Source organism: Alteromonas sp. S005 (assembly GCF_036864475.1).
Lineage (GTDB): Bacteria > Pseudomonadota > Gammaproteobacteria > Enterobacterales > Alteromonadaceae > Alteromonas.
The window spans coordinates 57,672-115,342 of record NZ_JAZETN010000010.1 but is presented as its reverse complement, the minus strand read 5'-3'; the positions used below and the strand labels follow the sequence as shown (position 1 = coordinate 115,342).

The following is a 57,671-nucleotide window of genomic DNA, read 5'->3' as shown; positions in this document are numbered from 1 at the left end:
AAGTGGAACAAATTGGTATTGAGCGTGCGTGGCAAGCCATTAATGAAGCTGACCATGTGTTATTTGTTGTGGATTCTACCGCAACCGCCGTTATCGACCCTTATGAAATTTGGCCAGAATTTATGGCCAGATTGCCACAAGGCATCCCCGTTACCGTGGTACGCAATAAAGCCGATCTAAGTACCCTTGATATCGGACAGAGTTCGGTTGCAACAGAACAAGGAGATATCTCGGTTATCAACCTATCTGCCAAAGAAGGTAGTGGCGTCGACACGCTAAAAGCACATCTGGCAAAAACCATGGGCTTTGATACGACCACTGAAGGCCAATTTATTGCGCGTAGAAGACATATAGATGCACTTGATCAAGCCTACAGTTATGTGAGCACTGGTGAACAGCAGCTACATGACGCCATGGCCGGTGAGTTATTAGCTGAAGAATTGCGCTTGGCGCACCAGGCACTATGTGAGATAACCGGTGAATTCACATCAGACGATCTGCTTGGAAAGATTTTTTCATCGTTTTGTATCGGTAAATAGCGTAACCAATAAAGTGTTAAGTGAGATGGTAGATAACCTACGGGATAAGCCGCACTTATATTAAGACGACAATCGTAAATAGAGAAGCAACCCAATAATGAGCAAGCATTTTGAAATCATCGTTGGCACCATGTTAGGCGCAGCAGAATATGTGGCAGATGCCATTGCAGAAAAACTTGATGCAAGCGGGCACACTCACACTATTCATGCTGAACCAAATTTGGATGAGATTAAAACAGAATCAACGTGGATCGTGTGTACGTCAACACATGGTGCAGGCGAATTACCTGACAATATCCAACCGTTTGCAAAACAGCTAGAAAATGCTGATCTAAGCTCAGTTAACGCCTACGTTATTGGGCTAGGTGACACCAGCTACGACACCTTTTGTTTCGGCGCAAAAGAAATGGAAAAGCATATTAAAAACGCAGGTGGCACGTTAATTACCGACGCGCTATACATCGATGTGCTAGAACACCCTATTCCTGAAGATGCTGCAGTAGAATGGTTTGAAGAAAAGCTGACAAATGCTTAACAACACCATTAATGTGGACATTGCGCTATGAACAGCAACCTCACCCAAGCTGAACTCGCTGCATTACAGTCCCCTCTTTCTAACGACTGTAGGGTGCTTTATTTACTGGGCCTTCGCCCTGATGCGAATTCAGCGACCACATCGTCTGCGCCTATTGATTACAAGCAGCTATTAAATCTACTAAACGGCGACGACAAAGAAGCACCATATCAGCGTGGCCGCCAGATAAATAGCTTGGTGAGACAGCTTGAACAAGTAGGTTTAGTTGCCCTGCCCCTTGATCTTGATCTCGAACACACGATTAATGGAAAAACGCTTCTTCTTCCGCTTTTAAGCGAGCCGCAGTCAGACTTTGAACAACTCCATTCACGTCATAGTGCTATGAGCCCAAATTGGACGCCTAATAAAGCGCTGTTTGAAGAAATGGCCTCGCTACTTGGTATTATCGATAAAACATTTGATGACAACGAGGTGGGTGAATTCATTGCCTATTGGTTAGGAAGACCAAGTTCAGTGTTTAGCGAATTCCAATGGACACAAAAGTTTGCCAACAATATCAAGCGAAAGCGCTTGGCTTCAGGCTATGCTCCAACAAAAGTAGTAGGGACGCAGCAAGTGAAAGTTGCAGCCGGCATAGAAGCAGATGATAATGCAAGAAAGCTGGTGGAAAAGTATGCCGCAACAAAGAAGAGTTAATTCATTATGGATCGTATAACTGACAAAATTGCTAATCTTGCTAAAGCGCTTAAAAAAGATGTCGATCCCAATGGTGAGTACATCGACTATAAAACGCTGCGCAAGCAGTATGAAGCGAAAGCTAACGAGGAAGTGTCACAACTACAGCAGCGCAGTAAGAAAGCGCGTGTAGAAGCTATCCATGGCCGTTCTGACTTAAATCCTAAGTGGACGTTTGCCAACTTAGTCGAAGACAGTGACGATGTCATAGAAGCTGTTTCTATTGCACAGTCTTTTATTGCTGCTCACGATGATCCAGCGTGGCGCCAAAGTGGCTCTCATATGATGATTTTCTACGGCGATTACGGTCGCGGTAAATCTCATATTGCTGGTGCTATTGCCCATCAACTTATTGAGCAATACGAAATCTCTGTGCTGTACCGTCAGCTTTCGACTCTGCTCGAAATGCGCAACTTTTCTTTTGATTTCTCTGCTACCGATAATGCTAGTCAGCGTTTCAGAGAAATAAACCAAGAGCTTTTAGATGTAGATTTGCTTATTTTAGATGAGGTCTGTGTCAACGAGTCTGCACTTAAGAAAAATGCACAGAGCTGGTTTGGGAACTTACTCAGACAGCGCTTAGTGAATAAGAAAAACTGTATCTTAATCACTAATCACAACTTAGCCGAACTAGAAAATGCCCTTGGTCGTTATTGTTTCGAATCGATTAAAGAGTACGACACCTACAAAGTTCGATTCCAAGGCCCAAGCCGCCGTGAAGGCCTAACTATCGAACAAGAAGATATGCAAGGTTCTGTTGCACAGCCCCGCTATCAACCTAACCAGGTGCGCTAATAGCACCTGGTTTTCGCCCTTTCAATTATTGCCCATACGTCGTTTTATCCTTCATAACGCTTATTCTCTTAACAGTTTGCGCTAAGTGAAAGTGGATCATTAGTCTGTTGATCACCTGTTTTACTTAAACGATACTCTTTCAATCAGCAGATACACACAACGATCTCCTCCAGTTAAACAAATAAGCATTCTTGCAAGCCCACTTCTTCGTCGTAAAAGAGACGGAATTTTGGTCGGCTTTCATATTTTTCTCCTGAAAAATGAGCTTTTTTGGAAAAATAATTTTGTCATTCTTAAAAGCGCGAACTTTTTTGAAAGTGTTGATAAATGCGATCGGGCGATCTAATCACAGCTTTTGGAAAAGATCTCCTCCACAATGTGATCACGCTATAAGGCACGCAACTACACGATCTTTCGATCAGAATACATAAATAGCAAACATTTTATCCCCAGCTGGATCACATCTTGATCACCCCTGTGGATAGGATCCTACAAACCACTGTGTATAAGCTTTGATCCAAAAAAGAATAACTTTTCAAACAAATCGGGGTGTGGATAAAAAGGCTATTTATACACAAGTTCGAAGTAGGGTTATGGATCGGGGTTTCCCAATGTTGTTGATCGCGTAACTTAATGATCTTTATGTCCTTTGATCGGTTACCCACAGATCTTGGTGATCCTAATAAAAGTAAAAATAAACAGATCTAAAAGAGATCTTAAGATCTTATAATTCGATCACACCTTTTTAAAAACAAGTATTGAGGAAAATTTAATCATTTTCTTTATGCAATAAGTCAGATAAAATACGCGCCCTTTTTTCGACAGTCTTTACTTTAGAAAAATTAGTTTTTTTAATCGGCTTATCGTAAGTTAATAGTGAGGTTTAACCATGTTTTATGCTGAAGCATTTGATGTCATCGTTGTAGGTGGTGGACATGCAGGTACAGAGGCAGCGCTTGCAGCTGCTCGCATGGGAGCAGATACCCTTTTGCTTACTCACAACATCGAAACGATCGGCCAGATGTCCTGTAATCCTGCAATTGGTGGGATCGGTAAAGGTCATCTTGTAAAAGAGATCGATGCGTTAGGCGGTGCAATGGCACTGGCTATCGACAAAGGTGGTATTCAGTTTAGAACATTGAATTCTTCTAAAGGCCCAGCTGTTCGTGCAACGCGTGCGCAAGCGGACCGTACGCTTTACAAAAACGCTATTCGCGACATTGTTGAAAATCAAGAAAACCTAACCTTGTTCCAACAGAGCGTTGACGATCTGATTGTTGAAAACGATCAGGTATGCGGCGTTGTTACGCAAATGGGCTTGAAGTTTAAAGCCAAGTCGGTGGTACTGACCGTGGGGACCTTCCTTGGTGGCACCATACACATTGGCCTTGAAAACTATCGTGGCGGTCGTGCGGGCGATCCACCGTCTATCGCGCTTGCAGATAGACTACGTGCCCTTCCGTTTCGTGTTGACCGTTTAAAAACGGGAACACCAGCAAGACTTGATGCACGTTCATTAGATTTTTCTGTAATGCAGCCTCAACCTGGTGACAATCCAACACCGGTATTTTCGTTCATGGGTGATAGAAGCATGCACCCGACGCAGATTCCGTGTTATATCACCCACACTAACGAAAAAACCCACGATATCATTCGCGGCGGATTAGATCGCTCTCCCATGTTTACAGGGGTTATCGAAGGTATCGGACCGCGCTATTGCCCGAGTATCGAAGATAAGATCACCCGATTTGCAGACAAGACATCGCATCAAATTTTTGTTGAGCCAGAAGGTTTAAACAGCATTGAAGTTTATCCAAATGGTATTTCAACCAGTTTGCCATTTGATGTACAGATGAATCTTGTTCGTTCGATCAAAGGTTTTGAAAATGCGCACATCGTTCGCCCGGGTTATGCGATTGAATATGATTTCTTTGATCCACGGGATTTAAAACAAACCCTTGAAACCAAATTTATCAAAGGTTTGTTCTTCGCTGGCCAGATCAATGGTACCACTGGTTATGAAGAAGCCGGTGCGCAAGGGTTAGTAGCAGGCGCAAACGCAGCGCTACAAGTTCAAGAAAAAGATCCGATGATTTTACGCCGCGATCAGGCATACATGGGCGTACTTATCGACGACTTAGCCACCATGGGTACGAAAGAGCCGTACCGCATGTTCACTAGCCGTGCAGAATACAGATTACTGCTTCGTGAAGACAATGCCGATAGCCGCTTAACCGCGATGGGCCGAGAGATTGGTCTTGTTGATGATGCGCGCTGGGCGAAATTTAATGACAAGATGGAAGCGGTAGAAAGTGAGCTACAGCGTTTACGCGGTCAGTGGATCCATCCTGATCACACGGCAACGCCTGAACTTAATACCATGCTGAAAAATCCGGTGAGTCGTGAACATTCTCTAGAAGAGCTGATCCGTCGACCTGAAATGACTTACGGTCAGTTAATGGAAATTGAAAGTGTTGGCCCTGGTCTTGAAGATCCGATTGCTGCAGAGCAAGTGGAAATTCAAATTAAGTATGCGGGTTATATCGCCCGTCAAATGGATGAAATCGCCAAAACGCAGCGACACGAAAACACATTGTTGCCGGTTGATATGGACTTCAGCAAGATTTCTGGCTTGTCAAACGAGGTTGTAGCAAAGCTAACCGAAGCTAGACCGGAAACTATCGGTAAAGCATCGCGTATTTCGGGTATTACTCCTGCGGCCATTTCTTTGCTGCTGGTTTACCTTAAAAAGCACGGCATGTTGCGCAAGCAAGAGAAAATTAGTGCGTAAAACACGCGCTTGACTCATCAGGCTACTCGCAGCGCTTAGTTTTTCCTATTTATTCGCGTATTATGCTAGTCATATTAGCCTAAACTATGCGAAAACTAGAAAAACTAGAAAAACTAGAAAAACTAGAAAAACTAGGCGCTTTTCATACAGTTCAATTGTTCTCTTTTACTAGCATTTTGCGGGCTCTACTCAACGTACATTTGTTTTGTACGTGAAGAGGTCGCGTTGATTAACAATGGAAAAAGTGTGACAAATGCATAGAACAGATTGCGGTTCGCCGAAAATGTCTATGTTAAAAACTGATTTAAGCTAAAGATTTCAACGTGAACAGACAGATTTTTCAATGACGATACAGCAAGAATTGCACACCATTTTGGTTTCTGGACTTGGCGCGCTTTCACTTGATTTGAGTGACAAGCAACAGCAGCAGTTAGTTGACTATGTGCTTTTGATGGATAAATGGAATAAGGCGTACAACCTTACTTCCGTTCGGGATCCAAAGCAAATGATGGTAAAACATATTCTGGATTCGTTAGCGATTGTCCCTTTTCTTGATGGTGACAATATCATTGATGTTGGAACAGGTCCTGGTCTTCCAGGTATGCCGTTGGCTATCGCTTTCCCAGAAAAATCTTTTACGCTGCTAGATTCATTGGGTAAACGGGTAAGATTTATGACCCAATGTGTGCATACGCTTAGATTAACTAACGTAACTCCTGTACAAAGCCGCGTAGAAGAGCACAATGGTGATAGACCTTACGATATTGTGCTAAGCCGAGCTTTCGCTTCACTAAAAGATATGTTGCACTGGTGTCAGCATCTGGTAGATTCTGAAGGACAATTTTTGGCGCTCAAAGGTCAGTTTCCAAAAGATGAGATAGAAGAAGTGAGTGATCACTTTCATGTGAGTAAGACGGAAAACCTCACAGTGCCAAATTTAGTAGGCGAACGACATCTGGTTTGGCTTAAAAAGAAATAGCCGAAAAATAGAAATAGACGAAAACAGGATCTAACGTGGCTAAGGTAATCGCGATCGCGAATCAAAAAGGTGGTGTAGGAAAAACAACTACCGCAGTTAACGTGGCAGCGTCAATGGCAGCAACCAAACGCAAGGTGTTGCTGATTGATCTCGATCCACAGGGTAATGCAACCATGGGTAGCGGCGTAGACAAATACGACGTTGAATCTACGGCATTTGAATTGTTGATTGAAGAGAAACCCATTAACGACGTTATCGTTAAAGCAACAGGCGGCAAGTATGACCTGATCGCAGCGAACGGTGATGTTACCGCGGCAGAAATTAAGCTGATGGAAATGTTTGCTCGTGAAGTACGGCTTCGCAATGCGCTGAAGCCTGTTATGGATTACTATGATTTTGTCTTCATCGACTGCCCGCCTTCACTCAACCAGTTAACTGTGAACGCCTTAGCGGCTGCCGACTCGGTAATGGTGCCTATGCAGTGTGAATATTACGCACTTGAAGGCCTTACGGCCCTAATGGATACCATTCAAAAATTGGCATCTGTGGTGAATCCTGAATTGAAGATTGAAGGCGTATTGCGTACTATGTACGACCCGCGCAATCGCCTTGCTAACGATGTTTCAGAACAGTTGAAGCGTCATTTTGGTGAACAGGTTTATCGCACGGTTATTCCGCGTAATGTTCGCTTAGCTGAGGCGCCAAGCTTCGGTACGCCAGCGATGTACTATGATAAGTCATCGACAGGTGCTAAAGCTTATCTAGCGCTAGCAGGTGAAATACTGCGCCGTAGGGACAAAATATCGCCTAAACAGGCAAAAGCTAGTTAAACACAATAAGCTGAATACCATCAGCACATGCCATAGAGGACACTATGTCAGCACGTAAAAGAGGCCTTGGCCGCGGTTTAGATGCGCTACTCGCAACCAGCCAATCATCTGCTCAGAAAGAACAAGATGTCGCCGAGGTAAATTCAACCAATGGTGAGTTAAGCAAACTGCCTATTGAATACTTAGTGCCAGGCAAATATCAGCCTCGTAAAGACATGTCGCCTGAGGCATTAGAAGAATTGGCATCGTCCATTCGAGCACAAGGTATTATTCAGCCTATCGTAGTCAGAAAGGTCGATGAACACCGCTATGAAATTATCGCCGGAGAACGCCGCTGGCGCGCTTCACAGCTAGCACAACTAGACGAAGTACCGTGTTTAGTCAAGAACGTACCTGATGAAGCTGCCGTTGCCATTGCTCTTATCGAAAATATTCAGCGCGAAGACCTTAACGCAATGGAAGAAGCGCAGGCGTTAGACCGTTTAATGAGCGAATTTGCGCTAACTCATCAAGAAGTGGCTGAAGCGGTGGGTAAATCTCGTACAACCGTAACTAACCTACTACGTCTGAACAATCTAAACGACGATGTAAAATTGCTAGTAGAACACGGTGATATTGAGATGGGACACGCCCGCGCCCTTTTAGCTTTAGAAGGCGAAACTCAGTCAGAAACGGCGCAAGTGGTATCGGGTAAAGGCCTTACCGTACGCGACACCGAAAAGCTCGTTAAAAAGCTATTAGAGCCCGCAAAGCCAAAGCCTGAGAAAAAAGTTGATCCTGACGTTCAAAATCTTATGACTCGACTTTCAGAAAATTTAGGCACGCCAGTGGTTATTGACCACAACGCTAAAGGCAAAGGTAAGCTCACGATTAGCTTTAGCGATCTTGAACAATTAGATGGAATTATCTCTAAAATTCAATAAGTTAAATTAATATAAATTGAGATGATTTCCTTGCCTATCCGCAATCGAATCGCTGTCCGGTGCAAATAGCGGACACTCTCCTTTCCGGTTATAGCAATAGAAAATTTTCAGAATAACTTTCAAAAAGCGTTGTACTGTTGAAAATTGTCGGTAAAACAGTATACTTCTGACGCTTTTTGTAAGACGTGAACAAGCTGCGAGTAAAAGTGACGAACAAGTTAGCAAAGCGCGGGTTAGACCTCGCAAAAAAAGGGCTACTTTTTCAGGCTGTCACGGCCCTATTCGTTACGATCATCGCAGGCGCCGCAGGTGGAAGTCATTCCGCTATGTCGGCGGCGGCAGGCGCATTGACTAGCATTCTGCCCAATATTGCATTTGCAGCGTTTGCGTTTCGTTACGCAGGGGCGAGTAAAAACCAACTTGTTGCGCGAAGTTTTAGCCAAGGCTCAAAATTGAAGCTGGCACTGACAATTATTTTATTTGTAATTGCTTTTAAAGGTCTAAACGCCACGCCATTAGAAATCTTTCTGGCGTTTGTAATTACAACCGCTAGCCACGGGCTAGCTATGTTTCATTACGGTACGAAACAATAAAGACAACGCTAGGCGTTGCGATAACGAAAACCATGTGTTCGACCGATGAGATATAAGAACCAGTCACCAAATTTTTACACTTTACAACTTGGGTTAAACAATGGCATCTGAATATACTACCTCAGAATACATCAAGCACCACTTGACCAATGCCACCATGTGCTCAACTGACAACGGAATTGCGTTTAATAAAGCGTGTTCTGATGCTGGTTTTTGGGCATGGCATGTCGATACGTTGGCATGGTCTATTGGACTTGGTTTACTTTTCCTTTTCATCTTTAGAAGCGTAGCGAAAAAAGCGACAACTGGCGTACCTGGAAAAATGCAGGCGTTTGTCGAGCTAATCGTTGAGTTTGTCGATGATAACGTGAAAAGCACTTTCCACGGTAAGAGCGCACTTATCGCGCCATTAGCACTGACCATCTTTGTATGGGTATTGCTAATGAACCTTATGGATCTTGTTCCAGTTGACTTGCTACCTACCATCGCGGGCCTAATTGGTTCTTCAGCGTTTGGTATGGACCCTCACGATGTATACATGAAGGCAGTACCAACCACTGACCTTAACCTTACGTTTGCACTAGCAGCGGGTGTATTCATCCTAATTCTTTACTACTCAATCAAGATGAAAGGTATTGGTGGCTTTACTAAAGAGCTGACTATGCAGCCTTTCGGTCACCCGCTTTTCATTCCGGTGAACTTCATTCTTGAGACGGTTACTTTGCTTGCGCGCCCGCTTTCACTAGCGCTGCGTTTGTTCGGTAACCTGTACGCAAGTGAGCTAATCTTCATTCTTATCGCAACGATTGGCTACTTCCAGCTTCCACTGCACTTCATGTGGGCTGTGTTCCATATTTTGGTTCTTCCGCTTCAAGCGTTTATCTTCATGATGTTAACCATCGTGTACTTAAGCCTAGCTGCTGAAGACCACTAAGAATTAACGGGTACCGGGAATACATTTGCCGGTACCGTTTTTAACCGAGTTTTATTTTAAACATTAACCTTAACTAAACTTTAAATCGGAGATTTAAACATGCTTGCAATCGCAGTTGCTATCCTAATTGGTATGGGTGCTCTTGGTACCGCTATCGGCTTCGGTCTTCTAGGTGGTAAATTCCTAGAGTCTGCTGCTCGTCAACCAGAACTTGCACCACAACTACAAGTTAAAATGTTCATCGTAGCGGGTCTTATCGATGCTATCGCGATGATCGGTGTTGGTATCGCACTATTCCTATTGTTCGCTCCACCTCAGTACCTACTTTAATTCATACTCTAGCGAACTTTTATGAGGAGAGGCGATAGTGAATATTAACGCCACTTTTATTGGTCAATTAATCGCCTTCGCTGTGTTCGTGGTGTTCTGCATGAAATATGTATGGCCTCCACTAATGGCAGCGATTGAAGAACGTCAGAAGAAAATTGCCGATGGGCTTGAAGCTTCTGAACGTGCAGAGAAAGACCTAGAGCTTGCTCAAGCGAAAGCTACAGAGCAGCTTAAAGATGCGAAAGCGCAAGCAGCTGAAATTATCGAGCAGGCTAAAAAGCGTGCCAACCAATTGGTTGACGATGAAACGCAAAAAGGTCATGCGGAACGCGAAAAAATTATCGCTTCTGGTTATGCCGAGATTGAAGCTGAACGCAATCGTGCCAAAGAAGATTTGCGCAAGCAGGTTTCTGCACTTGCAGTAGCTGGCGCACAGCAAATCTTACAACGTGAAATCGATGCTAACGCACAAAACGACATTGTTGAAAAACTTGTCGCTGAGCTTTAATTGGGAGATGAGCCATGTCTGAATTGACTACTGTTGCTCGTCCTTATGCTAAAGCTGCTTTCGATTTTGCTGTCGAGAAAAATGCCGTTGCAAAATGGCAAGAAATGCTCACCTTTGCAGGTGAAGTAGCAGTAAATGAAGATATGCACCAGTTGCTAACTGGTGCTATCGCCGCTGATACGCTAGCCGACATTTTTAATAATGTGTGTGGTGAGCAACTCGACGAACACGGTCAAAACCTAGTAAAGGTTCTGGCTGAGAATAAACGTTTAGCCGCGTTGCCTGAAATTTCTACTTTGTTTGACGCATTTAAAGCGGATTACGATAAAGAAGTAGAAGTGGACGTAACCTCAGCATCTACGCTGACTGATGCCCAAACAAATGAATTGGTAGCATCTTTGGAAAAACGTTTGGCACGTAAAGTGAAGCTTAATTGTAACGTGGACCCTGCCCTGATCGCTGGAATGGTAATAAATGCCGGTGATACAGTAATTGATGGTTCCGTAAAGTCGAAATTGAACCGTCTAGCAGACGCGTTGCAAGCATAACGGGGATAAGAGCATGCAACTTAATTCCACTGAAATTGCTGAACTGATCAAGAAAAGAATTGAACAGTTCAATGTAAGCAGTGAAGCACGTAATGAAGGTACTATCGTCGCAGTAACTGACGGTATTATCCGCATTCATGGCCTTGCAGATGTAATGCAGGGTGAAATGATTGAGCTTCCTGGAAGCCGTTACGCAATTGCACTAAACCTTGAGCGAGACTCTGTAGGTGCAGTTGTTATGGGTCCTTACGCGGACCTGAAAGAAGGCGATAAAGTACAATCTACTGGCCGTATTCTTGAAGTACCAGTAGGTAACGCACTTCTTGGTCGTGTTGTAAACACACTAGGTGAGCCTATTGATGGTAAAGGCGCAATCGACGCAGCTGGTTTCGAGCCAGTTGAAAAAATTGCTCCTGGCGTAATTGAACGTCAATCAGTAGACCAGCCTGTACAAACTGGTTATAAGTCAGTTGATGCCATGATCCCAGTAGGTCGTGGTCAGCGTGAGCTTATCATCGGTGACCGTCAGTGTGGTAAAACAGCAATGGCTGTTGACGCTATCATTAACCAAAAAGGTACAGGCATTAAGTGTGTGTACGTAGCGGTTGGTCAGAAAGCGTCTACTATCGCTAACGTAGTACGTAAACTAGAAGAGCACGGTGCCCTTGACCACACTATCGTGGTTGCAGCATCTGCTTCTGAGTCTGCAGCGCTTCAATACCTAGCGCCTTACTCTGGTTGTACTATGGGTGAATACTTCCGTGACCGCGGTGAAGATGCGCTAATCGTATATGATGATTTGTCTAAGCAAGCTGTTGCTTACCGTCAAATCTCACTACTACTTAAGCGTCCACCAGGCCGTGAAGCTTACCCAGGTGACGTATTCTACCTTCACTCACGTCTACTAGAACGTGCTGCACGTGTAAACGAGCAATACGTTGAGCGTTACACTAATGGTGAAGTGAAAGGTAAGACAGGTTCATTGACTGCGCTTCCTATTATCGAAACGCAAGCTGGTGACGTATCTGCATTCGTACCAACTAACGTAATCTCAATTACCGATGGTCAGATCTTCCTAGAAACTGACTTGTTTAACGCAGGTATCCGTCCAGCGGTTAACGCTGGTATCTCGGTATCTCGTGTTGGTGGCGCTGCACAGACTAAAATCATCAAGAAATTGGGTGGCGGTATCCGTCTAGCCCTAGCTCAGTATCGTGAACTTGCGGCGTTCTCGCAGTTTGCTTCTGACCTTGATGATGCAACTCGTGAGCAACTTGAGCACGGTGAGCGCGTAACTGAGCTAATGAAGCAGAAGCAGTACGCTCCACTATCAATTGCTAACATGGGTGTATCTCTGTTCGCGGTAGAAAAAGGTTTCCTTAAGGGTATCGAGCTTAACAAAATCCTAGATTTTGAAGCCGCTCTTCACTCTTACATGAACAGCGAACACGCTGACCTTATGAAGACTATCAACGAATCAGGTAACTACAACGACGAGATTGCCTCTAAGTTGAACGACGCTTTAACAAACTTTAAAGCGACACAAACTTGGTAATCAATGGTGCTGGTGTTTAACCACCAGCGCAATTCGTTGAGTAATCGGAGAGATAGTCATGGCCAGCGGTAAAGAAATAAAAGGTAAGATTGGGAGTATCAAAAATACTCAGAAGATTACCAGTGCGATGGAAATGGTTGCTGCGTCTAAAATGAAAAAGGCGCAGGAACGCATGGCTTCTGGCCGTCCATATGCACAAAATATGCTTAAAGTGATTGGTCACATTGCAAACGGTAACCTTGAATATCGCCATCCTTATTTGGAAGAGCGTGAAGTCAAGCGCGTCGGTTACATTGTGATTTCCACTGACCGAGGCTTATGTGGTGGCTTGAACACCAATGAATTTAAGCTCGTCACCCAAGACGTCAAAAAATGGCGTGAACAGGGTGTAGAAGTGGATTTCGCTGCATTAGGTTCAAAAGCGTGCAGTTTCTTCAACCGCTTTGGTGGCAAGTTGCTTGCTGCTGAATCTGGTTTAGGTGACAAGCCGTCTGTGAGCGATGTAGTGGGTGTTGTACGCGTTATGCTTAAAGCGTACGACGAAGGACAAATTGACCGAGTATTCTTGGTATTCAATGACTTCGTTAACACCATGACACAGAAACCTGTGATCAATCAGTTATTGCCTTTGCCAAAGTCAGAAGACGAAGAATATCAACATCGTTGGGACTACATTTACGAGCCAGATCCAAAAGAAATTTTGGAAGCACTAATGGTTCGTTACATTGAGTCTCAGGTGTATCAGGGTGTTGTAGAAAACGCGGCGTCAGAACAAGCTGCGCGAATGGTTGCCATGAAGGCAGCAACCGACAACGCCGGTAACCTTATTGATGAGTTACAACTGGTATATAACAAAGCGCGTCAGGCTGCAATCACACAAGAAATCAGTGAGATTGTTAGCGGTGCCGCAGCGGTGTAGGCAAAGGTTTAAAAGAGATAACGAGGACAAATTATGAGTCAAGGTAAGGTCGTCCAAATCATTGGCGCCGTTGTGGACATTGAGTTTCCACAAGATGCGGTACCAAGAGTTTATGACGCACTACAAGTTACCGAAGGTGACTTGTCAGGTCTAACCCTGGAAGTGCAACAGCAATTAGGTGGCGGTGTTGTTCGTGGCATCGCACTAGGTACTACTGACGGACTAAAACGTGGTCTTACAGTAGAAAATACCGGTAACCCAATCATGGTTCCAGTTGGTACGAAGACGCTAGGTCGTATCATGGACGTATTGGGTAACCCAATCGACGAAGCAGGCCCAATTGGTGAAGAAGAGCGTATGTCTATTCACCGTGAAGCGCCTAGCTACGAAGATCAGTCTAGCTCGGTAGAACTACTAGAAACTGGTATCAAAGTAATCGACTTGGTTTGTCCATTCGCTAAGGGTGGTAAAGTTGGTCTATTCGGTGGTGCGGGTGTAGGTAAAACCGTAAACATGATGGAACTTATCCGTAACATCGCAATCGAGCACAGCGGTTTCTCAGTATTCGCAGGTGTTGGTGAGCGTACTCGTGAGGGTAACGATTTCTATCACGAAATGAACGATTCAAACGTACTTGATAAAGTATCGCTTGTATACGGTCAGATGAACGAGCCACCGGGTAACCGTCTACGTGTTGCACTTACCGGTCTAACTATGGCTGAGAAGTTCCGTGACGAAGGTCGTGACGTTCTATTCTTCGTAGATAACATCTATCGTTATACCCTAGCAGGTACTGAAGTATCAGCACTTCTAGGTCGTATGCCGTCTGCGGTAGGTTACCAGCCTACTCTTGCAGAAGAGATGGGTGTACTTCAGGAACGTATTACGTCAACGAAGACTGGTTCAATCACTTCAATCCAAGCGGTATACGTACCTGCGGATGACTTGACTGACCCATCTCCAGCGACAACCTTTGCTCACTTGGATGCAACGGTAGTACTTTCTCGTGATATCGCGTCTCTTGGTATCTACCCTGCGGTAGATCCACTAGATTCAACGTCTCGTCAGCTAGACCCACTAGTTATCGGTCAAGAGCACTATGACGTAGCACGTGGCGTACAGACTGTTCTTCAGCGCTATAAAGAGCTGAAAGACATCATCGCGATCCTAGGTATGGACGAACTATCTGAAGAAGACAAGCAAGTAGTATCACGTGCTCGTAAGATTCAGCGTTTCCTATCTCAGCCGTTCTTCGTAGCAGAAGTATTTACCGGTGCACCTGGTAAATATGTATCGCTTAAAGACACAATCAGTGGTTTTAAAGGCATTCTAGACGGTGAATACGATCACCTTCCAGAGCAGGCCTTCTACATGGTTGGTTCTATCGAAGAAGCGCTAGAGAAAGCCAAGAAAGCATAATGACAGGGCTAGCACTAGCTAGCCTAACATCATGCTAACGTACCTAATCAGGAGGTTCACATGGCAATGACAGTACATTTGGACGTAGTAAGCGCGGAGAAAGCGATTTTCTCAGGACGCGTTGAATCGATTCAGGTGACAGGTAGCGAAGGTGAATTGGGTATTAACCCAGGTCACGCGCCACTTATATCTGCTATTAAACCTGGTATGGTGCGTTTGGTTAAACAGCACGGTGAAGAAGAAGTTATCTATGTTGCAGGTGGTGTACTAGAAGTACAGCCTAACAACATTACCGTACTGGCTGATACCGCGGTTCGAGCTGAAGATCTTGACGAGCAGGCAGCACAAGAAGCCAAACGACGTGCAGAAGAGCACATCGCCAATCCAGGCGCTGACTTTAACTATGCAGAAGCAGCTCACGAGCTTGCAGAAGCGATTGCACAACTTCGACTCATTCAGAAGTTACGCAAGTAAAAAGCACAGCTTTGATAAAACCCGCCTACTGGCGGGTTTTTTATTGCCGAACGAAAAGTAAACGTTCACATTCTCTTACGTTTATTTTTATTGCTATCCCGCCATACAAAGCTTATCGTTAATGCGTTTTAAAGATATTAAATTAAAACGTAGCATGCGGTTACTATAGCAATGCTGCCGCACTCAACGAATTGTATAAATGAAGCTCAACCCTTACTCTAACATGCACAAGGGAGCCTCTATTGGTTTCTTTCCTTTACTGGCCACACTGCTCCTTCTTTTAGTACATTACTTTACGGGAGCTTTAGAATGGCCTAACGCGGGAGAAGTGAGAGCTCAGCGAGACTTTAATTCTGCAATTGGTATGTCGCTGTTGACCGGCTATTTCTGGTTTGCTCTGCGTCTTATGCATCAAAATGTCGCAAGCACGTTGATTTCACTGCTTGTGAAAACGAACCAGCTCAGTCAGTTTTCATCGCACCGTAATGACCTTGCTGTTGAGTTTAAACACCACATTTTTAACGCCATTATCATTTCTATCATGATCACGATTGTGTATTGCATGTTTGAAGGTCTGATTACGGTAAAGCAAGAAATTCATGTTTTATTTTTAACCGCGACAGCCGTGCCCTTTTGGTTCTTGGCAATCTTATTCTTGTTCCAGATTTCGTCTAACATTAAGTATCTTACAAGCAAAGTATTACCACATGCTGGTTCTAACATTGATCATTTAAAATCGATACTCACAATCCTGAAGCTGGGTACGACTAACAGCATATTCGCAATGGGCGCGCTCACTATCTTTCCTATTTTCTGGTTGAAAAAAGACATCCCTTCTATTGACGTTCTAATGGTTACTTTTTTCACCGGCGTTGTCGGTTTTTATTTGTTTTGGCCCGTAATTAAGCTTAAAAATATGTTGGAAAAAGAGCGAGAAGAGGCCATTTTACACCTTGAAGATAGCATAGAGGATGGGATAAAACGTTACGCAAAACTACAAGAGTCTGAAACGGCAGTTTCGATAGAGCAGCTAGAAAGTGAAAAAGAGCGCGTGCTTAAAATGGGAGCTCACGTATTTGCGCCGCGAGATAAAGTGAGAGTTGCAGCGTGCCTTGCCTTAATACCATTCTCGTGGATGTTATTGTTCTTAATAGAATGGATAATTCGATTACCGAAATATCACTAGGTGTCATGTTCATCATATTTTCATTAAGGGTGGATTATCAATAAACACTACAAAAGGTATTACTTTAAAAGCCCCCCGAAATTTTAATATTTGTCGCTTGAGCTATGCATTGATAAGGTAAGAAAAGTTAAGTCAAAGAGATTACCACTGTGCGAATATACGGCGATAAACGTTCTGGGAACTGCTACAAACTCGAGTTGCTTCTTTCTTTGTTAGGCAAAACCTGTGAATGGGTTGATGTTGATATTATGAAGGGAGAGACCAGATCGCCGTCCTTTCTTGAAAAGACGCCTAACGGTAAGATTCCGATACTTGAGCTCGATGACGGAAGGGTGTTGTCAGAGTCGAACGCTATCATGCATTACCTTGCTTCTAATACGCCCTTCATTCCCTCTTCGCCCTACCACTTTGCGCAACTGTTGCAGTGGCAGTTCTTCGAACAGTACAGCCACGAACCCTATATTGCCGTTGCCCGCTACATCAATATTTATTTAGGGTTGCCTGATGATAGAAAAGCGGAATATGAGTCTAAGCAAGCGGGTGGATACCGAGCGCTTGAGGTAATGGAGCATCAACTTAACAAGACACCTTATTTAATAGGCGATACCATTAGCCTCGCTGATATATCACTGTTTGCTTATACCCATGTCGCTCATGAAGGCGGCTTCGACTTATCGGCATACCCTGCTATTCGCCATTGGATAAGTTTAATTAAAGAGCACAAAGGCTTTATACCAATGAACACTTAGAAAGGCCTGTGGCCCTTTAGGCGCTAGATTTGTCTTCTATGGGACTTTGGCCCTTGCCAATGTTTTTGTAAGGCACACTGCGCCTTATGAAGTGCAGATACGTCGGTTTTTTCTAAGCAACTTATCGCATAGGCAGTCGCTTCTAGTGTCGAGAGCGCGTGCTCTAGCTTTGTATGGCGGATTGCATAATTAGACGCAGGCGCTGCAGTAAAGTGAAAGGCGGGTAAAGTGGTAAGCCATGGATTCTGCTTAACCATACCAAAAGCTTGTTTCCAGCTGCCGTCAATTAACAACAAGGTAGAGAATTGGTGTAACCTTGTATGGGCGGTATTTTCTATCGGCATACTTTTATCGCTGGGGTAAATCAGCGCCGTATGCTCGAACGAGCACTCCTTTTCCAAGTGTTGCATGGCCTGTACATCGTTTGTAAGAACAATACGACTTGTTGGAATACACAAAGAGATTAGCCTTGCTGTATTTTTCGCGTGATACGCTTCTTTTTCATGCTGGAGAATGATGATGTTTAACAACGTATCTACAGTGTTAATATGGGCGCAAATACACGTCGTTTCGGGGTATCTACATTTTTGGCAATAAAGACGCATTACCTGATTTCTCTACTCTTATTTTACAATATTAACTGCGTTCATTTATCGCAATCGCTTATCTAACCATGCAACTTTACCTGATAGGATAATATACAACATGCCAGATGAAGCAGTACAATCCCGTATAGAAAAAACGCTTTCTTTTGTCCCCTTAGGGCATGTAGTCAGTTACGGTTTACTTGCTGATTTGTGCGGGTTGCCAGGCAGAGCAAGAATGATGGGAAAGTGTCTAAGGGAATTAAGTGTAGATTGCAATTGGCATAGAGTATTGCGCAGTGACGGAAAGATTGCCTTTCCTGCGGGTTCGGAAAAAGCAGAAGAGCAGCGACAGCGTTTAACTGCAGAAGGCGTTGTGGTAAAAAATTACCGAGTGAATATGAATGAATTTGGTTGGACGCCAGATTTACACACTATACTGGTAGAATTAGAGTATTAATTCTTCTGCGTGTTCAAGAGTTGGCCAACAGCAATATAATAGCGTTTGGAAAACAGTGTTGTGCTTTTGAAATGATAAAAAAAATTACGATAGATCAGCTAATACCGGGTATGTTTGTTCATCAAATATTAGAGCAAAAAGGTACTTTGTCGGTAAAAAGCCAAGGGCGCGTAATATCAAATGATTTAGTCAATACACTGAAAAAACAAGGCGTTAAAACTCTTGCCATAGATACCGAAAAAGCGTTCAAAATTGGCGATAGCGCATCTTCTTCTATTGTTAAAGACTATTTAGCAAGCCCAAGTGAGGCAGCGAAGCCCCATCTAGTCCCCCTTGAAAAAGAATTAACAAGGGCGTCTAAACTGCATGAACAAGGAAAAGCGATTCAAAAGCTTTTGCTTAAAAATGTTCAAAAGGAAACGCCTTTTGACGCAAGTATTCCCAAAGCATTTTCAAACAAGCTGGTGGAGTCGGTTGATAGAAATCCTGATGCGCTGCTTTGCTTAACTAAAATTCGCGAAAAAGACGATTATTTATTAGAGCACTCCCTCAACGTTGCTATCCTCCTAGCGAATTTTGGCAAATTCTTAGGCATGTCAGATGAAGAGGTTCAAGACCTTTCCTACGCCGGTTTTCTGCATGATCTAGGCAAGATAAAAATTCCAGATGAAATTCTTCATAAACCAGGTCGTTTAACAGATAGCGAAATGGATATTATGAAAGGACATGTGAAATACGGCGTAGACTACTTGAAAGAGACTGACATAGCGCCACCGCTTATCCAGGCTATTAGTGAGCACCATGAACGCTTAGACGGACTAGGCTACCCTGCCGGAACGAAAGGTAACGATATTAGCCAAGCTGGACGCATGTTGGCGATCGCCGATATGTACGATGCACTTACTGCTGATAGAGTTTACAAGGCAGGTATGTCGAGTCAAAAAGCCTTTTCTATCTTGATGAGTGATGCGCCCGACCGACTTGATAAATTGCTTGTTCAGCAATTTATTAAATGCCTAGGGGTATATCCTGTAGGCAGCTTAGTTTTACTCTCTAACGAAAGGTTAGCCATGGTGCTCGAACAGAAAGGTTCACCTCTCACACCAGTAGTGAAGGTTTTCTATTCGGTTCGTAACAGTCACTACTTAACTCCGAAAGATATTGACTTGTCTGTTGATAAAACCGTCAGTATCACGAAAGCTGTCATTGCTTCAGATTACAAAATAGATGTAAATGCATTCTTCGAGCGTTCTGTTTCGGTTGGTTAAAACGTTACTTATTGGCAACACAGTGTAGAGTTTACACTGTGTTGTAACGCCTTTCTTTCTCCATTCTGCAAAAATAGACCGCTTCGTTTAGCTTACGTTCAGCATGTGTCGTTTAGAATTTAATGAGAACAACAAATAATGATACGACAGTAGCGACGTTTATCACTGATCTAACAGTAATATTTTTTAAAGCTAAATATGAATAGTGGTATCAATACTGTACTGGCTATCTCGCAAATTATGAGTGGAACGTTAATTGCTATATTTTTGTATAAGTTGAGTAATTAACAAAAGTTTTTGTACAGAGCTTGTTGAGAGTGGCAAGGGACATCTGTCACTTTTCAATACAAGGCTTTTAATTGGAATAAGAGGAAGTTATGAAAAAGACTCTTGCTGTAAGTTTGATTGCTGCATCATTAACCGTGGCAGGTTGTGCAACTGACCCTAACAATACGCAAAAAGGTGCCGCTATCGGTGCAGTCGTAGGCGCACTGCTAGGTAAAGCTACTGGCGATAACGATAAAAGTCGCTACGCATGGGGCGCTGCGGTAGGTGCTATTGCTGGTGGTGCAATTGGTAATTACATGGATAAACAGGAAGAAGAACTTCGAAGCGAGCTTTCTGACACTGGTGTTCAAGTGGTACGTGAGGGTGATAACCTGCGATTGATTATGCCAGGTGATATTACTTTTGCTACCGATAGCTCTAGCATTAGCCCTAACTTCAACCCAGTCCTTCAAGATGTTGCGAAAGTCGTAAATAACTATGAAAAAACGGTATTGATGATAAAAGGTCACACTGACGATACGGGCTCAGAGCAGTACAACCAGTCTTTATCTGAGCGTCGTGCAGGTGCGGTTAAAAACTTACTGATTAACTATTCAGTAAACCCAACACGTATTACGACAGTAGGCATGGGTGAATATTCGCCAAAAGTGCCTAACAACAGTGCAGCAAATCGCTCTATGAACCGTCGTGTTGAGATGGAAATTCAGCCGCTTACCCAATCTAATACCTAATAATTAATAGGTAAGTAAAAGAACCGAAAGCCCCGTTTTAAAGCGGGGCTTTTTCGTTATTCGAGGTTTTAATTTGCTCGGCAACGCTGTCAGCTAGTGAATTAGGAATGGGTATAGCTAGATGGTATTGGGTTAACTTCCAGTCATCGCCAACTTTTATGAGCACGCCAGTCCCCCTCGTTTCGCCTAAATTATTATTATCCAGCAACTCATCGAACCAAGCTGTATTGCGTTCTGGCGAAAAATAGACGTGTCTATCTCTAGGGTGATATGTCCATCCTGTACCTTTATCAAAATGAGGTTTCGCATAGGCTTTAAACGTCTCTTTATCCCAAACTTCCGACGCATCAGTGCCAATGAAGATGGCGCTTTCGTGATACAAGCTAAAATACGATTCAAAGTTAGCTACAGAGGCATTATGATGAAGCGCATCAAGGGTGCGATTAACCAGAACTCTGTCTGTATTGGCACTAACGCTTGTCGCTATTCCTACGCTGACCCAAAGCAGCAGCCAACTTAATAATACACTTCTCATAGTACCTTCTTATCCTGTATTCAATGTAGTGTGGTTAAGACCACCATTTAACGATGTTCCACATGGAACAGCCTCAGTATTTTAGTCTTTCATTTCTTAGGGGCTTTATTGGCTAGTTTCACTGACTAAACATATAAAGACTCCCGTTTGTCATTTGGAAACTGCTTTGAACAAGAGCTTACCCTAGCCTTCATACCGTACCGTAGACTCTCGAACTATAAGTTCGGGCTCAAAGTTCAGCGTAATTTCGCTAGGTTGCCCATAGACTTTATTCAAGATGTATTTTGCTGACATTTCGGCCATGTTAGCAACTGGGTTACTTACCGTCGTAAGTCGAGGGTACACATGATGTGCGAAGACAACGTCATCGAAACCAGCAATTGAGAGGTCGTGAGGAAGGCTCATGCCCAAATCTCGGGCGCAGCTTATTGCGCCTGATGCAATCCAGTCGTTGGCACAAACTAATGCGGAAAATGGTAGGTCGCGAGCCATAAGCTCTAATAAACCAAGCTTTCCATCTTCTTCAGTGTAATTTCCTTCAAGGATGAGTTCGGAGTTTGCTGGAATTCCAGCTTCGGACAGCGCACGTTTGTGTCCTTTCAAACGAAGCTTTGCGTCGCGCTTTTCGATTGGACCTGATATATACGCTATGTTTTTATGGCCTAATTCGAGTAAGTGGCGGGTGGCAAGGTACCCCCCTTTTTCATTATCTAACGTAGTGCACGCTTCAGAGAGCCCCTCGACTTGCCTGTTAACTAAAGCAATAGGAAGTTTGGACTGATTAAGTTTCAATAAGTATTCATCTGACAGTGCTTCGGTGTGCATGATGAGCGCATCGCAATTACGGCCTATTAAAAATTCTACCGCATCTTTTTCAGTTTCTAAGCAGTCACGTCCTACCGTAATAATGACGTGCTTACCTGCAGCGCGTAACCTTAACTCTATTGCTCGCATCAGGTCGCCAAAAAAAGGAGCATTCAACTCAGATACAAGCACGCCGACACTATCAGTACGGCTATTAGCCAATGAGCGGGCGACGGAATTTGGACGGTAATTTAACTCTTTAACCGCTTTTTCCACCCGCTCTCGCAACTCCCTATTTACCGAGGCTTTTCCGTTTAAAACGCGGGATACCGTTGATAGAGAAACTCCTGCGCGCTCGGCAACTTGGTAAATGGTTGGCACGTGAAAAAACCTCGTTTATTAAAGCAATCGCTCACCGTTTTTGTATTATGCCGGCATCTATAAGGGTTCGCTATGAAAAGGACGGGAAAGTTTAATTTTGTGACACGTTATTTTTAGTTTTATTTATACCAGAAACGAGCTTTGTACATAAATGAATCTTAAAATGCATTCTGAGAAAGCGGTTTCTAGCATAGTTTAGAAATAGTACTGGTTTTAAGAAAGGGCTTTCTCGGTTGTGTGGGTGAGTGAACAGTAATATGTCCTCTTTGTAATAAAGGTTCTTCAGTTTGAGGTGTTTAGCTAGTTCAAAACCAGTGAAAGAGCGTCATAAACAAGGACACTAAAACTATATTTTTACTTCCAGAAGAAATAAAGCCCCATACTTTTAAACAAATTATGGGGCTTTCTAGACATTACCAAGTGAGTAATCTTTTGTTTAGAAATCTACTCAATATTTTGAATTTGCTCGCGCATCTGCTCAATCAATACCTTAAGTTCAACGGCTGATTGCGTGATGTCAGTACTGATAGATTTTGAACCCAAGGTATTCGACTCGCGGTTAAATTCCTGCATCATGAAATCTAAACGGCGACCCACGGCTCCACCCTTTTTAAGGATATTGCGGGTTTCCTTAACGTGGGCATTCAGACGATCTAACTCTTCCGCCACATCTACTTTTTGCGCCAGCATGATCATTTCTTGTTCAAAGCGGCCTGCATCAAGTTCAACCTTTGCCTCTTCAAAGCGGGTTTGCACTTTTTCTCGCTGCCACACCATGATTTCAGGCATACGTGCGGCCACTTTTTCAGCTTCCACTTCAATAGCGTCAAGGCGCTGCGTGATCATACCTTTAAGGGCTTCCCCTTCTGTAGCGCGAGCACTGATGAAGTCGTTTAATGCCTGATCGAATGCCGCCATTACGTCACCGTGGATGGTATCCATGTCAGTTTCTTCTGCAGCAATTACGCCAGGCCAGCGCAAAACGTCTAGTGGGTTTACACCCGTGGACTGGCCATGCGATTGCACCCAGTCGGCAGCGTGAAGCACTTGCTTAGCCAACTCTTCGTTTAAGCTTAGCTTAGTTACAGCAGCATCGTTCGCGGTAAAACGCAGCGCACATTCCACCTTACCTCGAGCTAGCTTTTTACGGAATCGTTCACGTAAAACCGGCTCCAATGAGCGAAACTGTTCCGGCAGGCGAAAGTAAGTTTCTAAAAAGCGTTGGTTGACCGAGCGTATTTCCCACACGGCTGAGCCCCACTCTTTTTTAGTTTCTACGCGCGCAAACGCTGTCATGCTGTAAATCATAAATATCCTTTAAATTTAACTGAAAGCCTGCAAAAACAACCCGAACGTCGTGTTGTATACGTGAATATCTACAGCAGGTTTTCTTGTATTTTGTATATTAGCGCACATTTACGCAATTCAATAAGCAAACATGTAAAGTTCGTTTTTAACGTCCGCGGGTATTGCGTTATACTTACGCGCAATTTCGTAGCGACATCGAATTTATAGGTTTTGACCGTGAACTGGGCTTTCTATTCACATATCGCCAATAAAACCTGTAAAACGCTACCCTTTTTAAGCACTTACGTTGTGGAGAACACTATGCGTCCAAGCGGCAGAACCGCCAGTCAAATTCGCCCTGTTACTATTACTCGCCAATACACTTGTCACGCAGAAGGCTCTGTTTTAGTAGAGTTTGGTAACACTAAAGTGTTGTGTAACGCGACTGTGGAAGAAGGTGTACCACGCTTTATGAAAGGCCAGGGTAAAGGTTGGGTTACCGCAGAGTACAGCATGCTTCCACGTGCAACCCATACGCGTAGCGGTCGTGAAGCGGCCCGCGGTAAGCAAGGTGGACGTACGCTAGAAATCCAGCGTCTAATCGCGCGCTCACTTCGCGCTGCGATTGATTTGAAGCTCCTAGGTGAAAACACAATTACACTAGATTGTGATGTCATTCAGGCTGACGGCGGTACGCGCACGGCATCTATTACCGGTGCATGTGTTGCTCTTGTTGATGCGCTTACCTATATGCGTGCCAAAGGCATCATCAAAACTAACCCGCTTAAGCACATGATCGCTGCACTTTCGGTGGGTATTTATGAAGGTACGCCAATCGCTGATCTTGAGTACACTGAAGACTCTGAAGCAGAAACAGACATGAACATTGTGATGACCGAAACCGGTAAACTGATTGAAGTTCAAGGTACAGCCGAGGGTGAACCCTTCTCGTTTGAAGAACTTGATGAATTATTGAAAATTGGTAAGCACGGCTTACGCGAATTATTCGATATTCAAAAAGCGGCGCTTGCGTAAGCGAGGCAATTAAGCGTATTTAACGCCTACGTATTAGTTAGTATTTAAGAGGTCATCATGAAAGCGTTTCAGCGTGATTTTATCGAGTTCGCCATTGAACGTGGCGTACTAAAGTTTGGCGAATTTACTTTAAAGTCAGGCCGCGTTAGCCCGTACTTTTTTAACGCAGGTTTGTTTAATCGCGGCGGCGATTTGGCTAAGCTGGGGCGTTTTTACGCTGATGCGCTAATGGATGCTGGCGTGGAATTCGACGTATTGTTTGGTCCCGCTTATAAAGGCATTCCTATTGCGACGACTACTGCAGTCGCTCTGGCCGATAGCCATAACCTAGATGTGCCTTACTGCTTCAACCGCAAAGAAGCGAAGACGCATGGCGAAGGTGGCAATTTGGTAGGAAGCCCACTAGAAGGCAAGGTGATGCTGGTGGATGATGTGATCACTGCGGGTACGGCTATTCGCGAATCGATGACAATAATTGAACAGCAGCAGGCCAGTTTGTCTGGGGTGTTGATTGCGTTAGACAGACAAGAGCGCGGTAATGGCGAACTGTCAGCTATTCAAGAAGTGGAGCGAGATTTTGGTACTCAGGTAATTTCTATCGTATCGCTTGCCGATGTGGTGGTTTATCTGACTGAAAAAGGCGGTTTTGGTAATGAAATCAATGCCATCAATGCCTACCGTGAAAGCTATGGCATCTGATTTTGATAGCGCCTTTAGCGCAGCAAGTCAGCATTTAGACGCACTTGGCTTACGTTGCCCAGAGCCGGTGATGATGGTGCGTTTGAATATTCGCAAGCTGGCGGATGGAGAAACCTTATCGGTCACCGCTGATGATCCCTCAACGGCAAGAGATATTCCTAGCTTTTGCCGTTTTATGGACCATACGTTGGTAGCGTCTCAAACAGAGACCTTGCCTTATCAATATGTTATTAAAAAAGGGCGCGCTTAAGCGCCCTTCTATCATTCAAATTTCGGCTCTTAGCGCCTCCGTTCCCTACTCTACCTTTCTGTATTTCGCTTCTAGCGCACAATAAAGGCCGAACATAACAAAGCCCGCGCCTACGGCGGCAATGAGATAAGGGCCGAAGGGCTGCTTCATTAAGGTTTCTAGTGCTTTTTGTAATCCACCTGCTTGCGATGGGTTACTCAATATTGCGGCAAGGATAAAAAAGCCACCTACTAAGGAATAAACGACCCCTCTTGCGGTATACCCCAGGCGACCAGTTACTTTCACACTCTTTCTAATGCGCTGATTTAAAGCGTTTAAAGAAAATTTCTCTAAAAAATCTGCAGTGTAAGCATGTTTGAACTGCACAACGGCAAATATAATGATACATAGACCGATTGCGGCCACAAGCAACAGCCCCCATTCGTATTGCATTAGAAATTCACTCACCTTCTTTCCACTCCCTTGAGATGAGGAGCTACTTTGTACTTCTAATAAGGTTTTAGCCCCTGCATAAGCAGCTATAAAATAAAATGCGCCCGATACAAAATAGAAAAGCTGATTGATGATGTAGACGAACGTGTTTTCGTCGTCCGATTTATCAGTAATAAAAATCTGCAGCCAACGCCAACAGGCATAACAAGCTAGTCCAAGGACAAGAATGCCCAAAAAAATTTGCCCGAGTGGTTGCTCTTTAAGTGTAAGAAAGACATTGGACTGTGAGGCTTTTTCACGGTTTAGCGCAGTAAATACAGACGTAATAATGAAGACACCAAGCATAACGTACATAACCGTTTTGGCGCTATATCCCGCTCTAGCGGTTATCTCTTTCCATTTAGATGAAGGTTCCACGGTGTCCTCTCATAGCTTAATTGCAAAATAAAAACGATTGAGTTACTTATCTTCTATCAAGTTATGTTCCGTTTTGCTCCCGTCTTTATTTTACGCTTACTGGCTAGCGTTTAAGACTAACGTTCTGAACTGTCTGCAGCGGCTTTTAACAGCAAGTTTTGAAGCATACGTTTGCTGTGAGCGCAATTGCAGTGAACGTCTGTCATATGCAGAACTTCACCTTTAAGCATTTTTTGAAGTGCAGAAGCTCTTACATTCAGAGAGACAAAGCCGTCTTCAGTTGGAATTTGTTTTGACATCATCTTTTGCTCCTTCAACTTTCGATTTAATGTAGGGCTGCAGACGCAACCTGCCTGCTAATTTGAGGTTCATAGGTTTGTTCAAGCGTGCACTGAATGGCAGATATAAGTCGGCATGCTGATGGGTTAGTAGCATGTAAAGGCAATATGGCAATTAGCTGCTGTTGGCACTCCTGCAAAATTGCGTGAGACTCTTGTTTTTTGTGCTCTTGAGCAAGTAAAGAAGATAAGTACATGCCCATAGTGCCGAACGCGAGTATATCTTCTTGCACAACGTCGACGCTTTGAGAGGTGATAGGCTGTAGTGCGTTAAGAATGGCCTTCGCGGCCTCAAAGGTTTGATACCCTAACTCTCTGGCATAATCTAACTTACCCTGTTGATGGGCTTTCTGCGTTTGTGCCTGCATTGCTAAGCGATGCTCTCGTGCGCTTGAAGGGTTTAGCTGTAACCACTTTCTGTAAACTGGGCATAAACGTTGGACATTCATATAAGCACCTCCTGTTTTCTATAACATTAGTGCAAATAGGAATCATTATCAAATGTAAAGTTCAAAAAATCTATTAGCGTAATTTGAAATGAAAACCTAAGGGAGAGCTCGCACGGTTTGGTTGATGCTATTTTGATAGTTTTAGCACCCTTAAATCGAAAGGCTCTTCAATTAAGAGAACATATTAGAAAGCCACCACAATAAAACTACCACCAGCGTAATAACGAAGACGGCTTTCATCTTGTAGCGTTTTATAAGTTGCTCGGCTTTGTCACCTGCGTAATACACCACTACCGCAAGGCCAAAGTAGCGAATAGCGCGGGCAATAACCGTGGCTAAAAGAAATAGCGGAAGTGAGTATTGGGTGGCGCCAGCAGCTAACATGGCCACTTGAAAAGGAATAGGCGCAATGCCTAGCGTCATCACAAACCAGAAGCCTTGATTTTGCATTTGTTGTTTAACGCTGTCGAACTGATCTTGACTAAAGAAGGTATCAATAACCCACTGGCCAACAAGGTCGAAAAGGTAATAGCCAAGCGCATAACCAAAAACAGCGCCAATCACACAGCCCACGGTGGCCATTAGTGCAATTTTCCAGAGCGACTCTCGTCTAGCTTGCATTAACGGCACCATAACGGCTTCAAGCGGTATAGGAACAATGGTCGATTCTAAAAATGACGCTAAGGTAATACCCTTTAACATATGTTTGGAATCGATAAGCTTTTTGGTTTTGTGCTTAACCTTTTTACCTAGTGCCATGTAACCTCTACCACTTTTATTATTTTACTGCTTGTAAACTACCCCGTCTTTCATCACAAAAGACACGCTTTCCATCAGCGATATATCGTCAAGCGGGTCGCCTTGAACAGCAACAATATCTGCTAACTTGCCTTGTTCTAACGTACCTAAAATGTCGCTTATGCCCAGTAAATCTGCGCTATTAACGGTAGCACTGAGTAGGACGTCAGCAGGCTTCATTCCCGCTTCGACCATTAAAGAAAATTCCTGTGCATTATCGCCATGGGCCGATACACCACTGTCCGTACCAAAAGCAATTTTTACGCCCGCTTTGTGCGCTTGTTCAAAGGTATTTTGAATTAAGGGGCCGATGGCTGCTGCTTTAGGGCGAACAAGCTCAGGGAAAAAACCATCAATCTTGGCTTTATCTGCTACAAACTTTCCAGCCAATATAGTCGGTACATAGTAGGTGCCGTTTTTCTTCATTAGCTTACGAATTTCATTGTCCATGTAGGTACCGTGCTCAATAGAGTCAACTCCTGCTTCTATTGCGCGTTTCATGCCTTCTTTACCATGGGCGTGCACAGCGACCGTCATACCATAATCTTTTGCTGTATCGACAATTGCCTTTAATTCGTCGGTCATAAACTGAGGATTTTGCCCGCTTTTAGCGACGCTTAGTACGCCGCCAGTTGCGGTAATTTTGATTAGGTCTGCACCATCTTGGTAACGGGCTCGTACTGCCTCGCGGGCTTCCACTTCGCCATTAACAACACCTTGTTTGGGGCCAACGTCTGGTCGAAGTAAGTGAGACATACCATTGCTTGGGTCAGCGTGCCCGCCTGTTGTCGCAATAGACTTACCTACCGTGTAAATACGTGGTCCTGTAGCATAGCCCTTAGCAATGGCATTTCTTAAAGCCACTGTCTCGTTATAGCCATCACCCAAGTTACGTACTGTGGTAAAACCTGCATCTAAGGTTATTTCTGCGTAATTTGCTGCACGTAGTGCATAGTCAGCTTCGTTAAGTGAAAAACGTTCAAGATAAGTTTGCGGCCCGCCGTGTTGCGATGATAAATGAACATGCATATCCATAAGGCCGGGCATAACCGTTGAAGTGCTTAAGTCGATGACAGTGTCACCTTCTTGAGGCTTTGCAAACCCTTCCTTTACCCCTGTTATTTTGTTGCCTTCAATAACAATGGTCATTTGTTCTTGAAGTGATTTTGAGGTACCAGTAAACACTTTTCCCGCGTGTATAAGAGTATCGGCAACCGCAGACAAAGGTGACGAGATTAATGCGCTGGTGATCGCAAGGGTGATCAGAGGCTTTTTCATGATGTAGGTCTTCTTTTGATTGTTTTATAGACTACATCGAATGTAATGCACACAACGAGATAACGCAAAACAAAGTGCTGCTAATGATATTTTAATAGTGATAAATCATGTAATGCTAGGTACAGGTTTAAGGAGCAAAATAGCTGTGTAACACTATTAGCGTAACGATAAGTAGCGTAATAATTAAAAACGCGAATTAGGGTGTTTGAAGTATTTCACCCAACACAAATGTGGCACCACTAGATTGAATTGTAAATCGCGTACTTGAACCTTCAGATGACTCTTCGGCTTGCTCTAACAGCTGATAGTAAGTGTTTTGATGTAGCCTTGCCCAAAGGTTCCTGCGAACGCGGATGTAAGGAATAGGTGTTGCTTCAGGGTCCTGTATCGCTTTTGGTGGAACCCTAAGTTCTAACTGGTCTTCGTGCTCTAAGGGAATAGTGTCGCCTGTTTGCGTGGTAAATATATAGGTGCTGTCGCAAGCCGTTTCACCTTCTTGCCCTACTTCAGTCGCTTTGCCGCTTTCACTTTTTTCTATATGCCACTGAGTGATGAGAAAGGGCGTGTCTTCAACAGTTATCCCTACTTTCTCAACAGGGGTCACTAAGAAGTACTTATCGCCTTCTCGCTTAAGCACGGAAGCAAAAAGCTCAACTAAGCTTGCTCGCCCGATAGGGCTGCCTTCGTAAAACCACCGGCCATCAAGGGATATCGTCAGATTAATATCACCACAAAAATCTGGGTTCCATTGATCAACGGGGGGCAAAGGGCGCGTTTTTGAAGACGTGCCCTTAAGTTGCTGTTGAAATCTAGTTAGATCCACGTTCTTCAACCAAGACTTTTAGTTCGCGTAGTTTTGCTTTAATACGACGCATATTGTCTGGTCCGGTACGCAGTAGCTGCTTCTGTGGCTCGTTGAGGTTCTCCAAACGATCGTCTGCGTACTTATAGGCGACAGAGTCTGTATATACTTCAACAGGAACCGGTACTTCTGGCGTATTAAGCAGTTGATCGATGGCGTCTAGAAGTACGCTGTTAAAGTCTTTGTCTGGATCACCGATTTCTGCAAATTTCGCTTGGATATCGTCTTTATATATACCGTAAATATTAAGCAGTGCATCGTTATCAAACGACTCAAGCATATTTACATAGGGCGTATATCGTTTATAACTTGCAGCATCAATCCACTGTTTTCCTGCTTGAGAATAAACGCGAAAGTTTTGTTCGGGCGGAGTAAGTAGTTGATGGTTTGGTGCCATCTCATCGTTCGCCAGATTAGTTACAGAGACAACAAAGCGTTGAATAAGCCCTTCATTAACCAGCATGCGATTTACGATTTCTTCGTCTGCAGATGAACTCTCAATTAATGAGGCTTTGACTGCAGGGTCGCTTGTATCCAGTGGTTCTGGTTCAACAGGCTCTGGCAATGGTTCAACGTCGTCTTTTTCTTCAAGTTCAACAGTTGGTGCAGGCTGCGTGGGTTCAAAAACCTCCGGTTCATTCGGCGCTGTGACTTCAGGTTCAGTCATCTCAGGCTCGGGTGTAATGACTGGCTCAGGCTCTTCTTCGCTTGGCCAAAAAACTACAGCCAGAATAACGATAAGAAGAATGCCGACAATAATAAAATGTGGGCCCAACGATTTCTTTTCTGACGATTCGCTCATAATGACTCCGCTACAAAAATATCCTTTCGGTAATACTACCAGAGATAACACCCAAAATTAGAAAATCAATCAAGAGAAATGTTCCCTCAAAATCTAATTTCCTTATTTTGAACAGATTTTAACGTTGAAAAGACACTTTCCGATTTGTTTTCCTCCAAAAATTAGTGGGAATTCCTCATTTTCTAGACTTTCCAAGTCGCCATACAATGTAAATGTGAGAGTGATTTTTAAAACAATTGGTTAACATTTGGGGTTTTGTGTACTAATGTGTTGATTAATCATTAAAAAGAAAATGCTAGAGCACTGCTATTTACAGTAATCAACTAACATTTTGAGTCCTCAAATCCCAGCGTTATCTAAATATACCCTTGTAGGATAGTAAGCGTGAGTAAATTCAGAACATATCACCCAAAGTTACACCGAGCTGTTAAGCGGTACACTGCAATACAATATATTATTGCAGTAGGAGTAATGCTTTTCCTATTTTTAAATATGCATAGCCTATCGATGGAGCATCAACTTATTGCTGTGGTAACTGTGGTCGTTATGGGCATTCAAAATGGCTTTATTCTATCGAGAGCAAAAGTTGCACTTGCCGTAGAAGGGCCTCGATTACTGGCATTTCCACTCCTATGGATTGCAACAGGAATGGGGTTGGCTGCTCTGGTGTATACCGTTTCTTCTATTGTTTCGTTGTTGGTTTTAGTCAATGCAGTTCGACATAAAAATCACCGTCCTCCACTTCATCTTGTAAATGAACCTGAAAACCTCGCATAGCGTATAACAGTCATTACTTCACCCAGCCTATATTTGACGCAAATACTACCAAGCAGGGTGAGCGTAATGCGCACGTTGATTTCATGAGGTAGAAAAATGCATAAGTTTTATTTTCGGGATATTGAAGAGTCACCGACGGTTATCGATTACTTAGAAGTTCAGTCTTATGAAATGAACGTGTATTTAGTTTATCTCACTATTGATAACCAAAGCGGCATGCTTTACGACAACACAGACAAGCCTATGCGCTTTTTTAGTGCCGGGCACATACGTGAAGCATTTGCCCATTGTCACGTCCAGCAGGCTGTAATGAAGCACGATACACCGTACGATGAGATGATAGGCAACCCGCCGAAAAGTAAAGAGCAGATGGCCCTACCGTTTAGTATGGAACTGCCTTACTAAACGCAATCTATCTCTATATTACCAGTTCAGTGCCATGAGAAGTGCCATGAGAGGTGCAAGAATAAGGCGAAGGCATTCAGCTGAGTCTTCGCCCCTTAGCGATAGTTTCACTCTCAAGCTAATTGCATAAAGCGCGGTAGGATTCACTGTAAGATGGAACTAAACCTTGTTAAGAGGAAAGCCAGTCGCCTGCCGCCTTGCGCATATCCACTTTGGCTCGCAGCCGCTTAGCCAACAAAAATAGTCCACCGAGCTTTCTATGTATAAAGAGAGCGTCGACTGGCGGCGTGTGCCAAAAATTGTGTTTCATTGTAAGCGCCATTCCTTTTTCGTGAAGCCTTGCAATTAAATCGCTTTTCCCAAAGTCATAAGCACCCTCAAAGCGAATAGCTTCGCAAGCTTCCATACCTATATCTATGACTACATCAACTTGCATCTGAGAATGACTATCATCAATAAGCCCAATATTGTATGCGGCTTGTCGCATTAATACTTTATCGTGGTCTGCGGCGCTCTTGAGTAAAGTTTGGTATTGTTGAGATATATTTTCAGGCACTTCGCGAGTAGCGCCAAAATCTAACAGCACAATTTCTTTGGTATCGGTTTTGAACTGATAGTTAGCTAAGTTAGGGTCGCTTTGAAGTAGTTTAAAGTGAAAAATTTCATTGAAAAACAAAGTCATTAACGCCGTCATCACGGCATCACGGATTTCTTGAGGTTCATCACTTAGCGCGTCCAAATCTTGCGCCTCAATAAAGTCCATGGCTAGCACCGTACTTGTGGTAAGCGGTGCATAGGTCTCTGGAATAACAAATGCCCTTTGCTCTTCACATCGGATATCAGTAGCTCCAACAAAGCTACGATAGCGATTGAGCATATCGGCTTCTCGTTCGTAATCCGCTTCTTGGTGAAGCTGCGCTTTGGCCTCCTGCAATAGCGGGCCTATATCTAGTGATTTTGGCACCAGGCCAGTAAGCTTTATAAGCGTTGCTACGTTATCCACATCGCTATCAATACTTTTTTTCACGCCTGGGTACTGTACTTTTACCGCTAACATTTTGCCGTCCATAGTAATAACTTTGTGAACTTGGCCTATAGAGGCTGCGGCAACGGGGGCAAAAGAAAAATACAGTAAGTTATCCTGCCACTGCTCTCCCCACGCTTGGTTAAGTGTAGATATGAGCTGATCCTTTGGCATAGGGTCAGCGTCATCTCGCAACCGTCCTAAAATAGCAGCGAGTTCTTCGGGTAAAAAATCTCCCGCATCCATAGAAATGAGTTGCCCGAGTTTCATCGCTGCGCCACGCATGCTGGCAAGCTGATCAGCGACATTTGAAATGTTCTTTGGTGTTAAAAGCAGTGAAGACAGAACCGGCTTCTCACCTTTTAGTAGCTGGCCAGCGCCTTGGGAAACCACATTGCCTGCAATTCTCCCAGCTAACGAGCCTAAGCGACCTATACGAGATATGCGAGACGACGGCACTGCTTTACTCGAACGGATTGGCGATTTAGGGGATTTATTTGGCTTCTCTGCCATAGTTTCACTCTGTTTTATTAAAGACGGATGGAGGCACGAATTTGTATCGCTTAAAGCATAACTAAAAAAGTACTCTGACCCTTTATACATTTAAGTGAGGTGACTGGATCGGGTATATAGCTATAAGCTACTTAAAGTTGAAGCGAAGTGGTTTACAGCAAGACAGAGATTTAGAAGTAAGGTGTAGCACTGCATAAGAATGCGGCCCATACAGTGCTAATTACTTAAATGAGCTGTGAAATAAATTGAAGCACTAGGCCAATAACGCTTCCATAAGCAAACCCAGCCCAGCTGCTTGCAGCTCTGTAACGCCAAAGCGCAGCTCCAAAGAATCCGCACCATAGCATTGCAGAATAAGTCGATATAATTCCCCCGCCCATGCCGGTATCGGGCAGAAACAGCATAACGATAAATGTTAGTGCCATGGCGCCGCTTAACAGCACCCACATGATGTTCTTCTTATCAGCGAACGCATTGCTGGTTTTATCACTTGATAAGTTAGTATCTAGCGTAAGTTCTGCATTTGCCTCTTGCTCAGCGCGCTCTGCTGCTTTGGCTGTACGCATTTTTCTTGCGCGACGCTCGCTTCTTGATTGGTTTTTATTGACCTGTGAAGGCGACGGTGCAGCAGCGCTATTAGTCATGATATACCTCATTAACCAAGTGTCAGTAACGTATTTGTCTACTGATAAGGTAGAGCATACCTTAAGCTATGACTATAAGACTTCGGTCTCACGCTACGTATTTTTAGAGCACCCTCAAATACAAAAAAGCCCACCGGCTTTTCATAGTCATTCAACAATGAAAGCCGGTGGGCTTTTATTAACTTTAAACTGCCAAATACTAATAGTGGTCGCTATGTTGACCCTTAAAACTCACTTCAAGTAGGTTTACACTATCAGCAAAGGTGAGGGTTTTGATATCGCCCTTGCCTTCTACATTTAGCGTATTTACTTGCTTCGGCCATAGGTCGCGTAATGCATCGTGGCGAATTTTAATGCCTTTTAGCACAGGCGGTTCAGCAGTTTCCTGATAAACCCAAAAGTGCTTACCTTCAACTTCAAAGCCCACATCAGCAAGTTTTAACGATTCGCCTGCCGCATTTAAAATCGCAAAGTGATGGGCTACGTAATCAGCAAATTGTTGCTGCGTTTTAACGTCATCCATAATATCTGCATGCTTATCGAACAAGGCTTTAACCGCGTGCTCAGCATCATGCAAATTAAAGCGGTGCATTACTTCGATATTTTCTGTTCTAGGGTTGAACAGTACCGTTGTTATAGCTGCTTTTATTTGATGCGCTTGGGCAATTGTGCTGAACGACATCGCGCTAACAAATAGCACAGCCGCAATAGCCAACCCACCAACGCTTGCAAGCAGAGCATGAGAGCTCTGCAGCAAGCGGGCTAAAGACAACTTATTCGTCATCTTTGTCCTCGTCGTCAGTTTTTAGCTCGGTCTTTGAATCGTGCATAAGGTCGCGGTACTCGTAAGTGTTACGCGGCTTATTCTTATACGCTTCAATGCGAGAAGGAATGATACGGCGTGGGTAGTGGTTATTCTCCACGTCTACGTCCGCAGTTTCCCAATGCGGGTCAACCGTTACGCTTACCAACTCTTTGTCTTTGTCAGTCACAATAAGCTTACTTACGGCTTTTGGTGTACGACGCCAGATTTCCGCCGGAATGCGCATTTCTTCTTTCGTACCGTCTTCAAAGGCTAGTTCAAGAATGATTGGCATTACCAAACCACCTTTATTACTAAAGTCTAGCACGTAGTAGTTCTTGTCTTCTTTTACCGCACGTTCAAAGGCTTTACGTTCCCAAGGCTCAAGCTTATCAAGGAACTTCTTGTACTTGTTACGCTCTTTGTTAGTTACGGTATAGCGGTCGTTTTCATCATAGAAATCGCTGATATCTTCAAAGCGGTCTACCCACAGCTTCCTACCTTCTTCTTTATTGCGAATATCGGTAAGTGACTTAGGCTTTTCCATTTCCGCTTCGCGCTCACGAGCAAAGTCGATATCTGGATCTTCAGTGTCTAAACGCAGCTTGTGTACGCTGTCTAGGCTGATATCTACGTGGTCTGTGGTATAAAACCAACCGCGCCAGAACCAATCTAGATCTACACCCGACGCCTCTTCCATAGTGCGGAAGAAATCAGATGGAGTTGGACGTTTAAACATCCAGCGCTGCGCGTACTCTTTAAACGCGAAGTCAAACAGCTCACGTCCAAGAATCGTCTCGCGAAGAATGTTCAGCGCTACTGCTGGTTTGGTGTAAGCATTTGGACCAAGGCGAAGTACGGAATCAGACTGCGTCATAATTGGCACTTGAGTCTGAGACTTCATGTAACCTGTGATATCGCGCGGCTCTACACCCCATGGAATTGTTGGATCCCATTCACGACCAGCTACGCCATCTAGGAAGCTGTTAAGGCCCTCATCCATCCACGTCCACTGACGCTCATCAGAGTTTACCGTCATAGGGAAATAGATATGCCCTACCTCGTGGATAACAACACCAATTAGGAAGCGCTTTTCAGCAAGCGAGTAAGTACGAGAACCGTTATCACGAAGTTCTGTACGCGGGCCGTTAAAGGTGATCATGGGGTATTCCATGCCGCCAACTGGACCATTGACTGATTGCGCTACTGGGTATGGGTAATCGAAGCTAAAACGGCTGTATACATCCATAGTGTGGATGATTGATTCTGTTGAATACTTCTGCCAAAGCTCACCACCTTCTTTGGGGTAGAAAGACATGGCCATTACAAGTGGCTGAGTGTCACCACCTTGTTGGTAGCCACGTGCATCCCACGCAAACTTACGTGACGAAGCCCAAGCGAAATCACGTACGTTATCCGCTTTAAAGGTCCAGGTTTTAAGCTTAGAGGTACCTTCTTTTTCGTTTTCAATAGCTTCTTCAGGAGAAACGATGAATACGATACGGTCAGCTTTTTCCGCTTTTTTCAGTCGATCCCGTTGTGTTTTGGTAAGCACGTCTTTCGGGTTTTGAAGCACACCTGTTGACGATACGATATGGTCAGCAGGAACCGTGATATCTACTTCGTAGTTACCGAATTCCAGAGTGAATTCACCACGGCCAATGAACTCTTTGTTAGTCCATGCTTCGTAATCGGTGTAAGCCGCCAAACGAGGGAACCACTGAGCTAGTAAGAAGATATCGTTGCCGCCTTCGCGCTCGTCATCTGGGAAGTGCTCGTAACCCGCACGAGCTGAAACTGCATCTTCTTCAACAATGTTAAAGGCAAAGTCGATATCAAAGGTTACTTTGCTGCCCGGCTTTAATGGCTTAGCCAGGTCAACACGCATTAGGGTGCCGACAATGGTGTGGCGTAAGTCGTTGCCTGCATTGTCTTCAACGCGAGAAATGGTGTAACCCAGTTCATTGTCTTCAACAAACTGCTGGCGACGCAGTGCGCCCATGCTTAATTTGGCGGGGGTATTACCATTTGCCGCCTGTGTACCCGGCCCACGGTTACCAATGCCACCGAAAGTGGTAGTAAGCGCAGACATTGAGTCATCACGAAACTTGTTTTGATCTAGCTGAACCCAAAGATATTTGAGTGTATCGGGCGAGTTGTTGTAATACGTAATCTCTTCGCTTGCTTCAATACGGCGCTTGTCTTCTAGTAGCTTTACGTCGATATCGTAATCTACTTGTTGTTGCCAGTACTGATGACCAGGCTCACCAGCGGCGTTGCGGTAAACATTGGGAGTAGGAAGTACTTCGTCTAGCTGACGGAATTTATCTTCAAAGTCGCCTTTTGTTTGTTTTATAGCGGCGGTACTAGGAAGAGAAATCAGCATAGACAACACTGGCGCTAGCCAGAAAAAGTGTCGTTTTGCGGTGCTCATGCGGGTTCCTTGCAACTTGTAAGTTAGAATTGTTATAAGATAACACTCTCTAGTATATAAGTATGGCAGGCACAATCCAATTTTTTGACCGTAAACTAACCATGTTTTAACGCAAAAAAACTGTAACAGAACGTTTTGTTTCACGCTTTAACTGTCGTATTCTTAAACTCTTTATTTCTTCGTTTCTTCCCAATATGAACCGTTTTTCCTGGCAACGCGCCGTTATTAAAGTTGGCAGTGCCCTCATTGCACCTGAAGGCAACGAATGCAGCGGGCGCTACCTACTGTCTCTTGCTCGATTTATTACCGCAAGCCGAGAGGCTGGCAAAGAAGTGATTTTAGTTTCATCTGGCAGTGTCGCTGCCGGTAGAAGTAAAGTCAAAATTCGCCACAACGCCTCTATTGCAGAGAAGCAGGCCATGGCTGCAATTGGCCAGAACTTGATGATGGCCAACTGGCAGCGTTTTTTTGACTTCCCCTGCGCTCAGGTATTGCTAACCGCGGATGACTTACGCAATAGAACGCGTTACGTAAATATCAAAAACACCTTGCGTGAAATTCTAAATCATAATGCGCTACCTATCGTGAATGAAAACGATACGGTCGCCGTTAATGAACTTAAAGTGGGTGATAACGATAATTTGGGCGCTTACACGGCATTAGTGGCGCAGGCCGACACCTTAATTATTTGCTCTGATATTGACGGTTTATTTACTGCTGACCCTAGAAAAGATGATTCTGCGACCCTTATTTCGCAGGTGGATAAAATAGACCATACCATATACGGACTAGCGGGGGGCGCAGGTACTGTCGTAGGCACAGGTGGTATGCGTACAAAAATTGAAGCGGCGGATAAGTGCACTAGTAGTGGTATCCAAACCCTTATTGTTAACGGGCGAAAAGGTGAAACCTTCGATGCTTTACTTGAAGGCAAGGTGCCGGGCACCTTGTTTACTGCTAGCAGCACACCGGCTAGCGCCCGAAGGCTTTGGCTTAGTCACACTCTTAAAACTGCTGGCAGAATAGAGGTAGATAGCGGAGCTAAAGAGGCGCTAGTAAGCAAAGGTGCGTCGCTATTACCCACTGGTATTTTAAACGTGACCGGTTCATTTGAACAAGGGGATGCCGTTGAAGTGATGTGCGATAAAGAAATTATCGCTAAAGGTCTTTGCTTGTATAACGCAAAAGACTTAACCCTAATAAAAGGGAAAAAGTCGAAAGAAATCGCCAGTGTGTTAGGTTATGAAACAAGCGATGTTGCCGTTCACCGCGACGATATGGTGCTTTATTCATAGCACTATCATTGAAATACGATATAGCGCTTAGGCGCTATATGTGTTCACTGTTTGTGTTGATAGGGCAACAACACTCATCTAAATCTATATGCCAAGGATTGATCATGACTGATATTACACCAACACTTGCCGATTACCCTTATAACGTCACTATTGCCACCCGCTGGCAAGACAATGATGCATACGGTCATATCAACAATGTTGTGTATTACGGTTTCTTTGATAGCGCGGTAAACCGCTTTTTGATTGAAAAAGGCAATTTAGATATACACAACGGGCAAACCGTTGCGTATGTGGTAAGTAGTCAATGCCAGTACGTGGCTCCTGCGGCATACCCCGAAGACATTTTTGTAGGACTACGGGTAATTAAAATTGGCCGAAGTTCAGTGACCTATGGATTGTCTGTGTATGCGGGCGAAAATAAGCGACGCGTGGCGCATGGTCAATTTGTGCATGTATTTGTAGATAGGAAGACCGACAAGGCTATTCCCATTCCTGTAAACGTAAAAGCGGCGTTAGAATCAATCGTAGAAGTAATGTAGGCCTATCGACAATGACAAAACGCAATACTTCGAACGGTAAACTTGAAGATAACCAAACACAATCGTCGCGCAATGGGCCAAAAAAGCGAGTTGTCTTTTTAGACGCTGAAACCATGGATTTACCGAGCCTTGATACTTCTGTACTCGATAGTCTTAATGCCGACGTCGCGCTTTATCAGCAGACTCTTGCTGAAGAGGTTGGTGAACGTATTCGAGCAGCCGATGCGGTTTTAGTGAATAAAGTTGTGCTAAACGCCGAAGATTTACAGCAGGCAGAACAGCTTAAGTATATCGGTGTAACGGCCACTGGTATAAACAATATCGATCGTGATTATTGTAAGCAAGCGGGTATTACCGTTCAAAATGTAGAAGGCTACGGCACTGATAGTGTGGCGCAGCACGCGTTAACCTTAACGCTTAATTTGGCTACTAACTTTGTGGCGTATCAGCGTGATATGGATAAACAGGCATGGTCCGCTTCTTCCCATTTTTGCTTGCTTAATCACCCAGTGATCGAGCTTGCAGGTAAACACGCGGTAATTGTGGGGCATGGCGAACTTGGTAAGCGTGTAGAAGCATTGTTCAAAGCGATGGGGATGAAAGTGAGTATTGCTGCTCGCCCCGGTAAACAAGACGACCCCCGCCCCAGCTTTGCGTCCCTTTTACCTTATGCCGATGTGATAAGTCTTCACTGCCCGCTTACTGAAGACACCGAAAAGCTTATTAACGCAGATACACTTTCATTGATGCAGTCAACGGCTTTTCTTATTAATACCGCTCGCGGCGGATTGATTGATGAGGAGGCGCTTTACCATGCGCTTAAACACAGCAAAATTGGTGGAGCAGGCTTAGACGTGCTGAGCGAAGAACCACCGCCTGTGGACCACATATTACTAAAAGAGCCGTTACCTAATTTACTGGTAACGCCGCATAATGCATGGATTGGTAACGGAGCCAGGCAAAAACTGCTCGATAAAGCCCTTGCTCACTTAACAGAGTTTCTGGGTTAAAAGGCGACTATGAATAACGCGACCTTATTTGCTCTGTGCTGCCTAATTTGGGGTTCAACCTGGATAGCCATTACCTATCAAATCGGACACACATCAGAAACGTTTGCCATAGCGCTTCGCTACTTCTTGGCGTCGGCGTGTTTGGGGGCATACTGTGTTATTAAACGTTTACCGCTAAAACTTCCTCTGCACGTTCACGTAAAAATGGCGGCAGTAGGACTCTTCTTATACAGCTTAAACTACACGCTTTTGTATATTGCCCAAGCGCATATCATAAGTGCGCTGCTGGCACTAATGAGCTCATGCATTATTTACATCAACGTTGTACTTCGCCGATGGTGGCTAAAAGAGCCCATAAGAAAAGAAGTAGTGGTTGGGGCCACCTTTGGCTTAGTAGGTATTGTGTGTTTGTTTGTGCCTGAGTTTTCAAAAGTAACCATGGACGCGGCTCTAGCCACCGGACTTGCCATCGCATTTGTCAGCTTTTTCTGTGCGTCAACGGGCAACGTTATTTCCGAGCGTATTTTGACTTCGGGTACACCTGTTATTCAAATGAATTTTTATGCTATGAGCTACGCCATGGCGCTGCTTTTCATAACCTCGCTGGCTATGCCTAGTGAATTAAAAATACCTACCCACATTGAGTTTTATTTATCACTTGTTTATTTAGCTATTTTTGGTTCTGTGTTTGCGTTTGGCGCCTACATGAAGCTCTTAAAACAGATGGGCGCTGACAAGGCTGCCTACGTTGTGCTGGTATACCCCATGGTTGCACTGGTTATTTCAACGTTTTTTGAAGGCTATACCTGGAGCGTGTTATCCGTACTAGGCGTAGTGATTGTGCTGGTGGGTAACGCTATTGCAATGGGAAAAGTGCCCCGCTTTATGCGTCGCCCACCCGTATCTAGCTAGTGCCTGTTGAACTTTACTACACATTAATTCAACGTCCCCTGATAAGCGCGTTTACTTAAGGGCGTTGATTTTTTTGTTTAGCTCGTAAGCAGGCTCAGTGACAATGGTTTCAAGGGTTTCAATGCGTGCCATCAGAGATTCAATTTGCGCATCTTTTTCCGCTAAACGCTTCTGCTGTTTGTCAGTAACGGCTTTTACAAAAGGGTTACTACACTCGCCATTCATCCAGTCGTTCAATCGCCACTGAAATTTTGCGTCTAGGTAGCTTGCCAAAAGCGCAAGCGACGTGATGCTGCCAATTAACAAAACTAAACTTAACGTAGACATAATGTTTTCCTCATTTAAGGTCGAAGCATTTAAAGAAATGCCTTCATCTCTCATTTCGGCATGTTCTAATTTCATTTCTATTATCAGTAGTCGGGCGTTGTTTAAAAAAATTACAGCGGTGATGAAAAAAGTTTGTAATAAAAACTGGCATGGGCAGACTGATAGAAATAACACAATAAAAAACAACAGTTTTTGCGATTAGGGATGTGACCTTGGGGCAGGGTTTTGACGATGTTTTCGCGCAATATGGCGCTCTACTTGGCCGTGTAGCCAACAGCTATGAAGCAAACGAGGCAATGCAACAAGAGTTATTGCAAGAGATTGCTATTGCCGTTTGGCAGGGACTGTCTCGGTTTAAGGGAGACAGCAGTGTGAAAACTTATATTTTGAAAATTGCTCACAACCGGGCTGTGACACACGTTGCCGGCCAAGTTAAACGCATCGATACGCACCAATACGACCAAGAAGGTATGGGCTCAGATGGGTTTGTCGGTACTACACAGTCACCCGAGGAAGTGTCTAGTCAACACCAGTCTTTAGAACGCCTGTTGCGCGCTGTCAGAGCGTTACCACTACAGCCAAGGCAGGTGCTTACCCTTTCTCTTGAAGGCTTGAGTTACGACGAAATAGCAGACGTATGTGGTCTGACAAAAAACCATGTTGGTGTGATATTAAAACGCGCCAAGCAAAGTATCATGCAGGAGCAACCGCATGCATAATTCAGATAAAGAAAATCATAAGATTCAAATTGACGTTGCAGAGCTCGATCGAGACGATGCCTTGTCTGCACTCTGGCAGGCTCAATCTGTTACGGCTATCAATTTAACGGAAGTAAAAGAAAATCTTCGCAGTGAACGAACAAAGCAGCGCTGGTATATGGTGATAGACTCGCTAGCATTTATTCCAGCGATTTATTTGCTTATTACTAGTTGGGATAAATTTACGTTTGTCGCCCACGCAATGTTTATATTCATGCTTGTTACTGCCCTTCCCTTGCTTGTTTATCAGCTATGGTTAAGAAGGGTGGCTGCTTTTTCAAAAGATACGCAAACCGTTGATCATCTCATTCAGTTGACTAAACAAATTAAAAATAACGTAAAGATTGCTTTTATCACTAAGCACTCAACGTGGACTGCAGTGCTTTTTGGGTATGCTTTTTTGTTGGAACGTTATTTTTTCGGTGACCCTACGCCAGAGAAAATCACTAAGATGGCGATAGTCATGACATTACTTAGTATTGGAATGTTGATTTGGTATGTATGGGCACACAAAAGGCAAAAGCGCTTTGAATGTCAACTCGAAATACTAGAGACTATGGTGCAGCATCGTTAGGAATACATAGAGTAACAAGTACGATGTGTTTATAGGTATAATCAATCAATTGGTGCAATTCATCAGTCATCATATGGAGCTGAATTTATGCTTCGCTCAGTTTGTGCAATGAATGCATTTGGCAATTGTTCTTCTAATGCTTGAATCTGCGCGACCAGGGTCTCATTTTTTGGCAAATTAAATTTGGCAGCTAACTTTACTAGGGCTTTGGCACGCTTAAGGTTGTGTACGTTGATAAAGAAAGACTGCTCGCCATCCACATTAACTGGGCCCAGAAGTAATTCTTTCTTCAAAAGCTCTTGAGCCCCTGATAGTTGTGACTCCTGCGTTGTTAGGCTTACCAGCATGTGCGTAAGACTGAATAATGGGTTATCAAGTAACGTCAATTGTGAGAGCAACCTTTGGACAATATCCGTATTGTGTCTTTGCTCTGCAAATCGTGTGAATCCATTGAAAAACCTTGCATCGTCGGTATCTCCATAGAGGCTGGCAGTGTGCTTCAACCAACGATTGGCTAATTCTTTTTGGTTTGCCTCAAAATATAGTATCCCCAACCACGCGCTGTTGATCGCCGAATCAGGATCCAATTCAAGACAGGTCTCCATACTCGCAATCGCGTTATTTGTTTTTCCCTGAACCTGAAATATTTTAGCTCGCCAAACCCACGCCCATGTGTACTCGGCATCCACTGAGATTGCGGTGTCTAGTGCTGCCAAAGCAGCTTCATAATCACCCTTCCAGTAATGAATAATAGCGAGGTTTACGTTTATCCAAGGAGATAACGGATCCAATTTTAACGCCTGCTCGGCATAATTAAGCGCTCCTGAAAAGTCATTTTTTGCTAGCGCCATCTCACTGAATAAATACAATGCTGTGGTATGTTGACGTTGCTGTGTTAATACCAAGTTCAGCGACTGCTCTGCCAGTTCAAATTCGCCTGTCGTGGTTGCCAGAATAGCACGTGCTAGATGGGCGTTAATTTCGTTTGGATCGAGTGTCAATGCCTGATCAATGGAGGCTATAGCCTTTTCGGTGGCCAGATCTTTATCCATGTATACGTCGTGATAATCATGTCTGGCGTAAATATAAGCCAGACGCCCGTGGGCAGCAGCAAACATTGGATCCCGTTCAATGGCATCTAAAAAAGCGTCTTCCGCAAGATAAAACCATTGGCTGGTTTTGCCATGCATCAGCCAGTAAAGTCCTTTAAGGTAGTGTTGGTACGCAACAACATCCTGTCTGGCTGCGATATTGGAAGTGTTATCGTTTTGGCGATTGTCACTATCAGGGACCAATAACTGACGAATTTTATCAGCGATATCTTCCTGAATATCATACAACTGGGACATTGAATTTTCGTATCTGGATGACCAGATAGTTCTCTCCGATTCTGCGTCAATCAGCCTGACGACAATGAGATATTGATCACCGGACTCACGGACACTCCCCTCCAACAAAAATTGAGTATTTAACAGTCGCGCAATTTCTTCCAGTTGTTTATTTTGCCTAGCATATATATAGGTGGCGTATCGCGACTTCACATTCAACATTGATGTATTTGCCAGCGTACCTGCAATTTCTTCAAGAATGCCATCTGCAAGGTAACCCGCTTGTTTGTCTCCAGTGAGGTTTTTCAGGGGTAAAAGCGCCAGTGAAATACTGGTTGGTTCAGCAAGCGATGATTTTAGATTTGAGGTGTCTTTTTCAGTACCTAAAAAAAGCATTAAATAAACTACAATAACGCTGCCTACTAGCGCAAAGAAGGAGCCTACCGCGAGCGTTTTTCGGTGTCTTAATGCAAAAATTGATTTATCTTCAACCCTTTCTTCCTGCGCATTTTTACTGCTGGGAAGCGCTGTAGCTTTGGGATCTTCCTGAGCATCAGGTTGCCATTGAACCGTTGATTTTAGGCGATATCCTTTTTTGGGAATGGTTTGAATCAGTTGCTTAGCTTTATTGTCGCCAAAAGCGGTACGTAATTTAGAAATGGTACGGGTGAGGGCATCTTCTACAACAACGCGATCACCCCAAACCTCTTGCATCAGTTGCTCGCGACTTACTGTCTCACCTGCATGACAAGCCAAAACGTAGAGAACATGCATCGCTTTTGGTTCGATATGCAAACACTGCTGTTCTACGGATATTGTGTTATCACCCATATCGACCAGGTAGTGATCAATCTGGAAGTATCCTGTCGTGACCGAAGGTGTTTCCGTCAACTGCATCGCTCCTTTGGCATTAAATTGCGCTCAAACCATAAATTTTAGGGACTTTATCGGTTTTTCATCAGAAAAAAGTCAGGTTTTTGTAGGTGTTTGGTCAGGTAATTTTGTAGTAACGACTCAATACTGCGAGTGAGGCATTTGATACTACACATTCCATTTACAACCTTTACAGCGATGCTAGTTGGAAATGGGCCACAACACAACAACCCCTATCAAAATCGGAGACGGTACTATGTTAGTTACATTAAAGACGGTACAAAAAAATAACCTTGTTCGAAGCTTTTGTCTTTTAGCCAGCATTGTGTTGATACCTGTTAACGCTATCGCATCTACAGACCTGCTGAGCCTGCGGTTGAAAACCAGTATTCAGGAAGTGAATGGGGTACGGGAAATAGAAGCAGGTAATTATCAGACGGGCATCCGCAAAACTGAAGCTCATTTAAATAAGTTGAAAGTCATGTCGTTGCGAGCCCCATATTTAAATAACTTGTGTGTCGCCTACATTGCTCAAGAAAACTTTGACAAAGCACCTAGTGTTTGTGATGAATCCGTAAAAGCTAATAGGGAAAGTGCCATTGCTTTGAATAATCGAGCAGTATTACATTACCTACAGGGCAATATGTTAGCTAGCCGAGCCGATATGACAAAAGCGGTTGAAACTGCAAGTCAAAATCGAGTGGTCAATCACAATCAGCAAATCATTGGTATTAACGATTTGATGGCAAAGAATTAATCGCAGGCTGTGAAGGAATGAAACTCATGGAAGAGTATCTATTCGCTCATTGAAAAACTTGAATTCTTGCCGCCAACCTTTGCTCATCGTCTATCGGTGCCCGTCAGATTAGATATAAGCCGCTACACTTAACTTTAGACGATTAGTTGTTGCCTTTAGAACCTCGTGCACCTTAGTTATCATTTAGTTTCTTCTCTGAATTTTCATCGATATTGTTAGGCTCATTGCCGTCTTCATCATTATCTTTGCGGGTTCTCGTATCACCCAAGAAAAACTCATAATAGAGATCTAGCGCAAACTCTGACTGGTTTTCCAGTGTGGTTTGGATTGCCTCTAAATACAGGCTAGGAAGCAGCTGGTATTTAAGTGCTAAATCAGGTGGAAGCTGTCGACGTCTCAAGGTGCTATTGGCATCGTTATCTTTTATGCCTACGTCCACATTGTATTCCACCGAAAGCCTCTCGTTGATTTGGCCGGTAACAGAAAGCAAGTTTTCATTGGTACTTAAGCTAAAGTCATCAATGCCTAAGGCGCTGCCTAACTGCCCGGTAAGGGTTTCCGTGTTCGACAGCCCAAAACCTAATAGCAGAGCTGCATAGTTAGGATCTGCTGAGCCTCCAGCATCTGGCCCAGACCCCGTTAATAGATACGATAATACACCCTGTTGGTCCATAGAGGGTTCAGAGAAAAGGTTGATGCTCGGTGCGTCAGCGGCGCCGTCTATGCGAATACCCGCTATAACATCATCATCGGTTTTGGCAGGGTCTCGTATCGCTTCTACCAGCAATAGCGGTTGGTCGATAGGGCCGTTGAACTGCACTTCGCCGGTTTGAATAATCAACTGCTGACCATAGGCGCTGTAGCGACCGTTTATTATTTGCAGGTCTCCATAGCCAACTAACGCGGGTTGAGTGTTTACACGTATACCGCCGAATAAGCTGGCCGTCAGGCCAAAGGCCTCAAGCTTTACTTCTTCTGTCTTGTTTTTATCAATGTTAACCAGTACAGAAGCATGAACGATATCGAGTGGCTCTTCTTTGTCTGGTTCTCCCCGCAAATGCACGTCCTTTGATGGCGACACTGCACTTTCAGGCAAGGACTCAATCTCAATACGGGCCCAAGGGATATTGACCTCGCCCGTTACATCTACTTTTTCTTTGGTCGCAGCAACATCAATATTAGGCGATATTTTAAGGCGAATATTTGGCTGTCTTATTTCAAAACTGTTGCCTTTTAATTTAAAGTTAGCGCTAGGCTCAGATGACCAGTCGAGTTCGCCTTTTAGCGTACCTTTACCTCCACCGAGTATAAAACTTCCATCAAGCGCAGCAGTTTGGTCGCTAAGCATTACTTTTTGATTCCAGTCGGCTAATGTGACAGGCGTATCTTGAATATCTATTGCGCCGTTAGAAACAGTAAGCTCGCCATTTAGAGATGGATCATCAACGTAACCACCAAGGGTTATATTACCGTTAAGCACGCCTGTTAATGTACGAATAGCAGGTGAAAGAGGTTTCAATGGCGCTACATTAAGCCCTTCCATGACTAATTTACCGTCCAACGGTATTTTTTCTTCAAACGGTCGGGTATTTAACGTAAGCGTAGCATCACCAATTTCTTGACTGGAGATCAGTGACGTTGACTCCAGCTGTCCTTGTTTTATTTTACCGCTAGTTTCAAAAGAGTTGATGGTAAGTGTTAATGGTCTGGTTTCACCTAATTGCCACGGGGCTGCACTCATTGACGCAGTAAATGTTGCGTCCATAGGATCTTGTTGTGAATAACTGCCTTTAGTTTGAATGCTCAACGTAGCTTCAGAAGGCGCTGAAACCATGGTCGGCACTAGTTCATTCGCCCACAGCCCTACAGGTAGTGACGTTGCCTTAATATCCCAACTAGCTTTGCTGTCTTGATAATTCACGTTCGAGATACACAGCTCCCCCTCGCGACGAGATGTCCAGCAGTGCTTGTCTATTTGGGCTGTCACAGGCGCGGTGCCTATATCAAGTGTGAACGGGCTCGATAGTGCCCATTGCATATTAGCAAGCTCTAACTGGGTATCGCTAATCTCACCTACCCAATGATTGTTTGCCCATGCGCCTTTAAGGCTGAACGCAATTTGGTTACTGGGTACAGAAAGCTCTAGCTGAGCTTGGTGATCTTTATAAGTGCCATCTAGCGTTATCTCGCCGCTTAATGGCCCTTGCTGTGCGGCAGATGCATTTAAATTTGGCGATATCGTGATGTTTGATAAATCTAATGTGCCGTTAGCTCGAGGGTTTTGCCATGGACCTGAGGCAGATATTTTTCCATTTATTGCACCGGATATTTCTGGATAAAGGCTATTTATGGTGTTTACACTAATATTAATATCAGCGTTTAAATGACGCTTGTTTAAGACCTGCGCAATGACTCGGATAACGTTTTTTTCATTTTCCCCTTCTTGTACAATATTCACGTTAGTAACGAATAAGTCGCTGGGGCCGGCATATACGGCGTTGCCTTTTATCTCTAGTGGCTCACCTTGTAGCACGCCAGATATCTGCATATCTTTTAGGCTCATATGCAGCCCACCACGCTCAGAGTACTGTAAAATACTTTCTATCTCGCCGTTTAAGTTCTCAGGTGCGTAAGTGCTGAATCGCTGCGCCGACACGTTTGAAAGCGTGGTTTTACCCTCCCATGCAATACTCTCGTTTAGGTAAAGGGTACCTGTATTAACTAAGCTACCTTCTAGCGCCTTAACATTGGCCTGATTGACATAGATATTGTTCTTTTTAAGCACAACATCCAGTGATACAGGCACATTGCCTATGTCAGGCAAGGTTACTGCACCGTCGCCTTTTAATTGGTAATCTCCCATAGTGCCTTCAAGTGACAGCGTACCTGCTTTTAACGTGGCGTTTTCCATTGTTGGAATAGGTTGTTCTTGCCATTTTGCAGTGAACTCAATGGGGAGTTCAGTATTGAGAACGTTTGCCGTCAAGTTAGCCTCAGCGCTTACAGCCCCCTTTGTTATGACGGAAAGGGCCAAATCATCAAGTGCTCCCGAAGCGTTTAAATTTACGGTAAGAGGAGCATCATCAAGCACAGTCTTTACTCTAGCTGAAATGCTTAGTGGAAAGTTCCCTCTGAGCATCGCGCTTGCCTTTGCTTTTACTTCCCCTTGCTCATGGGCGACGACCATTTCTTCAATAGCAATATCACTGTTTTTGAACTGTGCATCAAGCAACGAGATTAATGCTATTTGTTGTGTGCTACCGTCTTGGGTAAGGTACAAGTCTTCAACCAATAAGGTACCAAGCGATATGGGAATAGGAGCGATAATGGTCGGTAGTTCAGGCACGTCGTAACTAAGCGAGTAGGACTTAGGCAAGGCGCTTTCTGACGCTTGCTTTGTTGTTTTATCTGCGTCTTGTTCTGGCGGTTGTTGAGCCGGGGAAGATTGAATTTGAGAAGCTGTATTCGCGGCTGGTGAATTTGCATTTTTATCCGCCTCTATTAAAGCAATACGAACTCCTTTTGTAGCTAAACTGTCGAGAGTCAGCATCTGGTTGCCGCTAAAATCCGTAAGCTCTAGCTCATCTACTTCAATGGTTGTGGTAAGAAGCACAACGTTAATGTCCGTAAGTACCAGATACCCTACTTCAATGGGAATAGGTAAGCTAAACTCACCACTCGACTCTGTTTCTTCAACGTTTTCTGGCGAGGCAGCGAGTTGCGTTAAGGTGGCATTTTCAAGCGTGAGTTCATTTACGCAGACTCTTGGTTCAAAAAGACAACGCCACGTTATATCAATATAGGCGTACTGCGATGACACTCGCCACTGCGTGTTTTCCCAGCGTAAATCGCGTATTTCAAGAGTATCGGCAAAACTTCCCTCGATATCTTCAATGGAGAGGTTTGAAACGAAGCTGTTTGCGATAAGCTTTACCGTTGGGCCGCCCAACGGGCTGATAAGTAGCGCATAAATCGCAACCAATAGCAGTACAGGCGAGAGCAAGATGGCCGAAACTGTACGTTTTCTCATAGCTCAGGCCCCAAGATGAAGTGAATACGCCAGTCATTTTCTTGTTTTGATAAGCCTCTGGCTAAATATACTCTTACAGCGCCAATAGGTGACAGCCAGTGAACCCCGGGGCCGATACCATAAGCGAGAGAGTCGCTTATATCGTTTGCAGCTTTACCCGCGTCTACGAAAGCGGCTATTCGCCAGTTGTCTGCAATTGAGTATGCGTATTCTATGCTTGATGTAACTAAGTACTTTCCTCCAATAGACTCAACGTCGAGCTTGCCAGTCTCTGGGTTAATAACATCTGCTTTAGGCGACAAATCACGAAATTTAAATCCTCTAACGCTTTGGTCGCCTCCAGCGTAAAAGCGAAGTGAAGCAGGCACATCATCGAAAGAGTTAGTTTTAATTGCTCCAATTTCCCCGCGTAAAGTTATTCTATGCTTATTTGCGTATGTACGAATTAACATAGCTTCAACGGCAGTTTTAGCATAATCAATGTCTGAGCCAAAGCCCTCTTTACCGTATTGAACCAGCGCTTGAAAATAAGTGCCGTTGCGAATGTTTAGTTCGTCGTCTTTATTACGGTAGGTTATTGAATAGCCTGGTAAAACTAACGATGTGGTGTTGGTATCAAGATCCCCCTGATCGTATGTTTCTCTAAGGAAGGTTACCGAATAATCATGCTGCCAGGGCGAGTCATCTTGTTGCGTGTATCTATGTGCTGACAAAGAAAGGGTTTCGCTCTCAAAAGACGTATTGGCGTACTCAATAAACTGATAGCCTGCTTCGATACTGGCATAGTCACGTGTGATATTTTTCATTGGAATGCGGTAGTCGGCGGTAACCGATTGTTCAGGCTCTGAAATGAAAATATCTGATGAAACTGAATGGCCTTTATCATTTACCCAAGGACGTTCCCAACCCAGGCGCACTCTAGGCCCGGTATCGGTAGCCGCGCCGACAGAGACATCAAATGCATCGGTAGGCCTGTGCTGAAGCGAGACTTCAATAGGAACCAGTAACCCTTCTGCGTCGCTTACTACCGGCCTTGCAATAACCCGGTTAAAGTATCCTGACTGATTTAATCGTCTGTTAAAATCGCCTAATACTGATGACGAATAGGCATCACCGGTTTTAAAAGGTTTTAGGCGCTTTATAATCGCTTTAGCTTTATCTTCACCGACAAATTTGAGTTCACCAAACTTATATTGAGGGCCGCTTTGTGCGATAAGCAGCACGTTTGCTTGTTTTTCGCCACGTACTAAATCTAGGCGTGTTGCCTGCCAGAAATAATCAAAATAGCCATTGGAAAGAGCGTAGTTAAACATGGAGGATTTAAATGACTCATAGACAGTCTGATTTAACACGTCGCCTTCTTTGAGCTTAAGTGAGTTGAAGCGTTCTCTAAATGCCTTATCTTCACGACCTGCACCAATGATTTCTCGGGTAACTTTGTTGATGGTAAGAGGAGTATTCAACGCAACCGTTACTGTTACCCTGTTCCCTTCTTGTATGCGTACCTTGGTTTCACTGTTGTAAAAGCCATAGGGTTGTACTGCCGTCGCCACCGTTTCTGCCACTTCATCTTGCCAATAAGGGTCAGTTAGTAATGCTTTTTCGACATCAAGCCCGCCTAAATGCAGACGAATATTATTACGTAGCTTCGCGTCTTCTACACCTTGAACATCATAGGTAATTGACTCTTGAGCCAAAGATACCGTGGACAGCAAGCACAGCTGCACGCACAGTAACCCCCTAGCTAATAAACAATAGGCTTTGGGTGTTTTGCGCACTAGTTGTCGGAAAAATAGGCCTTGCAAAGTGGCAAGTCCGCTCCAAGTTGAAGGCATGAAAAGGCTAAATCCTTAAGGCGACGCTATGCTTTGAAGCTTACCGTTCTAGGGTAAAATCCATGTTATATCTGTGGTTAATAGTACCACATTTGCATTTTGTATCCGTAAAGTGCGACGAGAGATCAAATTATCGCGCCAATATTGTCTATATCAAACCAGCTAGGTTTATTTTTGTACATTCAGACACGCCTTTGTATACTCGAACTAATATATTTTGAGGATTACTTATTAGCTAAGTTCCACCCACAATAAAAAATTACAAGGGAATGTTATGTCTTATAAGAAGACTTTCTCACCGGCTACGCTTTTTGCCCTGCTACTGCTAATTATTTCTACTGCGTTGAGTGCTGAACCGGCGGCGCAGAAAAATGCCTATGATGCTTTTAGTTCGCTGCCAACATATTGGACTCCATCTTTGTCACCCGATGGAACGAAAATCGCGTTTGTTCAAAACGTTGAGCAAGAAGAAGCGTTCGCTATGCTCGCCACTTACGACTTAAAAAAGGGGGAAAAGCACTACCTTCTGCGATCTGATAATGAGCGCGTAAAGATTAACTGGTACCACTGGGTAAACAACGAACGTATCGTGGTAAGTGCTCGCTATGAAACTCGTCGTGGTACCACAAAGGTGCATGACACCCGCTTGTTAAGCATTAAATTTGATGGTGAGGGCGGCGCATTTAATATGGTCGAATGGGAGCGAATTAAGCGTCGGGCCGGTAATCCGAACCACATTCCCCAATTCCAAGATGAGGTTATCGATTGGCTACCTGATGACCCAGATCATGTACTTATAGCAATAGATGCAGAGGTGCTAGGTTTACCTTCAGTGTATAAGGTCAATGTTAACACAGGAGGCGTAAGCCGCATTATGCGCGGTAAAAAGCGCATCAGAGATTGGCTTACCGATCAACAGAGCAACGTTCGTATTGGCATTTCACTCAATTATGACAGCGGTGAGCGTGAAGTTTTCCTAAAAGAGGAAGATGGTTGGCGAACTTTGTTTGCCTATAACGCCATGACTGAGAAGGGTGAATACCCTGTAGGCTTTGCAAAAGACCCTAATATCTTATACTTCAAGGGCTACAAAGGCGACTACCGCGCACTTTATACCCTAAACCTTAAAACCAATGAGCGAACTGAAGTGTATGCCGATGATGGGTACGACGTAGATGGCAGCCTGATCTATTCACCAGTTACCCGAGATGCTATTGGAGTGCGTCATGATGGTCGTTTTTATTGGGATGAGCGCTATGTTGCACTTCAAAACGGTATTGATATTGGGCTCCCCGATTACGATAACACGCTAGTCAGTTTCAGTGATGATGAACAAACCTATATCGTTTATTCTGAATCGGACGTATTGCCCGGTGTTTACTTATTAGGTAACCGTAAAGCGGGCACGCTCGATGTATTGTTTCAGCAATACAGCCAAATAGACTCTACGCAATTATCCGAACATAAACTTGTTGAGTATGAAGCCAGAGATGGTATCAAGATTGAAGCATACTTAACCCTACCTAAGGGGGACGGGCCTTTCCCAACTATCATTCACCCTCACGGCGGCCCGGGTGCTCGTGATTTCAGCGGTTTCGACTACTGGACAGCATACTTCACCTCGAAAGGCTACGCTGTGTTAAGGCCAAACTTTAGAGGCTCAAGAGGTTATGGTTATAGTTTTGCGCAAAGCCAAATGAAAGGATGGGGCCTTGCTATGCAAGACGATATTACCGACGCTGCTGGTTGGATGGTAGAAAAGGGATACGCAGAGCAAGATAATATGTGCATAGTAGGTGCAAGTTACGGCGGCTATGCCGCGTTAATGGCGACAGTTAAAACCCCTGAACTGTTTCAATGCGCCGTAAGTTTTGCCGGAGTGAGCTCGCTTAAACACGTTATCATTCATTCTCGTCGCTTTTTGAATAATGAGTTTGTTAAAAATCAAATTGGTGACGACTACGATGATTTAGAAGCTCGCTCGCCTTATTACAATGCAGAAGGGATCAAGACGCCTATTCTACTTGTGCATGGCGAAGAAGATCGTATTGTACCGCCTCTTCACAGTCGTTACATGGCCGACGAATTAGATGACCTTGATAAAGTCTTTAAGTATGTTGAGTTGGAAAGTGGTGATCACCATCTATCAATACAGCGTAATCGGCATCTATTTTTTAAGGAGATGGATGCGTTTTTAGACCAATACCTGAAACCGACTAAAAACGACGAGGCGGTAACAGCTAGTCTGTCAGAGGAGTGACACTCGTTAAAGGTGGTAGTATTTACGATAAGCTAGCCTAATTTGACGGCTTTTTAACCAGGTTTAAGGTATACTAATAACGGCGCGATGGTTTCGCGCCTTTTTTATTTCCCTCACTTTATTTCATATTCGAGACTTTATGCCCCAGACATCTAATGGCGTATCTGATGATACTGCAGTTGTGCAAAAGCCCGCCCTTGGCCTTGTTGAATTTGTTGCTTTGATGGCGACCATGACATCGCTGGTGGCACTTAGTATAGACGCTATGTTGCCCGCACTTATTCAAATTGGTGAATCACTTAATGTGCAAGAGGCGCATCAAACCCATCTGATTGTCACCGTGTTCTTTGTTGGTATGGCGTTTGGTCAAATGTTCTTTGGCCCCTTTTCAGATAGCCGTGGTCGCCGTCTTACTATTTTAGTGGGTTTATGTATTTTTGCTTTGGGTACCTTTGTATGCATGCTTGCCACTAACCTTGAAACCATGTTAGTTGGGCGGGTTATCCAAGCGTTTGGGGTGTCTGGGCCTCGCATAGCCTCTATGGCAATAATACGTGACCTTTACGTAGGTGATGCCATGGCAAAAGTTATGTCGTTTATCATGATGGTGTTTATCTTAGTGCCCATGTTGGCCCCCATTATTGGGCAAACCGTGATGGAACTGACATCTTGGTTCCATATATTCACGTTGTTTCTGCTGGTTGCTACTATGGCGGGGATTTGGTTCTTTTCTCGTCAAGGCGAAACCTTGCCCCGTGCAAAGCGCAGAAAATTCTCGCGGGCACACTTCTTTAAATCATCAAAGTTTATTCTGACCAACCCGGAAGTGATGGGTTATACCTTCGCTATGGGCTGTATTTTCGGAGCGTTTTTGGCGTACTTAAGCGCGTCACAAACCATATTTACCGTGTTTTACAATGTTGGTGAATGGTTCCCGTATATCTTCGCTACCCTTGCCTTCTCTATCGGGCTTGCTTCTTACTTTAACGGTAAAATGGTGATGCGTTTTGGCATGCGCAAGCTGTGTCGTTTTGCGCTAAAAGGCGTAAATGGTTTTGCGGTGGTGTATCTAGCGCTGCTGTTTGCCTACGATGGTCTGCCGCCGTTAATTCCAACCGTGGCCGTCATGTTTGTCGGCTTTTTCTTCGTGGGCATACTGTTTGGTAACTTAAACGCTATGGCAATGCAGCCTCTTGGCGATATGGCAGGCTTAGGTGCTGCCATTATTGGCTGCTTTTCAAGCTTATTCTCGGTGCCCGTTGCCCTTATCGTTGATAGTTTTTTGAATGGAAACTTGATGCCTATCGGCTGGGGTTTTCTGATCTTTTTTGCATTAGCTTACTCATCAGTTCGCTTTGCTGAACGCGTTCGGGAAGTGGTTGTTTCTTAACTAGGTAAGCATTTGTCAGTAAACGCTTTGGATTAGAAGCAGTTCGCTGTAAAGAGAGAAGTGACTTACTGAATTACAGGCATAAAAAAGCCCGACCAAAATGGTCGGGCAAGAGGGCTTAGTTAAGCACCTAACGACAGAAACTGTCCTAACCTCTGTTTTTACACAACTATGGCTTTCATATCAGTCATGTAGCCACGTAAGGTTTTACCTACTGATTCCACACCGTGTGAACGGATGGCTTCGTTAATCTCAACAAGGCGTTTGTTCTCTACTTGATTAGAAGCAGCAGCTAAACCCTTACCAATAACGCTGGTATCAATGGTAGGCATAAATTTCTCACGCAAAATCGGAATTGCTGCGTTGGCAAACAAATAGTTTCCGTATTCTGCTGTGTCTGAAATAACCACGTTCATTTCATACAGACGCTTACGCGCGATTGTGTTAGAAATTAGCGGTGTTTCATGTAGTGATTCGTAGTACGCAGACTCAGGCAGAATTCCAGCTTCAACCATTACGTCGAACGCCACTTCAACACCACACTTGATCATGGCAACTAATAAGATGCCGTGGTCAAAGAATTCTTGTTCGCTGATTTCACCTTCGTAAGCTGGTGCGTTTTCAAACGCGGTCTCACCGGTCTCTTCACGCCACTTAAGTAGGTTCGCATCACCATTTGCCCAATCTTCCATCATGGTGCGAGAGAACTCACCGCTGATGATGTCATCTTGGTGCTTTTCAAATAGCGGACGAAGTAAATCAGTTAACTGCTCAGAAAGCTCAAACGCTTTCACTTTTGCAGGGTTTGATAGACGGTCCATCATGTTAGTTACACCGCCAATCTTAAGTGCTTCGGTAATGGCTTCTAAGCCGTACTGAATAAGCGCACCTGCATAACCTGGGTCAATACCGTCATCAACCATTTTCTCGAAAGCAAGTACTGCTGCAACTTGTTGCATACCACACAAAATGGTTTGCTCGCCCATTAGGTCAGATTTAACTTCAGCCACAAATGATGACTCAAGTACACCTGCGCGGTCACCGCCCGTTGCACTTGCTAGTGCTTTAGCTTGATCCCAACCTTTACCTTCAGGGTCGTTTTCTGGGTGCACGGCAATCAGTGTTGGTACACCAAAGCCACGCTTATATTCTTCACGTACTTCAGAGCCTGGGCTTTTCGGCGCACACATAATGACTGTGATATCGCTACGAATCTGCTGACCTTCTTCAACAATGTTGAAACCGTGAGAGTAACCTAATGTCGCACCTTCTTTCATAAGCGGCATAACGGCTTCTACAACGCTAGCGTGCTGCTTATCAGGTGTTAAGTTGTAAACCACATCCGCTTCTGGAATAAGTTGTTGATATGTACCAACTGTAAATCCGTTACTTGAGGCGCGTTTGTAAGAGTCGCGTTGCTCATCAATGGCCGCTTGACGCAGCGCATAAGAGACATCTAACCCTGAGTCACGCATATTCAGGCCTTGGTTAAGGCCCTGCGCGCCGCAGCCTACAATGACAATTTTCTTGCCTTTTAAGAACTGACAACCGTCAGCGAATTCATCGCGTGCCATAAAACGGCAGCGGCCAAGCTGGTCTAACTGCTGGCGAAGTGACAGGGTGTTGAAATAATTAGCCATAAAAATTTCCGAACAACATTCATTTTTGTCAATATCAAACACCGACCTTGGCGTTGACAGACCTCGTCTATGACGACTTGGTAATGAGACTAAAAGATTTCTTTTGTTTTGGAAAATGATATATTTGCAAGATAATATTGCAAAAAGTGAAACGTTTATGGATTTTCGCAGCCTACAGCTCTTTAATCACCTGGCTACAAGCCTACACTTCGGCGTTACCGCAGAGGCCATGTACGTGTCGCCTTCTACGCTAAGCCGGGTTATCCAACGTCTCGAGGACGAGTTAGGCTGTACGCTATTCAAACGTGACAACCGTAAAGTGGCGCTTACCCACAGTGGGCACAAGTTACTGTCATTCTCTAAACAAGCGCTGGCAGATTGGCAGCAATTAAAAATTGATTTAAAAGAAGATAGCGATGCACTTCAGGGGGAACTAAGTGTGTTTTGCTCGGTGACTGCCAGTCAAAGTCATTTGCCTGCAATGTTAAGACAATTTAGACA

The 57,671-nt window shown here is 44.2% G+C and carries 57 protein-coding genes (2 of these 57 cut by a window edge); 37 read left to right on the top strand and 20 right to left on the bottom strand.

All coding sequences use genetic code 11. The annotated features are described in order from the left end of the window. The 19 genes from mnmE to V7R55_RS12795 form a co-directional block, all read left to right on the top strand. A protein-coding gene (gene mnmE / locus V7R55_RS12885) for a tRNA uridine-5-carboxymethylaminomethyl(34) synthesis GTPase MnmE (RefSeq protein ID WP_334059818.1) crosses the window boundary here: on the top strand, positions 1 to 539 show its 3' portion. Its footprint begins 850 nt before the window's first position; only the last 539 of its 1,389 coding nucleotides appear in the window; its start codon lies off the left edge, out of view; the stop codon is at positions 537 to 539. A 97-nt stretch (positions 540 to 636) separates the two neighbouring features. Continuing rightward, a complete protein-coding gene (gene mioC, locus V7R55_RS12880) occupies positions 637 to 1,074 on the top strand; it encodes an FMN-binding protein MioC (protein ID WP_334059817.1) in 438 nt (145 codons plus the stop codon). A 27-nt stretch (positions 1,075 to 1,101) separates the two neighbouring features. Further along, positions 1,102 to 1,770, top strand: coding sequence for a DnaT-like ssDNA-binding domain-containing protein (locus V7R55_RS12875; protein ID WP_334059816.1), 669 nt, complete (start codon positions 1,102 to 1,104; stop codon positions 1,768 to 1,770). Positions 1,771 to 1,776: 6 nt separating this feature from the next. Continuing rightward, positions 1,777 to 2,604 (top strand): ATP-binding protein, encoded by an 828-nt coding sequence (locus V7R55_RS12870; protein ID WP_071960318.1) that lies wholly within the window; start codon positions 1,777 to 1,779, stop codon positions 2,602 to 2,604. Positions 2,605 to 3,493: 889 nt separating this feature from the next. Beyond that, positions 3,494 to 5,395, top strand: coding sequence for a tRNA uridine-5-carboxymethylaminomethyl(34) synthesis enzyme MnmG (gene mnmG, locus V7R55_RS12865; protein ID WP_334059815.1), 1,902 nt, complete (start codon positions 3,494 to 3,496; stop codon positions 5,393 to 5,395). Positions 5,396 to 5,738: 343 nt separating this feature from the next. Continuing rightward, on the top strand, positions 5,739 to 6,374 hold the full coding sequence (gene rsmG / locus V7R55_RS12860) for a 16S rRNA (guanine(527)-N(7))-methyltransferase RsmG (protein ID WP_334059814.1): 636 nt from the start codon (positions 5,739 to 5,741) through the stop codon (positions 6,372 to 6,374). Between the two features lie 35 nt (positions 6,375 to 6,409). Next, complete coding sequence (locus V7R55_RS12855; RefSeq protein ID WP_334059813.1) at positions 6,410 to 7,204, top strand: ParA family protein; 795 nt, start codon at positions 6,410 to 6,412, stop codon at positions 7,202 to 7,204. A gap of 44 nt (positions 7,205 to 7,248) precedes the next feature. After that, complete coding sequence (locus V7R55_RS12850; RefSeq protein WP_179985098.1) at positions 7,249 to 8,127, top strand: ParB/RepB/Spo0J family partition protein; 879 nt, start codon at positions 7,249 to 7,251, stop codon at positions 8,125 to 8,127. 206 nt (positions 8,128 to 8,333) lie between these two features. After that, the gene (locus V7R55_RS12845) at positions 8,334 to 8,720 is read left to right on the top strand and encodes an ATP synthase subunit I (protein ID WP_334059812.1); all 387 of its coding nucleotides are present in this window, start codon (positions 8,334 to 8,336) and stop codon (positions 8,718 to 8,720) included. 100 nt (positions 8,721 to 8,820) lie between these two features. Then, positions 8,821 to 9,654 carry a F0F1 ATP synthase subunit A gene (gene atpB, locus V7R55_RS12840; RefSeq protein WP_136782406.1) on the top strand — a complete coding sequence of 278 codons (834 nt, stop codon included), beginning with the start codon at positions 8,821 to 8,823 and terminating at the stop codon, positions 9,652 to 9,654. 99 nt (positions 9,655 to 9,753) lie between these two features. Continuing rightward, positions 9,754 to 9,984, top strand: coding sequence for a F0F1 ATP synthase subunit C (atpE, locus tag V7R55_RS12835; protein WP_075177146.1), 231 nt, complete (start codon positions 9,754 to 9,756; stop codon positions 9,982 to 9,984). A 37-nt stretch (positions 9,985 to 10,021) separates the two neighbouring features. Then, complete coding sequence (gene atpF, locus V7R55_RS12830) at positions 10,022 to 10,492, top strand: F0F1 ATP synthase subunit B (RefSeq protein ID WP_179985096.1); 471 nt, start codon at positions 10,022 to 10,024, stop codon at positions 10,490 to 10,492. Positions 10,493 to 10,506: 14 nt separating this feature from the next. Beyond that, positions 10,507 to 11,040, top strand: a complete 534-nt coding sequence (gene atpH, locus V7R55_RS12825; RefSeq protein ID WP_025257159.1) for a F0F1 ATP synthase subunit delta — start codon at positions 10,507 to 10,509, stop codon at positions 11,038 to 11,040. 13 nt (positions 11,041 to 11,053) lie between these two features. Further along, a complete protein-coding gene (gene atpA, locus V7R55_RS12820) occupies positions 11,054 to 12,595 on the top strand; it encodes a F0F1 ATP synthase subunit alpha (RefSeq protein WP_269917847.1) in 1,542 nt (513 codons plus the stop codon). Positions 12,596 to 12,653: 58 nt separating this feature from the next. Further along, positions 12,654 to 13,514: a F0F1 ATP synthase subunit gamma gene (atpG, locus tag V7R55_RS12815; RefSeq protein ID WP_012520217.1), complete on the top strand. Its 861-nt coding sequence runs from the start codon at positions 12,654 to 12,656 to the stop codon at positions 13,512 to 13,514. A gap of 33 nt (positions 13,515 to 13,547) precedes the next feature. Further along, positions 13,548 to 14,933, top strand: coding sequence for a F0F1 ATP synthase subunit beta (gene atpD, locus V7R55_RS12810; RefSeq protein WP_179985094.1), 1,386 nt, complete (start codon positions 13,548 to 13,550; stop codon positions 14,931 to 14,933). A 60-nt stretch (positions 14,934 to 14,993) separates the two neighbouring features. Next, the gene (locus V7R55_RS12805) at positions 14,994 to 15,407 is read left to right on the top strand and encodes a F0F1 ATP synthase subunit epsilon (RefSeq protein ID WP_012520215.1); all 414 of its coding nucleotides are present in this window, start codon (positions 14,994 to 14,996) and stop codon (positions 15,405 to 15,407) included. A gap of 199 nt (positions 15,408 to 15,606) precedes the next feature. After that, a complete protein-coding gene (locus V7R55_RS12800) occupies positions 15,607 to 16,593 on the top strand; it encodes a hypothetical protein (RefSeq protein ID WP_334059811.1) in 987 nt (328 codons plus the stop codon). 149 nt (positions 16,594 to 16,742) lie between these two features. Beyond that, positions 16,743 to 17,342 carry a glutathione S-transferase family protein gene (locus V7R55_RS12795; RefSeq protein ID WP_334059810.1) on the top strand — a complete coding sequence of 200 codons (600 nt, stop codon included), beginning with the start codon at positions 16,743 to 16,745 and terminating at the stop codon, positions 17,340 to 17,342. A 23-nt stretch (positions 17,343 to 17,365) separates the two neighbouring features. Here the strand turns inward: V7R55_RS12795 and V7R55_RS12790 are convergent, their stop codons facing one another. Further along, positions 17,366 to 17,947: a tRNA-uridine aminocarboxypropyltransferase gene (locus tag V7R55_RS12790; protein WP_334059809.1), complete on the bottom strand. Its 582-nt coding sequence runs from the start codon at positions 17,945 to 17,947 to the stop codon at positions 17,366 to 17,368. A gap of 100 nt (positions 17,948 to 18,047) precedes the next feature. Here V7R55_RS12790 and V7R55_RS12785 point away from each other — a divergent pair, with 100 nt between their 5' ends. From V7R55_RS12785 to V7R55_RS12775, 3 genes are all read left to right on the top strand, one after another. Next, the gene (locus V7R55_RS12785) at positions 18,048 to 18,386 is read left to right on the top strand and encodes an MGMT family protein (protein WP_334059808.1); all 339 of its coding nucleotides are present in this window, start codon (positions 18,048 to 18,050) and stop codon (positions 18,384 to 18,386) included. A gap of 71 nt (positions 18,387 to 18,457) precedes the next feature. Further along, positions 18,458 to 19,654: an HD-GYP domain-containing protein gene (locus V7R55_RS12780; RefSeq protein ID WP_334059807.1), complete on the top strand. Its 1,197-nt coding sequence runs from the start codon at positions 18,458 to 18,460 to the stop codon at positions 19,652 to 19,654. A 377-nt stretch (positions 19,655 to 20,031) separates the two neighbouring features. Then, positions 20,032 to 20,673 carry an OmpA family protein gene (locus V7R55_RS12775; protein ID WP_334059806.1) on the top strand — a complete coding sequence of 214 codons (642 nt, stop codon included), beginning with the start codon at positions 20,032 to 20,034 and terminating at the stop codon, positions 20,671 to 20,673. Positions 20,674 to 20,710: 37 nt separating this feature from the next. Here V7R55_RS12775 and V7R55_RS12770 read toward each other — a convergent pair whose 3' ends face one another. The 3 genes from V7R55_RS12770 to V7R55_RS12760 form a co-directional block, all read right to left on the bottom strand. After that, positions 20,711 to 21,208, bottom strand: a complete 498-nt coding sequence (locus V7R55_RS12770) for a nuclear transport factor 2 family protein (protein WP_334059805.1) — start codon at positions 21,206 to 21,208, stop codon at positions 20,711 to 20,713. A 183-nt stretch (positions 21,209 to 21,391) separates the two neighbouring features. After that, positions 21,392 to 22,393 carry a LacI family DNA-binding transcriptional regulator gene (locus tag V7R55_RS12765; protein WP_334059804.1) on the bottom strand — a complete coding sequence of 334 codons (1,002 nt, stop codon included), beginning with the start codon at positions 22,391 to 22,393 and terminating at the stop codon, positions 21,392 to 21,394. Positions 22,394 to 22,837: 444 nt separating this feature from the next. Then, positions 22,838 to 23,701, bottom strand: a complete 864-nt coding sequence (locus V7R55_RS12760) for a YicC/YloC family endoribonuclease (RefSeq protein WP_269917860.1) — start codon at positions 23,699 to 23,701, stop codon at positions 22,838 to 22,840. Positions 23,702 to 24,001: 300 nt separating this feature from the next. On the opposite strand from V7R55_RS12760, the gene rph reads away from it, so the two are divergent. The 3 genes from rph to tusA are packed head-to-tail and all read left to right on the top strand — an operon-like array spanning position 24,002 to position 25,664. Continuing rightward, positions 24,002 to 24,715: a ribonuclease PH gene (gene rph, locus V7R55_RS12755; protein ID WP_025257195.1), complete on the top strand. Its 714-nt coding sequence runs from the start codon at positions 24,002 to 24,004 to the stop codon at positions 24,713 to 24,715. A gap of 57 nt (positions 24,716 to 24,772) precedes the next feature. Then, positions 24,773 to 25,414, top strand: a complete 642-nt coding sequence (pyrE, locus tag V7R55_RS12750) for an orotate phosphoribosyltransferase (protein WP_334059803.1) — start codon at positions 24,773 to 24,775, stop codon at positions 25,412 to 25,414. Then, the gene (tusA, locus tag V7R55_RS12745) at positions 25,404 to 25,664 is read left to right on the top strand and encodes a sulfurtransferase TusA (protein ID WP_214992661.1); all 261 of its coding nucleotides are present in this window, start codon (positions 25,404 to 25,406) and stop codon (positions 25,662 to 25,664) included. The genes pyrE and tusA overlap by 11 nt, the downstream gene beginning before the upstream one ends. 45 nt (positions 25,665 to 25,709) lie before the next feature. On the opposite strand, the gene V7R55_RS12740 is transcribed toward tusA, so the two are convergent. The 7 genes from V7R55_RS12740 to V7R55_RS12710 form a co-directional block, all read right to left on the bottom strand. After that, positions 25,710 to 26,513: a DUF1206 domain-containing protein gene (locus V7R55_RS12740; protein WP_334059802.1), complete on the bottom strand. Its 804-nt coding sequence runs from the start codon at positions 26,511 to 26,513 to the stop codon at positions 25,710 to 25,712. Between the two features lie 116 nt (positions 26,514 to 26,629). Further along, entirely contained in the window at positions 26,630 to 26,815 is a 186-nt protein-coding gene (locus tag V7R55_RS12735; RefSeq protein WP_334059801.1) for a hypothetical protein, read from the bottom strand. 23 nt (positions 26,816 to 26,838) lie between these two features. Continuing rightward, positions 26,839 to 27,300 (bottom strand): hypothetical protein, encoded by a 462-nt coding sequence (locus V7R55_RS12730; RefSeq protein ID WP_334059800.1) that lies wholly within the window; start codon positions 27,298 to 27,300, stop codon positions 26,839 to 26,841. Positions 27,301 to 27,471: 171 nt separating this feature from the next. Further along, the gene (locus V7R55_RS12725; protein ID WP_334059799.1) at positions 27,472 to 28,059 is read right to left on the bottom strand and encodes a YqaA family protein; all 588 of its coding nucleotides are present in this window, start codon (positions 28,057 to 28,059) and stop codon (positions 27,472 to 27,474) included. Between the two features lie 24 nt (positions 28,060 to 28,083). Continuing rightward, on the bottom strand, positions 28,084 to 29,376 hold the full coding sequence (locus tag V7R55_RS12720; protein ID WP_334059798.1) for a metal-dependent hydrolase family protein: 1,293 nt from the start codon (positions 29,374 to 29,376) through the stop codon (positions 28,084 to 28,086). Positions 29,377 to 29,572: 196 nt separating this feature from the next. After that, positions 29,573 to 30,199: a DUF1285 domain-containing protein gene (locus V7R55_RS12715; protein ID WP_334059797.1), complete on the bottom strand. Its 627-nt coding sequence runs from the start codon at positions 30,197 to 30,199 to the stop codon at positions 29,573 to 29,575. Then, positions 30,186 to 31,040 carry a DUF3014 domain-containing protein gene (locus V7R55_RS12710; protein ID WP_334059796.1) on the bottom strand — a complete coding sequence of 285 codons (855 nt, stop codon included), beginning with the start codon at positions 31,038 to 31,040 and terminating at the stop codon, positions 30,186 to 30,188. The genes V7R55_RS12715 and V7R55_RS12710 overlap by 14 nt, the downstream gene beginning before the upstream one ends. Before the next feature lie 384 nt (positions 31,041 to 31,424). Between V7R55_RS12710 and V7R55_RS12705 the strand changes: the two genes are divergently transcribed. Next, positions 31,425 to 31,817: a hypothetical protein gene (locus V7R55_RS12705; protein ID WP_334059795.1), complete on the top strand. Its 393-nt coding sequence runs from the start codon at positions 31,425 to 31,427 to the stop codon at positions 31,815 to 31,817. A gap of 96 nt (positions 31,818 to 31,913) precedes the next feature. Next, positions 31,914 to 32,222 (top strand): DUF6482 family protein, encoded by a 309-nt coding sequence (locus tag V7R55_RS12700; protein ID WP_334059794.1) that lies wholly within the window; start codon positions 31,914 to 31,916, stop codon positions 32,220 to 32,222. Positions 32,223 to 32,391: 169 nt separating this feature from the next. On the opposite strand, the gene V7R55_RS12695 is transcribed toward V7R55_RS12700, so the two are convergent. From V7R55_RS12695 to V7R55_RS12680, 4 genes are all read right to left on the bottom strand, one after another. After that, the gene (locus V7R55_RS12695; protein WP_334059793.1) at positions 32,392 to 33,759 is read right to left on the bottom strand and encodes an ABC1 kinase family protein; all 1,368 of its coding nucleotides are present in this window, start codon (positions 33,757 to 33,759) and stop codon (positions 32,392 to 32,394) included. A 224-nt stretch (positions 33,760 to 33,983) separates the two neighbouring features. Continuing rightward, positions 33,984 to 34,403 (bottom strand): hypothetical protein, encoded by a 420-nt coding sequence (locus tag V7R55_RS12690; RefSeq protein WP_334059792.1) that lies wholly within the window; start codon positions 34,401 to 34,403, stop codon positions 33,984 to 33,986. Between the two features lie 199 nt (positions 34,404 to 34,602). Then, positions 34,603 to 35,187 carry a DUF6702 family protein gene (locus tag V7R55_RS12685; protein ID WP_334059791.1) on the bottom strand — a complete coding sequence of 195 codons (585 nt, stop codon included), beginning with the start codon at positions 35,185 to 35,187 and terminating at the stop codon, positions 34,603 to 34,605. Further along, on the bottom strand, positions 35,177 to 37,639 hold the full coding sequence (locus V7R55_RS12680; protein WP_334059790.1) for a M1 family aminopeptidase: 2,463 nt from the start codon (positions 37,637 to 37,639) through the stop codon (positions 35,177 to 35,179). The genes V7R55_RS12685 and V7R55_RS12680 overlap by 11 nt, the downstream gene beginning before the upstream one ends. 194 nt (positions 37,640 to 37,833) lie before the next feature. Between V7R55_RS12680 and proB the strand changes: the two genes are divergently transcribed. The 4 genes from proB (at position 37,834) to V7R55_RS12660 (ending at position 41,398) form a co-directional block, all read left to right on the top strand. Further along, on the top strand, positions 37,834 to 38,934 hold the full coding sequence (proB, locus tag V7R55_RS12675) for a glutamate 5-kinase (protein WP_334059789.1): 1,101 nt from the start codon (positions 37,834 to 37,836) through the stop codon (positions 38,932 to 38,934). 104 nt (positions 38,935 to 39,038) lie between these two features. Next, positions 39,039 to 39,476, top strand: coding sequence for an acyl-CoA thioesterase (locus V7R55_RS12670; protein WP_179985066.1), 438 nt, complete (start codon positions 39,039 to 39,041; stop codon positions 39,474 to 39,476). Positions 39,477 to 39,487: 11 nt separating this feature from the next. Beyond that, positions 39,488 to 40,486, top strand: coding sequence for a D-2-hydroxyacid dehydrogenase (locus V7R55_RS12665; RefSeq protein WP_334059788.1), 999 nt, complete (start codon positions 39,488 to 39,490; stop codon positions 40,484 to 40,486). A 9-nt stretch (positions 40,487 to 40,495) separates the two neighbouring features. Continuing rightward, positions 40,496 to 41,398, top strand: a complete 903-nt coding sequence (locus tag V7R55_RS12660) for a DMT family transporter (RefSeq protein WP_334059787.1) — start codon at positions 40,496 to 40,498, stop codon at positions 41,396 to 41,398. Between the two features lie 51 nt (positions 41,399 to 41,449). On the opposite strand, the gene V7R55_RS12655 is transcribed toward V7R55_RS12660, so the two are convergent. Further along, entirely contained in the window at positions 41,450 to 41,800 is a 351-nt protein-coding gene (locus V7R55_RS12655) for a hypothetical protein (protein ID WP_334059786.1), read from the bottom strand. Positions 41,801 to 41,937: 137 nt separating this feature from the next. Here V7R55_RS12655 and V7R55_RS12650 point away from each other — a divergent pair, with 137 nt between their 5' ends. Together V7R55_RS12650 and V7R55_RS12645 are read left to right on the top strand one after the other, a co-directional pair. After that, the gene (locus V7R55_RS12650) at positions 41,938 to 42,444 is read left to right on the top strand and encodes an RNA polymerase sigma factor (RefSeq protein WP_334059785.1); all 507 of its coding nucleotides are present in this window, start codon (positions 41,938 to 41,940) and stop codon (positions 42,442 to 42,444) included. Further along, a complete protein-coding gene (locus tag V7R55_RS12645; protein WP_334059784.1) occupies positions 42,437 to 43,057 on the top strand; it encodes a hypothetical protein in 621 nt (206 codons plus the stop codon). The genes V7R55_RS12650 and V7R55_RS12645 overlap by 8 nt, the downstream gene beginning before the upstream one ends. A 62-nt stretch (positions 43,058 to 43,119) precedes the next feature. Here V7R55_RS12645 and V7R55_RS12640 read toward each other — a convergent pair whose 3' ends face one another. Further along, positions 43,120 to 45,276, bottom strand: coding sequence for a tetratricopeptide repeat protein (locus V7R55_RS12640; protein WP_334059783.1), 2,157 nt, complete (start codon positions 45,274 to 45,276; stop codon positions 43,120 to 43,122). Positions 45,277 to 45,514: 238 nt separating this feature from the next. Between V7R55_RS12640 and V7R55_RS12635 the strand changes: the two genes are divergently transcribed. Further along, positions 45,515 to 46,015 (top strand): hypothetical protein, encoded by a 501-nt coding sequence (locus tag V7R55_RS12635; protein ID WP_334059782.1) that lies wholly within the window; start codon positions 45,515 to 45,517, stop codon positions 46,013 to 46,015. Between the two features lie 172 nt (positions 46,016 to 46,187). Here the strand turns inward: V7R55_RS12635 and V7R55_RS12630 are convergent, their stop codons facing one another. Together V7R55_RS12630 and V7R55_RS12625 are read right to left on the bottom strand one after the other, a co-directional pair. Then, complete coding sequence (locus V7R55_RS12630; protein ID WP_334059781.1) at positions 46,188 to 50,045, bottom strand: translocation/assembly module TamB domain-containing protein; 3,858 nt, start codon at positions 50,043 to 50,045, stop codon at positions 46,188 to 46,190. Then, on the bottom strand, positions 50,042 to 51,880 hold the full coding sequence (locus V7R55_RS12625) for an autotransporter assembly complex protein TamA (protein ID WP_334059780.1): 1,839 nt from the start codon (positions 51,878 to 51,880) through the stop codon (positions 50,042 to 50,044). The genes V7R55_RS12630 and V7R55_RS12625 overlap by 4 nt, the downstream gene beginning before the upstream one ends. A 274-nt stretch (positions 51,881 to 52,154) precedes the next feature. Here V7R55_RS12625 and V7R55_RS12620 point away from each other — a divergent pair, with 274 nt between their 5' ends. Beyond that, positions 52,155 to 54,140, top strand: coding sequence for an alpha/beta hydrolase family protein (locus V7R55_RS12620; RefSeq protein ID WP_334059779.1), 1,986 nt, complete (start codon positions 52,155 to 52,157; stop codon positions 54,138 to 54,140). Between the two features lie 139 nt (positions 54,141 to 54,279). Beyond that, complete coding sequence (locus V7R55_RS12615; RefSeq protein ID WP_334059778.1) at positions 54,280 to 55,530, top strand: multidrug effflux MFS transporter; 1,251 nt, start codon at positions 54,280 to 54,282, stop codon at positions 55,528 to 55,530. A 161-nt stretch (positions 55,531 to 55,691) separates the two neighbouring features. Here V7R55_RS12615 and ilvC read toward each other — a convergent pair whose 3' ends face one another. Continuing rightward, positions 55,692 to 57,170, bottom strand: coding sequence for a ketol-acid reductoisomerase (ilvC, locus tag V7R55_RS12610; RefSeq protein WP_334059777.1), 1,479 nt, complete (start codon positions 57,168 to 57,170; stop codon positions 55,692 to 55,694). Positions 57,171 to 57,327: 157 nt separating this feature from the next. Between ilvC and ilvY the strand changes: the two genes are divergently transcribed. Next, positions 57,328 to 57,671: the 5' end (the start) of an HTH-type transcriptional activator IlvY gene (gene ilvY, locus V7R55_RS12605; protein ID WP_334059776.1), read on the top strand. Its footprint extends 529 nt past the window's final position; 344 of the gene's 873 nt are visible here — the first part of the coding sequence; it begins with the start codon at positions 57,328 to 57,330; the stop codon falls past the right edge of the window.

Excerpts from the sequence above, each read along its gene's own strand:
- mioC (WP_334059817.1), top strand. The coding sequence starts at position 637 with ATGAGCAAGCATTTTGAAATCATCGTTGGCACCATGTTAGGCGCAGCA.
- V7R55_RS12875 (WP_334059816.1), top strand. The coding sequence starts at position 1,102 with ATGAACAGCAACCTCACCCAAGCTGAACTCGCTGCATTACAGTCCCCT.
- V7R55_RS12870 (WP_071960318.1), top strand. The coding sequence starts at position 1,777 with ATGGATCGTATAACTGACAAAATTGCTAATCTTGCTAAAGCGCTTAAA.
- mnmG (WP_334059815.1), top strand. The coding sequence starts at position 3,494 with ATGTTTTATGCTGAAGCATTTGATGTCATCGTTGTAGGTGGTGGACAT.
- rsmG (WP_334059814.1), top strand. The coding sequence starts at position 5,739 with ATGACGATACAGCAAGAATTGCACACCATTTTGGTTTCTGGACTTGGC.
- V7R55_RS12850 (WP_179985098.1), top strand. The coding sequence starts at position 7,249 with ATGTCAGCACGTAAAAGAGGCCTTGGCCGCGGTTTAGATGCGCTACTC.
- atpB (WP_136782406.1), top strand. The coding sequence starts at position 8,821 with ATGGCATCTGAATATACTACCTCAGAATACATCAAGCACCACTTGACC.
- atpE (WP_075177146.1), top strand. The coding sequence starts at position 9,754 with ATGCTTGCAATCGCAGTTGCTATCCTAATTGGTATGGGTGCTCTTGGT.
- atpH (WP_025257159.1), top strand. The coding sequence starts at position 10,507 with ATGTCTGAATTGACTACTGTTGCTCGTCCTTATGCTAAAGCTGCTTTC.
- atpA (WP_269917847.1), top strand. The coding sequence starts at position 11,054 with ATGCAACTTAATTCCACTGAAATTGCTGAACTGATCAAGAAAAGAATT.
- atpG (WP_012520217.1), top strand. The coding sequence starts at position 12,654 with ATGGCCAGCGGTAAAGAAATAAAAGGTAAGATTGGGAGTATCAAAAAT.
- atpD (WP_179985094.1), top strand. The coding sequence starts at position 13,548 with ATGAGTCAAGGTAAGGTCGTCCAAATCATTGGCGCCGTTGTGGACATT.
- V7R55_RS12805 (WP_012520215.1), top strand. The coding sequence starts at position 14,994 with ATGGCAATGACAGTACATTTGGACGTAGTAAGCGCGGAGAAAGCGATT.
- V7R55_RS12800 (WP_334059811.1), top strand. The coding sequence starts at position 15,607 with ATGAAGCTCAACCCTTACTCTAACATGCACAAGGGAGCCTCTATTGGT.
- V7R55_RS12790 (WP_334059809.1), bottom strand. The coding sequence starts at position 17,947 with ATGCGTCTTTATTGCCAAAAATGTAGATACCCCGAAACGACGTGTATT.
- V7R55_RS12785 (WP_334059808.1), top strand. The coding sequence starts at position 18,048 with ATGCCAGATGAAGCAGTACAATCCCGTATAGAAAAAACGCTTTCTTTT.
- V7R55_RS12780 (WP_334059807.1), top strand. The coding sequence starts at position 18,458 with ATGATAAAAAAAATTACGATAGATCAGCTAATACCGGGTATGTTTGTT.
- V7R55_RS12775 (WP_334059806.1), top strand. The coding sequence starts at position 20,032 with ATGAAAAAGACTCTTGCTGTAAGTTTGATTGCTGCATCATTAACCGTG.
- V7R55_RS12770 (WP_334059805.1), bottom strand. The coding sequence starts at position 21,208 with ATGAGAAGTGTATTATTAAGTTGGCTGCTGCTTTGGGTCAGCGTAGGA.
- V7R55_RS12760 (WP_269917860.1), bottom strand. The coding sequence starts at position 23,701 with ATGATTTACAGCATGACAGCGTTTGCGCGCGTAGAAACTAAAAAAGAG.
- rph (WP_025257195.1), top strand. The coding sequence starts at position 24,002 with ATGCGTCCAAGCGGCAGAACCGCCAGTCAAATTCGCCCTGTTACTATT.
- pyrE (WP_334059803.1), top strand. The coding sequence starts at position 24,773 with ATGAAAGCGTTTCAGCGTGATTTTATCGAGTTCGCCATTGAACGTGGC.
- tusA (WP_214992661.1), top strand. The coding sequence starts at position 25,404 with ATGGCATCTGATTTTGATAGCGCCTTTAGCGCAGCAAGTCAGCATTTA.
- V7R55_RS12735 (WP_334059801.1), bottom strand. The coding sequence starts at position 26,815 with ATGATGTCAAAACAAATTCCAACTGAAGACGGCTTTGTCTCTCTGAAT.
- V7R55_RS12730 (WP_334059800.1), bottom strand. The coding sequence starts at position 27,300 with ATGAATGTCCAACGTTTATGCCCAGTTTACAGAAAGTGGTTACAGCTA.
- V7R55_RS12725 (WP_334059799.1), bottom strand. The coding sequence starts at position 28,059 with ATGGCACTAGGTAAAAAGGTTAAGCACAAAACCAAAAAGCTTATCGAT.
- V7R55_RS12720 (WP_334059798.1), bottom strand. The coding sequence starts at position 29,376 with ATGAAAAAGCCTCTGATCACCCTTGCGATCACCAGCGCATTAATCTCG.
- V7R55_RS12710 (WP_334059796.1), bottom strand. The coding sequence starts at position 31,040 with ATGAGCGAATCGTCAGAAAAGAAATCGTTGGGCCCACATTTTATTATT.
- V7R55_RS12700 (WP_334059794.1), top strand. The coding sequence starts at position 31,914 with ATGCATAAGTTTTATTTTCGGGATATTGAAGAGTCACCGACGGTTATC.
- V7R55_RS12695 (WP_334059793.1), bottom strand. The coding sequence starts at position 33,759 with ATGGCAGAGAAGCCAAATAAATCCCCTAAATCGCCAATCCGTTCGAGT.
- V7R55_RS12690 (WP_334059792.1), bottom strand. The coding sequence starts at position 34,403 with ATGACTAATAGCGCTGCTGCACCGTCGCCTTCACAGGTCAATAAAAAC.
- V7R55_RS12685 (WP_334059791.1), bottom strand. The coding sequence starts at position 35,187 with ATGACGAATAAGTTGTCTTTAGCCCGCTTGCTGCAGAGCTCTCATGCT.
- V7R55_RS12680 (WP_334059790.1), bottom strand. The coding sequence starts at position 37,639 with ATGAGCACCGCAAAACGACACTTTTTCTGGCTAGCGCCAGTGTTGTCT.
- proB (WP_334059789.1), top strand. The coding sequence starts at position 37,834 with ATGAACCGTTTTTCCTGGCAACGCGCCGTTATTAAAGTTGGCAGTGCC.
- V7R55_RS12670 (WP_179985066.1), top strand. The coding sequence starts at position 39,039 with ATGACTGATATTACACCAACACTTGCCGATTACCCTTATAACGTCACT.
- V7R55_RS12665 (WP_334059788.1), top strand. The coding sequence starts at position 39,488 with ATGACAAAACGCAATACTTCGAACGGTAAACTTGAAGATAACCAAACA.
- V7R55_RS12660 (WP_334059787.1), top strand. The coding sequence starts at position 40,496 with ATGAATAACGCGACCTTATTTGCTCTGTGCTGCCTAATTTGGGGTTCA.
- V7R55_RS12655 (WP_334059786.1), bottom strand. The coding sequence starts at position 41,800 with ATGAAATTAGAACATGCCGAAATGAGAGATGAAGGCATTTCTTTAAAT.
- V7R55_RS12645 (WP_334059784.1), top strand. The coding sequence starts at position 42,437 with ATGCATAATTCAGATAAAGAAAATCATAAGATTCAAATTGACGTTGCA.
- V7R55_RS12635 (WP_334059782.1), top strand. The coding sequence starts at position 45,515 with ATGTTAGTTACATTAAAGACGGTACAAAAAAATAACCTTGTTCGAAGC.
- V7R55_RS12630 (WP_334059781.1), bottom strand. The coding sequence starts at position 50,045 with ATGAGAAAACGTACAGTTTCGGCCATCTTGCTCTCGCCTGTACTGCTA.
- V7R55_RS12625 (WP_334059780.1), bottom strand. The coding sequence starts at position 51,880 with ATGCCTTCAACTTGGAGCGGACTTGCCACTTTGCAAGGCCTATTTTTC.
- V7R55_RS12620 (WP_334059779.1), top strand. The coding sequence starts at position 52,155 with ATGTCTTATAAGAAGACTTTCTCACCGGCTACGCTTTTTGCCCTGCTA.
- V7R55_RS12615 (WP_334059778.1), top strand. The coding sequence starts at position 54,280 with ATGCCCCAGACATCTAATGGCGTATCTGATGATACTGCAGTTGTGCAA.
- ilvC (WP_334059777.1), bottom strand. The coding sequence starts at position 57,170 with ATGGCTAATTATTTCAACACCCTGTCACTTCGCCAGCAGTTAGACCAG.